This is a genomic window from Kribbella sp. NBC_00889 (genome assembly GCF_045207705.1).
Classification (GTDB): domain Bacteria; phylum Actinomycetota; class Actinomycetes; order Propionibacteriales; family Kribbellaceae; genus Kribbella.
Genome location: NZ_CP108783.1, coordinates 9,004,437 through 9,060,598, shown reverse-complemented (window position 1 = coordinate 9,060,598; position 56,162 = coordinate 9,004,437). Strand labels below are relative to the sequence as shown.

Here is a 56,162-nt window from a genome sequence, read left to right as displayed (position 1 = left end):
CCGTGACGTCGGGCAGCGCGCTGCCGTGCGTCTCGATCGCCGCGGCACCGACCGGGAGCGGAACCCATTCGACGGGTTCGGCACCGGTGGCGGCCAGCGCCGCGTCGAGCACCTGGACGGCGGCGGGAACGATCTCGGGTCCGATGCCGTCGCCGGGGAGCACGCCCAGCCGGTAGTGATCAGCCATGGGAAGGAGTGTGAGTCGTTATAACCTTCTACGTCAAGATCTCCCCAGGGATCGTCTCAAGGCTTGATCTCAAGGTATTCTCTGCCTCAGCCTTGTTATAACCACGGAGGTTCGCCTGTGTCCGAGGTCAAGACGGCCACCAAGGCCGAGCTCGCCTACGAGCTCGTCCGCGACCAGCTCCTGCGCGGCGATCTGGTCCCGGGATCGGTCATCCAGCAGGCCGCCCTGGCCCGCGACCTCGGTATCAGTACGACACCGCTGCGCGAGGCACTGCGGCGGTTGATGACCGAGGGCCTGGTCGAGCTGGACGCGCACCGCGACGCCCGGGTCACCCGGCTGACCGCCGAGGAGGCGCGCGACCTGGTCGAGATCCGGAGGTCGCTGGACCCGTTGGCGGCCGGCCTCGCGGCCGAGCGTCGTACCCGGCAAGATCTGGACCGGATCCGGGAGACGGCCGACAAGCTGTTGCCGCTGCGGGCCGACCCGGCGTCGGCCGAGCTGGCGACCCACCGGCAGTTCCACGTCGCGATCTACTCGGCCTCGCACAACCAGTTGCTGGTCCAGACCCTGGACGGCCTGTGGGACAAAGCGGACCGGTACCGCAGGCTTGCCCTCGAGGACGGCCGGACCGAGGAGGACCTCGACCGCACCCACGCCGAGCATCTCGCGATGGTCGACGCGATCGCGGCCGGAGACTCCACCACGGCCGCCGCGGTCATGCTCGCCCACGTCGACGCCAGCCTCGGTGCGCGCGCGGTCGCCCGCCTCACGTCCGCCGCCGCACAGCCTGTCGCCCGGTCACTCCGGGGCATCCGAGGAGCGCGCACATGACCGAGGCCCTCTGGACCGGTTACCAGCACCGTGAGGTCGACTCCGACGGCTGGACGACGTTCTGGCGCCTCGACCCGCGCGGCCACGACTTCCACCTCACCGACTGGACCGGGTATCCGGACCGCGAGGGCCACCGCCTCTGGGACCGCGCCGCGACGCCCGCCGGCGTCCGGGCCGCATGGAGTACGACGGCCTCCTCGGTGCGACTGGAGATCCGGGCGGCGCTCGGCATCTACGCGAAGCTGGCACCGCTGGACGTCCTGGTCGATGGCGAGCTGCATCGGCGCTGCGAGGTGCGGGAGGGTGAGCAGACTCTGACTGCCGACCTGCCGGGCCGGCCCGCCGAGGTGGAGATCTGGCTGCCGCAGGCCGGGATGATCGGCTTCCGCGGGCTCACGTTCGACGGCGACGCCGAGCCGGTGGCACCCGGCGGTCCGCGCTGGATCACCTACGGCAGCTCGATCACCCAGTGCAGCGGCGCGTACGGCCCGTCGGAGACTTGGCCGGCCTTGGTCGCCCGTCGGCACGGCTGGGATCTGGTGGCCCTCGGCTTCGCCGGCGAGTGCCATCTCGATCCGATCGCGGCCCGCACGATCCGGGATACTCCGGCGCGACTCATCTCGATGTGCCTCGGCATCAACATCTACGGCGGCGGGACCTTCAGCGGCCGGACCCTGCCCGGCCAGGTCGAGTCGTTCGTCTCGACCGTCCGCGCAGGTCACCCCACGACGCCGATCATCGTCATCACTCCCCTGCTCGCCCCCAACCTCGAGGGCAAACCCAACGCGGTCGGCCTCACCCTGGACGACATCCGCGACTGCGTCGAGCTCGGCGCCCGCGTCGATCCCGCCGTACGCCTCATCGACGGCCGCGACATCCTCACCACCACCGAGGCCCTCGCCCTGTACGCCGACGACCTCCACCCCGGCCCCCACGGCTACCACCTCATCGCCGACCGCCTATCCCCGTTCCTCTCCCACCCCCTCACCTAACGCCCCACTCCACCCGCCCGACGCGTCGAATCGTGGATTCCGCCGGCGAATCGGCGATGTCCGGGACCAAGATCCACGAATCGACGCCGCGACCTCCCGCCCTGCGGTCGCGAGCGGCGGCGGCCGCCGGGTGGCTGCGCGCGGACCGCGACCTGGCATAGGAAGCGGCCCCTGGGACAGGAAGCGGGAACCTCGGACAGGAAGCGGGGACCAGGGACAGGAAGCGGGGACCTCGGACAGGAAGCGGGGACCAGGGACAGGAAGCGGGGACCTCGGACAGGAAGCGGGGACCAGGGACAGGAAGCGGGGACCTCGGACAGGAAGCGGGGACCAAGGACAGCTGGTGATATGGCCTGCGCCGCCAGATGGTGTTCATGCCCCCGGCGGCAGCGCCGTACGGCGAACAAGTGCCGCCGACAGGCGTCGAATCGTGGATTTCGGTGGCGAATCGGCGACGTTCGGCGCCAAGATCCACGAACCGACACCGCGACCTCCCGCCCTGCGGTCGCGAGCGGCGGCGGTCGCGGGGCGGGCTGCGCGCGGAACGGGACCTGGGACAGGAGGCGGCCCCTGGGACAGGAAGCGGGGACCTGGGACAGGAGGCGGCCCCTGGGACAGGAAGCGGGGACCTGGGACAGGAGGCGGCCCCTGGGACAGGAAGCGGGGACCTGGGACAGGAAGCGGCCCCTGGGACAGGACGCGGGGACCTCGGACAGCTGGTGATGTGGCCTACGCCGCCAGATGGTGTTCATGCCCCCGGCAGCAGCGCCGTACGGCGAACAAGTGCTGGCTGGGGAATCGTGAGGGGTGTCCGCAGATGCGCATGCGGTCGCCGGCAGGGGTCGAGTCGTGGATTTTGGTGGCGAATCGGCGACCTCAGGGACCAAGATCCACGAATCGGGGCATGGGCGTGCGTCGGCCAGCGGGTCGCCGGTGGTGGGACTCGCGGTTGGGGGTTCTGGTTGTGGATGTGGGGGGATGGCAGCACCCGAGGGGGGTGCCCTCGGGTGCTGGTGGGGTTAGTCGGTGGGGGTGAGGCTTGTGCCCAGGGCTTGCCAGTCGAGGACCGGGGCCGCTAGCTGGCTGATGGTGGCGAGGAGGCCGAGGCGGGCGGCCCGGATCTCCGGGTCTTCGGCCATCACCAGGATCTCGTCGAAGAACGTGGTGACGGGCTCGACCAGGACCGAGGCCGCGGTGGCGAAGTCGGCCAGGCCGGTCGGCGCCTGGCCCACCTTCTGGATCGCCTCGTGCAGGACGACCTCGGCCGGCTCGGTCAACTTGGCCGGGTCGTACGACGCCTCGGTGCCCTCCGGGACGATCCGCCGTACCCGCTGCAGGACGGCGACCAGGTCGGCGAAGTCGCCGCTGCCGACCAGCTGCTGCAGGCTCGCCAGCGTCTCGTCGGCCACCGCCGGAGCAGTTGCCAACGGCAACACCGCGGCCACCTGGTGGTGGTCGTCGCCGCGGTCGAGCAGCTGCTGCTCGTACCGCCGTACGGTGAACTCGGCGACCTCGTCCAGCGATTCCGCCGGTACGTCGATGCCCTGGGCACCGATCTCCGCGGCGGCGGCGCGCAGGCCGACGGGGAGCGTGATGTCGCGAAGCGACGGGTGTTCGCGCAGGATCGCCACCACACCGGCGGCCGCCCGCCGCAGCGCGAAGGGATCGGAGCTACCCGTCGGCTTCGCGCCGATGCCGAACAGGCCGGCCAGGAGGTCGAAGCGGTCCGCCAGTGCGAGCAGTGCACCCGGAGTCGTCGCCGGGACCGGATCCCCGGCCGACCGCGGCAACTCCATGTCGTACAGCGCCTGCGCGAGCGCCTCGGTCTCGCCGGCCCGGCGCGCGTACTCGCGGGCCATCGTCCCGGCCAGGCTGGTCAGCTCGACCACCATCTGCGATCCGAGATCGAACTTCGCCAGCTCCGCCGCACGGCGCAGCGTGGTCAGGTCGTCGCCGTCCAGCCCGACCGTCGACCCGAGGCTGAGCGCGATCCGGCCGATCCGGGCGGCCCGGTCGGCCATCGAGCCGAGCCGCTGCTCGAAGGCCAGCTTCTCCAGCTCGCTCTTCATCGACTCCAGCGAGGTGTCCAGGTCGGCCCGCCAGAAGAACGCGGCGTCCTCGTAGCGCGCCCGCAGGACGGCCTCGTTGCCCTCGCGGACGACGTCGTCCTTGACCGAACCGTTGGCTACGGCAACGAAATGCGGGAGCAGCTTGCCGTCGCCGTCCCGGACCGGAAGGTACCGCTGGTGCTTGCGCATCACCGTGGTGAGGATCTCGCCGGGCAGAGTCAGATAGTCCGCCGAGAAGCCACCGAGGATCGCGGTCGGTTCCTCGACCAGGTTGACGATCTGGTCGATCAGCGCGGTCTCGCCCTCGAGGTCGATCGTGCCGCCGGCCTCGGTGGCCAGCCTCTGCGCCGCCTCGACGATCTGCTCACGCCGCTTGGCGGGATCGGCCTCGATGCCGTGGATCCGGAGCAGGTCCAGGTACCCCTCGGCCGCGGCGATCTCGACCTGCGGCGGAGCCGCGTTCCGATGCACCCGCGTCGTCCGGCCGGAGGCCAGCGTCGATACCGACACCGGTACCACCTGGTCGCCGAGCAGCGCGACCAGCCAGCGCACCGGCCGGGTGAACGACAACTTGGCGTCGTTCCACCGCATGTTCTTGTCCGAGCGCAGACCGCTGACGATCTCGCCCAGTACGCCGCTCAGCACCTCGGCCGCGCCGCGACCCGGGTCCGGCTTGGTCACCGCGACGTACTCGACACCGTCCACGTCGAGATCGTGCAGCTCATCGGTGTCGACGCCCTGACCGCGGGCGAAACCGGCCGCGGCCTTGGTCACGTTGCCGTCGGCGTCGTACGCGGCCGACTTCCGCGGGCCGCGGACCACTCGCTCCGCGTCCGGCTCACCGGCCTGCACGCTCGCGACGAACGCCACCACCCGGCGCGGCGTCGCGTACGTCGTGATGTCGCCGTGCCCGAGGCGCGTCGCGGCCAGCTTCTCGGTGAGGGCCGTCTTCACAGCCTCGGCGGTCTTGGTGACCTCCGACGGCGGCATCTCCTCGGTACCGATCTCGAACGTCAGCTGCCGGGTCCCAGTGGCCGTCGGGAACTCGGTCGGCTCGGGCGCCGGCGCGGGCAGCTCGGCAATGCCCAGTGGGTGCTCGAGCTCGGTCCGGCGTTCGGCCCACAACTGCGCCACCTCGCGGGCCAGCGTGCGCATCCGGCCGAAGGCCTTGGCGCGTTCCGTCGTACTCACGGCGCCGCGGGAGTCGAGGATGTTGAAGGTGTGCGAGCAGCGCAGTACGTAGATGTGCGCTGGGACCGGGAGCCGGGCGTCGAGCATCCGGCGGGCCTCGTTCGCGTATTCCTCGAACAGCCGCTTCTGGGTGTCGACATCGGCGTCGTCGAGGTAGTACCGGCTCATCTCGTACTCGGCCTGGCCGAACGCCTCGCCGTAGGAGATGCCCGGCGCGTAGGCGATGTCCTTGAAGTGCGAGACGCCCTGCAGCGCCATCATGATCCGCTCGATGCCGTAGGTGATCTCCACCGACACCGGGTCCAGTGTCATTCCGCCGGCCTGCTGGAAGTAGGTGAACTGGGTGATCTCCAGGCCGTCCAGCCAGACCTCCCAGCCGAGGCCCCACGAGCCGGTCGCCGGGTTCGCCCAGTTGTCCTCGACGAACCGGATGTCGTGGGCGTGGATGTCGATGCCGAGCGCCGTCAGGCTGTCCAGGAACAGCTCCTGCGGGTTGCCCGGGTCCGGCTTCAGGACCACCTGGAACTGGGTGTGCGTCTGCAGCCGGTTCGGGTTCTCGCCGTAGCGGCTGTCATCGGGCCGGACACTCGGCTCGACGTACGCGACCCGCCACGGCTCGGGACCGAGCACCCGCAGGATGGTGGCCGGGTTCAGCGTTCCGGCTCCGACCTCGGTGTTGAACGGCTGCACGATCATGCAGCCCCGATCGGTCCAGTACTTCGTCAGCGCGAGCAGCGCGTCCTGCATGGTGAGCACAGCAAACCTCGAGCCATTGTCCGGAGGGGGTCAGGGGACGAAGTCTATTCGCCCTGATCTGGTGCTACACCCCGGATTGCGAGGTCGAGGAGACGGTCCGCCTGATCGGTGTCCGGGTCGCTCGCCAGGCAGATGCCGTTGACCAGTTTCAGCAGGTCCTCGATCGCCACATCGCCGGGCACCGCGCCGTCCTTCTGAGCCCGGACGAGGAGACTGCCGCCGGCGTCGAGGATGCGTGCGTGGCACTCGGAACCTCGCTCCGCGCTCATCACCAGCGCCGGCCCCAGGCCGCGGGTTCCGGTGATGTGGCCGACCATGCCGTGCAGCCAGATCGTCAACGCCTGCAGGGATTCCGGGTGATCGCGGAGTTCCTCGCCCTGCGCGCAGACTGTGTCGATGCTGTTCTGGAACACCGCTTCCAGCAGAGCGCCCCGGCCGCGGAAGTGCCGGTGCAGAGTGGCTGATCCGATGCCGGCCCGGCGCGAGATCTCTTCCAGCGAGGCGTCGGCGCCCTGCTCGGCGACCACCTCGGCGGCGACCGCGACCAGTCGGTCGTAGTTCCGCCGCGCATCGGCTCGCATCTCATCTCCCTTGCCAACTGGGGTGGGCCCCCATATCGTAGCAAACCTTAACCGGGGGACCGCCCCACTTACTTGAGGAGCTACTGGATGCGGATCGGACTGGCATTCGGGGACGTCCGGGGACAACGCGATCTCCCCGAGATCACCCGGCAGATCCGGGCGACGAGCGGCACGGCCTGGATCTCGCAAGGACCGAACCTCGACGCCCTCACCACTCTCGCGGCCGCCGGCAACGGTCCCGCCGAGATCGGCACCGCGGTGGTTCCGTTTCCGCAGCGACATCCGCTGGTGCTGGCGAGTCAGGCGCTCACCGTGCAGGCGGCGACTGGCAATCGTTTGATTCTCGGGATCGGCGCGGGCATCTCACGGATGGTCGACTCGATGTTCGGGCTGCCCACCGACCGGCCTGCTCGGCGGCTGCGCGAGTACCTCGAAGTACTGCGGCCACTCCTCCGCGGCGAGCCTGTCGACCATCACGGCGAGACGCTCACCGCCGTCGGCGCGGTCAGCGTGGACGGCGCCGACGCACCACCTGTCCTGGTCGCGGCGCTCGGGCCGGCGATGTTGAGGGTCGCAGGCGAACTGGCCGACGGCACGATCACCTGGATGACCGGCCCTCGCACTCTCGCCGGCCATGTCGTCCCTTCGATCACCAAGGCGGCGAACGGGCGTACACCCCGGATCGTCGCGGGCCTCGCGATCTGCGTGACGGAGGCGGAGGACGCCGTACGCGCCCGGTTCGCAACCGACTACGCGCTGGCCGGGCAGGTCCCGGAGTACCGCGCCATGCTCGACCGCGAGGGCGTCAACGGACCGGCCGACGTACTGCTCGCCGGAGACGAGGACGCGATTGCCAAGCAACTCGACCAACTACGCGACACCGGCATCACCGATCTGATGCTCGCCCCGATCGGTACGCCGGCCGAACAAGCCCGAACCGTGGAGTTCCTTAGACTGGTGCGGTGACCTCGCCGAAACATGCGGCGGTTGTCCGCTAGCTGAGTCGTCCGCTCCCCGGGCGCCGTACCGGCCCTCGGGTGAGCCGTGCTGCCCAACTCGAACTCCTGGCAGGGACGACTCATGACCGTCATCACGGTGAACGACACACTCTCCGCGGATCGGGCCCTGCGCCTGATCGACCGCGGTTCCACTCTTGTCTGGGACGGTGATTTCCAGAACGCGAAACAACTGCTGGCCGCGCTCGGCCGCCGGGTTCCGGCGGCCGCGGGAGGCAGCTTCCAGGAGCAGCGCCGGCGCCAGGCCCGGCGCGCGCAGGTGCTCAACTCGTTGCTGATAGCAACTCATGACCACACGATCCGCCTCCGCCGGGCACCGGACGTCCGGCAGGCCTGCCTGGAGGCGTACGGGCCGCCCGACGGCGAGCGGCTCGTGCCGTTGCGGGAGTTGCTCGGTGTCATCGGTGCGCACCAGTTGCGCCTCGAGGGAGTCCAGGTGCCCGCCCTCGGCGCCCGGATCCATCCGCACTACGGGGTCTTCGCCCCGACGCGATCGGAGTACGTCGATCTGGTCGGCGACTGCCCGTTGCAGCACCCGGCGGTCGCCTTCGACATCGGGACCGGGACCGGAGTACTGGCCGCGGTGCTGGCCCGGCGGGGTGTTCCCAGGGTCGTTGCCACCGACAACAGCGTGCGGGCGGTCGAGTGCGCCCGGGACAACCTCCGGCGGCTCGGAGTGCAGGGTCGTGTCACGGTGGTCGAGACCGATCTGTTCCCACCGGGGCGGGCCGATCTGGTGGTGTGCAACCCGCCATGGATCCCGGCCCGGCCGATCACGCCGCTGGATCACGCGGTCTACGACGAGGACGGGCGGATGCTCCACGGCTTCGTCGGACAGGTGCGCGACCACCTGAACCCGGGTGGCGAGGTCTGGCTGGTGTTGTCCGATCTCGCCGAGCGCCTCGGCCTCAGGTCGCGCGCCGAGCTGCTGGACGGGTTCCAGTACGCCGGTCTGCGGGTCGCCGGCCGGTCGGACGTCGTACCGCGGCACCGAAGGGCGCGGCACAACGAGGTGACCTCGCTGTGGCGGCTGTGTCCATCCGGCGGATCGCCGTTCGTGGAGAGGGCATGAACAACACATTGGTGGTTGAGGATGCCGAGTTGTACTACGAAGTGCGTGGGGCCGGGCCGTTGGTGGTGCTGGTCGGGGCGCCGATGGGGGCGGACTCGTTCGCGCCGCTGGCCGACCTACTGGCCACGGACCACACGGTTCTCACGCTGGATCCGCGCGGGGTGAGTCGCAGCACGCTCCGGCCTGGTGGGACCTCGACGCCCGAGCAGCGGGCCGACGACCTGGCCCGGCTGATCCGGCACGTCGGCGACGGGCCGGCTGCGGTGTTCGGGTCGAGCGGCGGGGCGGTGAGCGTACTGGCGCTGGCCCAAGCCCACCCGGAGCTGGTGAGCACGGTGATCGCCCACGAGCCGCCGCTCGACCGCCTGGTCGAGGACAGTGACGAGCTGCTGGCCAAGTCCGAGCGGATGATGGCCGACTACCTGGGCGGGGACGTGATCGGGGCCTGGAAGCAGTTCTTCGCGCTGGCGAACATCCAGGTGCCGGACGGCATGATCGAGGCGATGTTCGGCGGCGAGCGGGATCCGCAGCAGGTCGCCGACGAGCGGTTCTGGTTCGCCCACGAACTGCGCGAGACGGTGACCTGGGTGCCGGATGTGGACCGGTTGCGCGGCAGCGGCGTACGGATCGTGGTCGGCATCGGCGCGGAGTCGACCGGTCAGCTCTGCGACCGGACCTCGACCGCGCTGGCCGGCCGGCTCGGCATCGCGCCGACCCGGTTCCCCGGCGACCACACCGGCTTTGCCGACCGGCCGGAGCCGTTCGCCACCGCACTGCGCGCGGAGCTGGCCGTCGAGGTGAGGTGAGACTCGCCGTAGGCCGTCAGGAGGAGTATGTGAAGCTGGAGGTGTCCGGTGCGTGCGGTGGTGTGAACGCGGTCGCATCGGGCACCGGTCGGAGGTGCCTGGCGGGTTCCGTTCACCGCGTGGCGCCTTGACCTCAACCGTGGTTGAAGTTTCAAGCTTGTGTCTCGTCAGGGAACGTTGGTGCCTCTAGCGGTGGTCCGGTCGTTCGCTGGCAAGGCGGAGGAGGAGAGCAATGCGGAGCATTGCGCGACGACGACAACGCCGCCAGCGGGCGTCCGGGGCGCCGCTAGAGGTGCCGAACGTTCCCTGACGAGACACTGAGCCGCTGAGACAGGACATCGCAGATATCGGCCCCCGCGGGCCCCGACGAAGGAGCAGAGTTGACCACGTACACGCTTCCCGACCTCCCCTACGACTACGGCGCACTGGCGCCGAGCATCGCCGGCGAGATCATGGAGCTGCACCACTCCAAGCACCACCAGACCTACGTGAACGGCCTGAACGACACCCTGGACAAGCTGGCCGCGGCCCGCGAGAAGGGCGACTTCGGCGCGATCGTCGGGCTGGAGAAGTCGCTCGCCTTCAACCTCGGCGGGCACGTCAACCACTCGATCTTCTGGAAGAACCTGTCGCCGGACGGTGGCGACAAGCCGGACGGCGAGCTGGGCGCGGCGATCGACGAGTACTTCGGTTCGTTCGACGGCTTCCAGGGACACTTCACCGCCAGCGCCACCACGATCCAGGGCTCCGGCTGGGCGATCCTGGGCTGGGACGCGCTGGCCGGCCGGCTCCTCGTCCACCAGCTGTACGACCAGCAGGGCAACCTACCGGCCGGGCAGATCCCGATCGTGATGCTGGACATGTGGGAGCACGCGTTCTACCTGCAGTACAAGAACGTGAAGCCGGACTACGTGAAGGCCTGGTGGAACGTGGTGAACTGGGGCGACGCGCAGGCCCGTTTCGACGCGGCCCGCGCCGGAGCCGGCAACCTCATCGCCGGCGCCTGATCGCGGTCCGGGGTCCGGCGAGGTTTCGCCGGACCCCGGATCTCAGTGCGTGAAGAACCCGGTCAGTACCGGGGCGATCGCGGTCGCCTTGATCAGGTGGTTCTGACCGGGGATCTCGCGGTGCTCGGCACCAGGTACGGCGTCGGCCAGCGCACGCACCGAGGTCTTCATCCAGGCCGGGCTCTTGCCGCCGTTGACGACCAGGGCCGGTACGCCGATCGCCGCCCACTGGGACGCGTCCAGCGGCCGGCCGGCCACATTGCCGCCGACGACGCGGGCGTCGTACGGAAGCGTGGGGGCCATCGCCTTCAGGTGCTTCCAGGCCGGCATCAGTTTCATCATCGTGACCATAGGGCCGGGCAGACCGATCACTGTGGTCATGAAGTACCGGACCGCGTCGGCCGGCTCGCGGGCATCGAGGTCCTGCACCCAGGTCGCCGGGATCGGCTTGCGGCTGTCGTCGACCACGAACGGCGGCTCGAACGCGACCACCTTCTCGATCGCCAGCCCCGCCGCCGCGGCCCGCAGCGCAAGCGCCGCCCCGGACGACGAACCATAGACGTACGCCGAGCCACCGGCCGCCTCGATCACCGCAGCCAGGTCCTCGATCTCGCGCTCCACCTCGTAGGTGTCCGCGTTGCCGGAGTCGCCGCGGCCACGCCGGTCGTAGTTGTAGACCGTGAAGCTCGACGCCAGCGTGTCGGCCAGCGCGGGCATCGGGCCTTGGGATCGCCCACACAGCGCACCGTCGACCAGGACCAGGGCAGGCCCTTCTCCACGCTTGTCGTAGGCGATCGTCGTACCGTCCTTGGAGACCACTGTGCTGCTCATGCGAAGAACTCCTTCAGCGCGGGGGCCAGGGCGGCCGCGTCCACATTGTGCTGCTGATCGGGGACCAGACAGGCGGTGGCGCTCGGGATCGCTTCCACCACGGCTTGGTTGCCCTGCTTCATCCATTCCTCCGACGCTCCTCCGGTGAACACCCGGGTCGGCACGGTCACCGAGCTCGCCGCGGCCGGGATCGAGTAGTCGCCCATCACGGTCGCGTCGTACGCCAGCGTGTGCGCGATCGCCTCCTGCGCCGGCCACCACGGCGACTCCTTCGCCATCGCGACGAACTCGGCCGGCAGCCCGACCACCTCGGCCATGAAGTACTCGGCTGCCTTGTCCCGGCGACCCTCGGCGACGAACGCGCGATAGATCGACGCCGTGTCGGCGGGCGGCCGCTTCCGCGTGCCTTCGAGGATGTACGGCGGCTCCCACAGCGCGAGCTTGGTCACCGGCCGTCCGGCGGCAGTCGCGAGCAGGGCGAGCGCGGCACCGGACGACGTCCCGTAGAGGTGCGCCGGGCCGCCCGCGGCCGCGAAGATCGCGTCCAGGTCCTCGAATTCCCGCTCGATCGCGTACTCCGGTGCGTCGCCGGAATCACCGCGGCCGCGGCGGTCGTAGTTGTAGACGGTGTGGTTCTGCGCCAGCAGGGCTGCCAGCGGGGCGTTCGACATCCGGTCCACCGAGCCGCCGCAGACGAGAACCACCGCGGGTCCTTCGCCGAGCCGGTCGTATGCGATGGCGGTGCCGTCCGCCGAAGTGACCTTCTCCATGACGTTCCTCCTGTATCGGTGAGGGCCACTCAGCTGGCCTCACCACTGCGTCGAACATCGGCAGCACAGATCGACCGCATGTGATCTACATCACTTCTCAACACGGATCGCGAACGTGGCATTTCTCCCTCGTGAAATGGATTTCCCAGCGGGGCTGAACGGCCTAAGGTGGCGTACCAAGAGATCCCGGCCGCCCCCTTGGAGATCCCATGGACCACACGCCCGACCTCAGCGAATGCTCCAATCCGGCGTGCGGTGGATCGTGCCCGCGCGCCGGGGTGGGACGACGAACCTTCCTGTCCATCAGCGCGGCCGGTGTCGGCATGCTCGCGGCGCCCGGGATGCTTCAACCTGCCCAGGCCATCACGCGGATGCCCACGCTCACCCCGGAGCGGATCGCGGAACTGACGGACCGCGGTACGCCGACGGAGTACGCCGGCGCTGCGCTGGCGAAGATCGGTATGCCGGTCGGCGGCGGTTGCGCCGGCCAGGTCTACCTCTCCGGTGACGGACGGCTGTGGGCGTGGGACGTCTCGAACGCACTGACCTTCCCGTTGGGCGGCGCGGACTTCGCCGGTACGCACTACGCCTTACCGCTGTCCGCGGACGCCGACGGCGCGACGCGGTTCCGGCAGGGCTTCGTACTGCGCGCCGGCGGCAGGACTCGGACCGTCGACGCGAAGGGCTTCGGCGATGTCCGGTTCACCGGGCAGTACCCGATCGGCCGGGTGGCCTACAAGTCGTCGGACAGTCCGGTCGAGGTGACCCTCGAGGCGTTCTCGCCGTTCGTCCCGCTGGCTACGGCCGACTCGACGCTGCCGGCCACGATCATGGCCTTCACGCTGCACAACACCTCTGCAGAGCCGGTCGACGCGACGCTGCTCGGGTACTCCGAGAACCCGGTCTGCCTGGACAGCAGGCGCAGCCAGCCGACCACTCAGCGCGCGACGGCGTACGCGTCCGGGATCGAGTGGTCGGCGGCGGACCCATCGGCTTCAAACAGCGACGACATCCTCTTCGAGGAGTGGGACAGCGATACGTACGACGGCTGGACCGCGACCGGCGACGCGTTCGGGACCGGGCCGGTGCGACCGGCCGACACTCCCTCGCTGATGCAGCGCTTCGGTGACCTGAACATCTCCGGCAGCCGTTTCGTCACGTCGTACAACTTCCGGCTGAGCGGCGGGCCGGACGACCGTACCGGCACGCTGACCAGCACGCCGTTCGAGATCACCCGCCGGTACGTCGCGGTCGCACTCGGCGGTGGCAATCAGCCTGGCAAGGTCTGCGTCAACGTCGTGGTCGACGGTGCGGTCCTGGCCAGCGCGACCGGCAGCGACAGCGAGCCGTTGGTCGGGCGGATGCTCGACGTCGGCGAGTACGAAGGGCGGACCGCGCAGATCCAGCTGGTCGACTCGGCGACCGGCGCGTGGGCGCACCTCAACTGCGGCAGCATCACGTTCACCGACCGCGCCGACATCGTCTTCGAGGACTGGGAGCGGACGGACTACTCCGGCTGGACGGTGACCGGTACGGCGTTCGGCGCGGGTCCGGTCACCGTGGCAGAGACGCCCGAGAACTTCCGCCGACCGTTCGGCAACCGCTCTGAGTTGAACGTCTCCGGCAGCCGCTTCGTGACGTCGTACGACTTCCGGAGCGGCTCGTACGACAGCCCGCAGGGATCGCTGACCAGCCGGGTCTTCACCATCGACCGCGCGTACATCACCGTGTGGACCGGCGGCGGCAGCAACCCGAGCACCACCGCGGTCAATCTGCTTGTCGACGGCGAAGTAGTTGCCACAGCCAACGGTAGTGACATCGAGCCGCTGGACGCGATCTGCTGGGCCGTCGGCGCCTGGGCCGGACGGTCGGCGCAGATCCAGATCGTCGATCGATCCAGCGGCGGCTGGGGTCACGTGAACGTCGACCGGATCATCTTCAGCGACCGCCCGATCCGCCGGCAGCCGGTGGCCGATCGCACCGACGCAGGCTCCTTCACGATGGCCACGCTGGAGAAGACGGCCGTCGTCCGTCGATCAGTCGCGGCGTGGTCGACCCCGGACGAGTTGTTCGACGCCGCGGACGGACCGGCCGAGGTCGACGGTGCGGCCACTCAGGTCGGCACGGTCGCCGTGAAGGTCGCACTGCGGCCCGGTGAATCGCGCACGGTGCGGTTCGTCCAGGGCTGGTTCTTCCCCACGCCCGAACGCCGGCTGTTCAGCAGCCTGGTCGGTGGATCGACGCTGATGCGGCACTACAGCACCCGCTTCGGCTCCGCACGCCAAGTGGCGCAGTACGTCGGCACGCACATCCAGCGGCTCGAATCCGGGACGCGCGAATGGGTCCGGACCTGGTACGACGACTCGACGCTGCCGCACTGGTTCCTCGAACGCACGCTGGCCACCGCGTCGACGCTTGCCACCGGCACCTGCCACCGCTGGCAGGACGGGCGGTTCTACGCCTGGGAAGGAACGTACTGCTGCTCGGGCACCTGCGAGCACGTCTGGAACTACGCCCAGGCAATCGCCCGGCTGTTCCCCGACCTCGAACGCGACACCCGCGAACGGGTCGACCTCGGCATCGCCTACAAGCCGACCGGTGAGATCGGGAATCGCGGCGAGTCGCCGGACGCCTCCTCATCGTTCGCCGACGGCCACTGCGGCACGATCCTGCGCATCTACCGCGAACACCAAATGAGCCCGGACGCCGCCTTCCTGACGCGGGTCTGGCCGAAGGTCAAGGTCTCGGTCGACTACCTCGTCTCCGCCCGCGACGGATCCGACCAGGACGGCATCTTCCGCGGCGGGCAGTGGAACACCCTCGACACCGAGTGGTTCGGCGAGATCCCCTGGCTGAGCGGGCTGTACGTCGCCGCCCTGCGCGCCGCGGCCGCGATGGCCACCGAGGTGGGCGACACCTCCGCGGCCTCGAAGTACACCACGATCGCAGACCGCGGATCGGCGTACCTGAACGGACCGCTGTGGAACCAGACCTACGGGTACTACGTGCACAAGGTCGACCCGGCGCATCCGGTGCCGAGCACGAACAGAGGTGTGTTCGTCGACCAGCTGTACGGGGAGACGTACGCCGCTCAGCTCGGGCTGCCGCGGGTGTTCGAGGCCGACAAGGCGCGGACCGCGCTGACCAGCGTCTACCGCAACAACTTCCAGCCGAGCCCGTCGGCGTACCGGCCGCCGGGGATCGGTCTGGGCCGCGTCTACAGCACTGACGGTGAGGCCGGCACGGTGATGGTGGCCTGGCCGAACGGCGGGTCCACGGAGAGCGGCGGGCACCCGTACTTCAACGAGGTCTGGACCGGGCAGGAGCACCAGTTCGCGGCCCACCTGTTCGCCGAGGGGATGGCGGCCGAGGGGCTCGCGGTGACACGGGCCGTCTACGACAGGTACCACGGCGAGAAACGCAACCCGTACAACGAGATCGAGGCGAGCGACCACTACGCGCGGGCGATGATGAGCTTCGGCACCTATCTGGCCGCATGCGGGTACGAGTACCACGGTCCACGCGGTCATCTCGGGTTCGCGCCGCGCCTGACCCCTGAAGACTTCGCCTGTGCCTTCACCGCCGCCGAGGGCTGGGGTCGCTACAGCCAGACGCGCGACACCGGAACGCAGACAGCCGTCCTCGACATCCGCCACGGCCGCGTCCGGCTGAGCACCCTCTCATTCGAAACCACTGCCCCAGCCACCTCCGTAGCCGTCAAGCTCGACGGCAAGCCCCACCCGGCCACCCTCAGCACCACCGGCACCCGCACTGTCGTCACGCTCACCCGGCCGACGATGGTCACCCCCGGCAAGCCCCTCACCATCACCCTCACCACGGAGTGACACTGTCGGTCAGCAGGCGGCGGCGCGTTCGAGGAGGAGGGTGCGTTCGCGCTCGTTGCGGGTCAGGGCGGCGGCCTTCTCGAACTCGGCGCGGGCCTCGTCGAACCGGCCGAGCTTGAACAGCAGGTCGCCGCGAACGCTCGGCAGCAGGTGGTAGTCCTTCAGCGACGGCTCCTCGGCGAGCGCGTCGACGGCCGCCAGTCCGCGCTGCGGGCCGAACGCCATCGAGATCGCCACTGCCTGGTTGAGCTCGACCACCGGCGACGGAGTGACTTGCGCGAGTACGGCGTACAGGCCGGCGATGCGAGCCCAGTCGGTGTCCTCCGGGTCGGCGGCGCGGGCGTGGCAGGCGGCGATGGCGGCCTGGAGAAGGTACGCGCCGGGCGGCTTCTCCAGGGCCCAGGCACGGTCGAGACCTTCGAGGCCTCGGCGGATCAGCAGCCGATCCCACCGGCGGCGGTCCTGGTCGAGCAGCAGGACCGGCTCACCCTCGGGACCGATCCGTGCGTTGGCGCGGGAGGCCTGCAACTCCATCAGGGCGAGCAGTCCCAGAACTTCGGGCTCGTCGGGCATCAGCCCCACCAGCAGCCGGCCGAGCCGCATCGCCTCGTTGCAGAGCGCCGGCCGCATCCAGTCGTCGCCGGCGGTCGCGGAGTACCCCTCGTTGTAGATCAGGTAGACGACCTCGAGCACGCTCGACAGCCGCTCGAACAGGTCGTCGCCGACCGGCACCTCGAACTCGACGCCCGCCTTGGCGAGGTTGCGCTTGGCCCGGACGATCCGCTGGGCGATCGTCGCCTCCGGGGCCAGGAACGCGCGCGCGATCTCGTCGGTCTTCAGCCCGCCGAGGAGCTTCAGCGTCAGTGTCACCCGGGCGTCCGTGGTCAGCACCGGGTGGCAGGCGGTGAACACCAACCGGAGCAGGTCGTCCTCGATGTGGTCCTCGAGAATCGCTTCCACGTCGTCCTCGACACTGTCGCCGTCGATCTCCAGCTCGTGGCCCATCTCGGCCAACTTGCGCTGGTACGTCTCCTTGCGCCGGATCAGGTCGATCGCGCGACGCTTGGCGATCGCCATCAGCCAGGCACCCGGGTTGTTCGGTACGCCGGACTCCGGCCACTGCTCGAGCGCCGCCACCAGCGCGTCCTGGGCCAGCTCCTCGGCCAGCCCGACGTCCCGCACGATCCGGGCAACACCCGCGATGATCCGCGCCGACTCGATCCGCCATACGGCGTCAACCGCCCCGCGCGCCTCCGTAACCGTCACCCGCCGATAGAACAACACCGACAGGCCAACATCAACCCACCCCCCAGCCCGCCCCGGTCGTGTCCGGAGCGGGCGGGGCTCGTTTCCGGAATGTTTTGGCCGCTGGGCGCCGACTTGTTTCCGGAAACCTGGCGGATCAGTTCTGGAGGATGTCGGAGTCGGGGCCGAAGTCGGATTCTTCGACCACGCGGCGGACCTCGACCTCGCTGCCGAGGGCTTCGGCCAGGCGGGCGGCCCACTCGACCGCCTCGTCGCGGTTGCGGACCTCCACGACGATGACGCCGCCGATGAGCTCCTTGGTCTCGGCGAACGGGCCGTCGGTGACCGTGCGCTTGCCGTCGTCCACCTTCACCCGGGCACCGAGCGAACTGCGGTGCACACCCTCCGCGAACAGCAGGACACCTGCCTTGGACAGGTCCTCCACCACCTTGCCGACCGCCTCGGCCACCTCCGGCGGCGGAAACTTCCCGGCCTCGGTCTCGGCGTCTGCCTTGTTGATGATCATGTAGCGCATCGCTGCCGCTCCTCGTCGTCTCGGTCGATCACTTACTCTCACGTCGAGCGGCCCACCACCAGATCGACACACGCCGAGAGCAGATGTCCTTGACCTCAAGATTGGTTGAGGTATCAGACTGTTGTTCATGACTTCGACGACGGAACTGATGAGCACGGACGAGCGAGAGATCCGTGATCTGGTGGCGCGGGCCGATCAAGCGCAGTCGGACGCGGTGGTGCTGCCCGACCTGCACACCGACGAGATGGTGATCGTCAACATCGCCGGGCGCAGGCTGTTCGGGCGGGAGGCGTTCGCTCAGGCGATGAGCGCGGCCCTTGACTCCGCACTCAAAGACGTCCGGACCAGTGTGGAGATCCTCGACGTCCGGGCCTTGACCACGGACGCCGTACTCGTGAGCTGCCTCAAGACGGTGCACGACAACCGGCCGGACGCCGAACCCGGCGCTCTCCCGGCAACAGGCGCACTGACGTACGTCGCGCTGCGGACAGCCGCAGGCTGGCGGCTCGCCCTGGCCCAGACCACTCCGATCCAGTAGGCGGATCAGTTCGGCTGGTCGCCGTTGGGCTGGTACGCGCAGGCGTCGGCGAGGTTCTGCGTCGGACCTGGCGGGTTCGTGGTCGTGCCCGAGGGCTTGGGGGTGGTCGGCGGGGTGCTGGGCGGGTCGACGGGCTCCTCGAGCGCCTTCTCGATCGTCTCGCGCATCCCGTCGTAGTCCGGGTGCAGGTACTTCATCCGCAGCTTCGACACGTCGAGGTTCACGTTCGAGACCGTCCCCGACTTCACCCTGAGCGCGAGCTGGACCAGCGCGGGCAGGAGCTCCTGCGGGATGTCGGTGCGGAGCAGGTGCCGCCCGGCTGTCGCGATGGCCTTGTACTTCGTGGCCAGCGTGGCCGGGTCGGCCGCGTCGACCATGGCGTTGATCGCGCAGCGCTGCCGGACCTGCCGCTGGTCGTCGTCCGCGCCGTACCGTCCGCGCGCGAACCAGAGCGCGCGCCTGCCGTCGAGGTGCTGGCGCGGTCCCGGCTCGATCCATTTCTTCGGCGGGATGTGCGCACTGCTGATCCCGCCCATCGCGACGCGCTCGTTGACGTTGATCGTGATCCCACCGAGCGCGTCGACCAGCTCCGGGAAGCCGGTCAGGTTCACCTGCAGGTAGTAGTCGAGCTTCAGCCCGGTCGCCTCGCCGACGGACTGCTTGAGCACGTCGGCCCCCTCGTTGTCCGACGGGCCGAGAATGCCGGGGTGCGCGTCCGGGATGTTCTGGTACATCGCGGTCAGCATCCACTCCAGCCGACCCTCGAGACTCAGCCCTTCCTTGCCGAAGCCGTCCGGGTAGAACCTGTGCAGCGGCGAGTCCTTCGGGAACGGCATGAAGGTCAGCTGCCGCGGCATCGAGATCAACGCGGTGTTGCCGGTCTTGGTGTCGATGCTTGCCACGATCACCGTGTCGGTCCGGACGCCCGGCCGGCCCGGCTCATCGTCACCACCGAGCAGCAGCAGGTTGAGCCGCGGCTTGTCCTTCCACGGGTCCTCGACATCGGCGATCGACGGCCGGGTCGCGCTCTTGCTCTCCTCCTGCGCGGCGAACACGTCCTGTACCAGGGTCCGCTGCGCCAGCACACTCTGTACGCCGAGCGCCGCCGGAGCCGCGATCGCGAAGCACAGCACGCCGACGAACAGCGCGCCGACCGCACGCCCGCCGGCACCGCCGGTTGCCGGACGCAACGACCGGTGCGAGGCCACGATCACCACGATCCAACCGAACCCCAACGCCGCGATCGCCACCGACCCTGCCAGCAGCCGGCTCGGTACGACGGCTGCCGCGAGCACCTCGTCGCGCCGGGTCAGGCCGACGTACACGCCGAGTCCGACCAGCCCGAGGGTGAGGATGAGAACGAACGCGCCAATGACGCGGCGCCCGCCGGCGATCAGTCCGGTCCCGGGCAACAGGGTGCCCAGTAGCGTCAGGCCCAGGAGGTTCGGCACTGATCGTGGCCGAGTCCCTACCGGGCGCGAACTCGTCCCCATGGCTCCCCTGTCCGCCGTCCCCAGGTCCAGTGTGCGTCAACTCCCGCACCTGCACCTCATCAGACGTGTTACAGGGTCGAACGGTTGTCATACGGGGAGATGACCGCCGGCGAATCCTTCGGTCTCGACGAGCGTCCGGACGACCACGGCAACCTGAGCCGGCGGGCTCCACTTGCCCGGGTCGGCCTTCGGCATCGCGGCGCGGTTGGCAGGGGTGTCGATGGTCGCGGGGATGATCGTGTTCACCCGAATGCCGTCATGCGCGTACTCCGCGTGCAGGGCGTCGGCGAACGCGAGCACGCCGGCCTTCGCGGTGATGTACCCGGCCGCCCCGGAGAACGGCCGCAGCGCCGCACCGCTCGCCGTACACACGATCGCTCCCCCGCCGGCGGTGAGCAGGTGCGGCAGCACCGCCTGAGTCATCAGGTACGTCGGTCGCAGGTTGAGCCGGAGTTGCTCCTCGAAGTCGTCGATCGGGGTCTCGTGCACCCGCGGTCCGGACGCGAAGCCACCGACCAGGTTCACCAGCGCGGTCAGTGGCGCGGCCTCGTCCGAGGTGGCCAGCGCGACGACGTCCGCCGTACCGGCCGGGTCGAACGGGTCGGCGAGCACCGGGTTGAGCGCCGGATGCGTCCCGAGCCGAGCCAGTGACTCCTCGGTCCGGCCCGGTACGACGACCCGCCAGCCGGACTGCAGGAACTCCGCCGTCACCGCGGCCCCGAGCGCACCGGTGCCCCCGGCAACCACCACCGTCCAGCTCATCGACGTCCTCGCTTCGCTCCGGGCGCCGATGAGGCGCGAAATGGGCTGTGCTTGATGATGAACTCGCTGCGCTCGTTCATGCGCCGAGCTTAATCGGGTGCGCGAGGGAGACAGCAGGGTCTACGGTCGTCGGTTGTGCGGATTCTGATGCTGGGCGGGAACGGGTTTGTCGGGCGCGCGATCCTCATGGACGCGCTGCAGCAACGCGCCGAGGTGGCGTCCTTCAGCCGAGGCAAGAGCGGGACCACCGAGCTGCCACCGGAGGTGACGCAACTGGTCGGGGATCGGGACTCCGGCGACTACGAGGCGCTGCGGACCGGCGAGTGGGATGCGGTCGTCGATCTCAGCGCCTTCCAGAGCAAGCAGGTCGACGAGGCGATGGACGTGCTGGGCGACCGCGTCGGGCGGTACGTGTTCGTCTCCAGCCATGCGGTCTATGTACGCGATCTGCCGCCGGGGACCACCGAGGACGCGCCGCGCCGGGCACCCATGCGGGCGGCCGACGTACTCACGAACGACACCTACGGCCCGTGCAAGGTCGCCTGTGAGGACGACGTGCTCGAGCGGTACGGCGAGCGCGCGACGATCGTCCGGCCGGGGAAGGTCACGGGTCCCGGCGACTATTCGGACACGGTCCTCTACTGGGTACGACGGGGTGCGCGGGGCGGCCGGGTCGCGTTGCCGACACGGCCGGAGCAGCCGCTGCAGCTGATCGACAGCCGCGATCTCGGCCGGCTCGTGGTGCAACTCATCGTCGACGAACGGCCTGGTGCGTTCAACGGGATCGGCCCGGACAGCACGATCGGCGAACTGATCGAGACCGCAGCCGCTGTCGCCGGCACCTCGGTCGAGCTGGTGCAGATCCCGGCGAACGCCGTACCCGCGCGCTTCCCCCTCATGGAGCCCGAGGCCGAGTGGCCGTCTCGCCAACGCGACCAGTCCAAGTCCCGCGCCGCCGGCCTGCCCGTCACTCCCCTACGCCGAACAGTCGAAGACCTCTACCGCTGGGACCTCAACCGGGGCACACCTCCCATCGAAGCCGGCATCACCCCAGAAGAAGAAGCCCACCTACTCAGGCAGAGCTAGCGTCCGGCCTGCGTCCCGAGCCGCGTTGATCGAACGGGTGAGCGTGTCCTTCAAAGCCGTGGCCTCGTCGGCGAAGCCTTGGACCACTGAGGTGTCGCCGGCTGGTTCGGTGCGGGCCAGGAGTTCGATGTAGCGGTCGCCGTCCTCCAGGGCGGCCTCGGCGCGGAGTGCGGCGTCGGCTGAGCGGACGCGGTCGGCGTACCGATCCAGCAGATCGACCTTGCGCTTGATCGCCTCGACCGACAATGCGAGCGCCCGGCGCTGCGGCCCGAGCACTGCCTCCAGCTCGGCCGTCGCCATCCCCCGGGCAACCTCACGCTGCCGAGCGCGCAGCACGGTCTGCTCACGCAACACCTGGGCGATCTCCCACAGCTGCTCCGGCAACACCAGTTCGTTCTTCACGTCATCGAGCAGCCCACGCCGCGTAACCGTTGCCTCAAGCACCGTTCTGACCGCACGCTGCGCCCGCCCGATCAATCGGCCCGCGTCCTCGTCGAAGTCCTCCGGCAGCAGGTACTTCCCATGCTGCAGGCGGACCGCCTTGTGCCCGCGATCCTCCACCGCAGACTTCGCGAAGACACCACCGGTCGCGAGTATGGCGACCCCGGCCAGCGCGACCGCGCCCCACGCCGCGACCGCCGTCGGCAGGAAGCCGGCCATGAAGATCAGCGCGAGGATCCAGCCACCGACGCACACCGCGATCCACACCAGCAGCGTGCCGAACGTGTTACCGGGCGCAACCGACCAGGACGTCTGCCGCTTCGGGCGCGGTGCGTCGGCCGGGACGAACAGGTCGGGCCGGTGCTCGTGCAGACGCCGTACGCCCTCGGGCACGTCAGGCGCGAACACAGGCTCCACCGGCCACCTCCCGCAGACCTCAACACTGTCAGCACTCAGCGTAGCCGGGTGAGCGTCTTTTCCAGACCGTCCAGGACGAGGTCGAGACCGAAATCGAACAGCCGGTCCAGGTCGTAGTCGAACTCGAAGTCGTCCGCGAGTAACTCGCGGAACGCGGTCAGGTTCCCCGCGCGGATCATTGCGGCGAGCTGATCGCCCTGCCGGTCGGCCCACTCGTCCGCGGTCAGCCCAGTATCCTGTTCGGCGTACGCCTCGGTCTCCATCGCCAGCGCGACACCACGGACGAACGCGAACACACTGATCGCGGCGTACAGCGCATTGCTCTTGTCCACGCCGAATCCGCTCACGGCCCGCAGGACTGCATCAGTGTGCGGGAGAAGGTTCGGCACCAGCTGCGGCCGGCCGAGACTGATCGCACTCGCCAGCCAGAGATGCCGCCGGTACGCCGCCCACTGCAGCCGCGCCGCAACGGCGATCCCGTCCCGCCAGTTCGCCGGCGGCTCCGCCGGGAGCGGGAACTCCGCCATCGCGGTGTCGACCATCTGCAACACCAGCGCGTCCTTGCCGCCGACGTACCGATAGAGCGCCATCGTCGACACCCCGAGCTCGGCCGCGATCCGCCGCATCGACAGCGCCGCCAGCCCCTCGGCGTCCGCGATCGCGATCCCCATGCGCACGACCTCGTCGCGATTCAGATCCAGCACCGGCCGATCGGCGACAGCAGGCTGCGCGGCCCGATCCTGACGACGGACGGCCCGAGGAGGGCCGACGACCGTACCGACGCCAGGCCGCACGTGGACGAGGCGTTCCTGCTGGAGCACCTGCAACGCCTTCGTCGCCGTCGCCATCGCGACACCGAACTCCCGGACCACGGCCCGGGTCGACGGCGCCCGCTCCTCCAGCACGAGCTCGCCGGCCTCGATCCGGCGCCGGATCTCGGCTGCGATCCGCAGGTACGGCGCTTCGTCCATCAAAACCCCCTGAGCTAGAGCGTGTACATCGTACGCGCACTAGCAGGCGTGGACCTGAGGTTCACCGCGCTGATCGGAGCGCCGTACTTCGTCTACCTGCTCTGGCGGACCCGCGCTCCCGCCCGGTAATCGGGGCTCGATGGACCTCGCCGTTCGTGTCAAGATGGGCGTCATGCTGCGCGAACTGCACCTCACCGGCAACCCGGCCGCGGACAAACTGCTGAACGACGACCCGTTCGCCCTGCTGACCGGGATGCTCCTGGACCAGCAGTACCCGATGGAGCACGCGTTCTCCGGCCCGCAGAAGATCGCCGACCGGATGGACGGTTTCGATCTGCACAGGATCGCCGCCACCGACCTCGACACCTTCGTCGAGCTCTGTGTCACCCCGCCGGCCATCCACCGGTACGGCGGTTCGATGGCCCGGCGGGTGCACGCGCTCGCCCAGCACATCATCGACAACTACGGCGGCGAGACGGCGGGGATCTGGACCGCGGGCCGGCCAAAGCCCGACGGTCCCGAGGTGCTCAAGCGGTTGAAGGCCCTGCCCGGCTTCGGCGAGCAGAAGGCCAAGATCTTCCTCGCACTCCTCGGCAAGCAGCGCGGGGTCGAGCCCAAGGGCTGGCGCGAGGCGGCCGGCGCGTACGGCGACCGCGGCGCCCGCCGCTCGATCGCCGACGTCACCGACGCCGAGTCCCTGCTCGAGGTCCGCTCCTTCAAGAAGGCCGCCAAGGCCGCCGCCAAAGCCGGCTGACCGCCTCGCCGCAGCGCCCGCCGGCCACGCGGGTTGTCCCTTGCGCCCACCGAGGTCCCTGCCGAAACAGGTTCGTCCGGCCTATGCTCGCCTGGGCAGGCAACGGGAGGAGCACGGATGGACATCCGCGATCTGGATCGGCGGGCCGGCGCAGTTCTGGGCGAAGTGGTGATGCAGATCCGCCCGGAGCACATGTGGTTCCCGACGCCCTGTCCGGACTGGACCGTCCGCGGCCTGCTCCGCCATATCGTCAGCGAGAACGAGGGCTTCGCGGCCGCGGCCCTGAACGGCTCGGCCCCGGTCCAGGCCTGGAACGGCGGCCGCCTCGGCGACAACCCGGCCGGTGCGTACCGGCGGTCCAACGTCGGGGTGGCGGACGCCTTCGCCGACGGCGGCGCGCTGGACCGGCTGATGGAGGTCCGCGAGTTCGGCTCGTTTCCGCGCCGGATCGCGCTGACCTTCCACCAACTCGACTGCGTCGTGCACGCCTGGGACCTGGCCCGCGCCATCGACGTCCCGTACGACCCGCCGCCGGACATGGTCGAAATGGCGCTCGGCGTGGCCCGCCGGATCCCCGACACCGACGTCGCCCGCGGCCCGGGACTCGCCTTCGAACGCAGCGTCAAGGTCCCCGGCGACGCCTCCGACCTCGACCAGCTACTCGGCCTCCTCGGCCGCAATCCCGACTGGGCCTCCCCGTTCGACTGAATACTCGGGCAGGTCGATCGCGTCGGGCTTGGCGACCGCCAGCTTGGCCAGCAGGCCGGCGAACAGGCGCGACATCGTCAGCCGGATCGAGGTGTCCCGCAGGCGGATCCCGAGAGCCGTCATCGGCATCGCCATCGTGATCCCGCCGGGCGGCAGTTCCATTCGCTGGTCGACGTACGCCTGCATCCGGGCCTGGTACGCCGGGAACGCGCGGAAGTGATCGCCGTCCGCGACGGCTAGCTCCCCGGCCAGGACGTACGCGCCGACGAGTGACAGTGCGGTCCCGTGCCCGGCGAGGGGCGAACCGCAGTACCCGGCGTCCCCGACGAGGACCACCCGGCCGCGCGACCACTTCGGTACGACGACCCGGCTGGTGCTGTCGAAGTAGAAGTCGTCCGCGTCGCGCAGCCCGGCCAGGATGCACTCGGTGTGCCAGCCGAGACCCGCAAACCGCTCTGCCAGCAGAGCCTTCTGCGCGTCGAGGTCCCGTCGGTCGTAGCTGATCATCGGCGAACGGAAGCTCAGCAGCGCCTTCGCGACGCCCGGGTCGTGGTCGGGCCGCAGCCCGACCCAGCGCCCGCCGGGTGCGGAGTAGATCTTCATCCAATGGTTCAGAGGCTCCGGCGCCTCGACGGTGAAGTACGACGTGTAGCCGCCGAGGTGCTGCACGAACTGCTCCTCCGGGCCAAACGCGAGCCGGCGGACTCGCGAGTGCACCCCGTCAGCCCCGACGACCAGATCGAACCGTCGCCGCGTCCCACTCGTGAAGGTAACGAGTACGCCGGTCGCGTCCTCGTCGAGCGCCTCGATCGAGTCGCCGTACAGGTACTCGACGTCGTCGGTGGTCGCGTCGTGCAGGATCTGGGCCAGGTCGCCGCGGAGGATCTCCACGTCGGCGACGGGTCCGGCGCCGTCGAGCAGTTCGGCCGGCATCGCCGCCGCCGTACGCCCGCCGGCCCGGACGTACTCGAGACCGCGTTCGTGCAGCTGCCGCGCCGCGATCTGTGGCATCAGGCCCATCCGCTCGGCGACCTGCTTGGAGATCCCGCGAAGGTCCACGGTCTGCCCGCCGGGCCGCGGACCGGGCGCTACCTCGACGATCGCCGGCGTGAACCCCTGCCGGCGCAGCCAGTACGCCAGCGCCGGTCCCGCGATCCCAGCACCGGAGATCAGCACAGTCTTCGTCATCTCGTCCACCCTCTCGTTGGCTAGTGCGCGTACGCCGTACACAGTGCACTGGGCCGGGCGGCCTGGGCCAGCGCGCACTAGGGCACTCGGGGGTGGCGCCCTAGTGCGCCGCGACACTGGCCGAGGCGGCGAGATAAGGGCCTCAGGCAACTAACCGATGGTGTGGGTGCTCAAGTTCTTTCGGCCGGTGTTGAACCGATTCCGCAGAGCGCACGTGTTCCGCCGTGACACAGACAGACAACAAACGCCTTACGGTTCGGAGGATCTGATGAAGAAGCACCTCGCCGCGACGTTGACCGCCCTTGCTGCCGTCGTGTCGCTGTCGGCCTGCGAGTCGCCGATCTACGGCGCGTTCACGAACGACAACCCCTCGGCCGGAAGCACGTCGCCCACTCAAGAACCCCAGCAGAACAAGCAGAAACCGGCGAATGGTGCCCAGGGCATCAGTCGGGACGGCGACCAGGAACAGAAGGTGCTGAAGGTCCAGCAGGTGCCGGGCCTGACGCCGATCGTCACCAGCGCGACCGGCCGCACCGTGTACAGGTTCGACAACGACTCCGCGAACCCGTCGAAGTCCACCTGTCTTGCCGAGTGCCTGAAGCTGTGGGAGCCGGTGCTGGCCGGGTCCGGTGTAGTGGTCGAAGGCGGCGGCATCGACGAGCGCCTGTTCAGTACGATCGACCGCCCAGAAGGCCAGCAGGTCACGCTGAAGGGCTGGCCGCTGTACTACTTCAAGAGCGACCTCAAGCTCGGCGAACTCGCCGGTCAGGGTCTGCGCGGACTCTGGTTCGCGGTCAACCCCGAGGGTGGCAAGGCGAAGTCGACGAAGCCGACCGAGACCACCACGCCGGTGCGGAAAGATGTGCAGACGTTGACGGTCAACGTGGTCGACGGGTTCATGCCGTTCGTCACCAACGAGGCCGGACGCACGATCTACCGCTTCGACAACGACTCCAACAGCCCGTCGCGGACCAGCTGCACGGGTGAGTGCACGAAGAAGTGGGAGCCGGTGCTGGCGGGCAAGAAGGGCGTCAAGGTCCTGAGCTCGAAGATCAACCGGGCGTCGGTCGGCACGATCGACCGGACGGAAGGCAAGCAGGTCACCCTGAACGGCTGGCCGCTGTACTACTTCCACAAGGACAAGAAGCTCGGCCAGACAGCCGGCTACGGCGTCGGCAACCGCTGGTTCGCCATCGCCCCCGACGGCAAGAAGGCCGCGCGCTGTCTCTGACGGTGGCCCCCCGCACGCACTCGCGCCGGCTGGCGGCTTGTTTCACCGCTGCCGCACAAACAACCCGCCAGCCAACAAACAACCCGCCACCCGCCGCAGTCAGAGAATCGCGGCGAGGCGGGTGGCTTGGTCGATGGCGCGCTTGGCGTCGAGCTCGACGGCTACGTCGGCGCCGCCGATGACGTGGACCGGGCGGTCGGTGGCAGCGAGGGCCTCGGCGAGATCGCGGACCGGCTCCTGACCGGCGCAGACGACGATCGTGTCGACGGCCAGCACGCGGGGCTTCTCGCGCTGCGGGCCGAAGGTCAGGTGAAGCCCGTCGTCGTCGATGCGTTCGTAGTTCACCCCGCGGAGTTGCTCAACCTGCTTGTTCTTCAAAGCCGCGCGATGGACCCAGCCGGTGGTCTTGCCGAGACCCGCGCCGATCTTCCCGGCCTTGCGCTGCAGCAGGTACACCTGCCTCGGCGACCGCTCCGGCTTTGGTGTGGTGAGTCCGCCGCGCACGAGGGTCGGATCGGCGACGCCCCACTCGGACCTCCACGCGTCCAGGTCGAGCGAGGGCGAGGACTCGGTGGTCAGGAACTCGCTGACATCCACGCCGATCCCGCCCGCGCCGATGACCGCGACCGTCGCCCCGACGGGCTTTCCGTAGCGGACGACGTCGACGTACGAGAGCACCTTGGGGTGGTCGATGCCGGGGATGGCCGGGACCCGCGGTACGACGCCGGTGGCGAGGACGATCTCGTCGAACCCGGCCAGGTCCTCGACAGTCGCGCGCCGGCCGAGATGCACCTTCACGCCGGTGAGCTCGAGCCGCCGCCGGTAGTAGCGGATCGTCTCGGCGAACTCCTCCTTGCCGGGGATCCGCCGCGCGATCCCGAACTGCCCGCCGATCTCGTCGTCGGCCTCGAACAGCTCGACCTGGTGCCCGCGCTCGGCCGCCGTCACCGCCGCGGCCAGCCCGGCCGGCCCGGCACCGACGACTGCGATGCTCTTGGTACGACGGGTCGGCAGCAACTGGAGCTCGGTCTCGCGGGCGGCCCTGGGGTTGACCATGCAGCTCGCCTTCTGTTTGGCGAACACATGGTCCAGGCACGCCTGGTTGCAGGCGATGCAGACGTTGATCTCGTCGGCCCGATCGGTTGTTGCCTTGAGCACCCACTCCGGATCGGCCAGGAACGGGCGGGCCATGCTGACCAGGTCGGCGTCGCCACGCGCGAGGACCTCCTCGGCGACCTGCGGAAGGTTGATCCGGTTCGAGGTGACCACCGGGATGGTGACGTGCGGCTTGAACGCCGCGGTCACGCTCGTGAAGGCCGCGCGCGGCACGGACGTGACGATGGTCGGAACGCGCGCCTCGTGCCAGCCGATGCCAGTGTTGATGATCGATGCACCGGCCGCCTCGATCTCCTTGCCCAGCGCAACGACCTCGTCCCAGCTCTGACCGCCCTCGACCAGATCCGCCATCGACAGCCGGTAGATGATCAGGAAGTCGGCACCGACGCGGTCGCGGGTCCGGCGGACGATCTCGACCGCGAGCCGGCGCCGGTTCTCCGGGCTGCCGCCCCAGCGATCCGTCCGCTTGTTGGTGCGCTCGGCCAGGAACTGGTTGATGAAGTAGCCCTCGGACCCCATGATCTCGACACCGTCGTACCCCGCCTCACGAGCGAGGCCGGCACAGTCGACGTACGCCTTGATCTGCCGGCGGACGCCGCGGTCGGACAGGGCGCGCGGCTTGAAGGGATTGATAGGTGCCTTGAGCGCGGAGGCGGAGACGCTGAACGGGTGGTACGCGTACCGCCCTGCGTGCAGGACCTGCAGAGCGATCCGGCCGCCCTCGGTGTGCACGGCGTCAGTGAGGATGCGATGCTTCCGCGCTTGGCGGCGGCTCGTGAGCACGGAGCCGAACGGCGTGAGCCAGCCGGTGCGGTTCGGTGCGTAGCCGCCGGTCACCATCAGGCCGACGCCGCCGCGCGCCCGCTCGGCGAAGTACGCCGCCAGCTTCGGCAGGTCCTTCGACCGGTCCTCGAGGCCGGTGTGCATCGAGCCCATGATCACCCGGTTCGGCAGTACGACGTGACCGAGGTCGAGCGGCTCCAGCAGATGGGGGTATGCGGTCACGACTTGTCCTTCCGCAGTGCGTCGATCACTTCGTCACACCAGGCCACGAACGACTCCTCGGCCCGGATCCCGCCGCGGAGCACGAGGTACTGATGCAGATCCCGGCCGTTCAGCTTGGCCGGCTTCGGAAAGTCCCGCCGCTGGATCCCGCTGTACAGCTCGAGCCGGGTCGCGTGCTCTGCCCGGTGCCGCTGCACCTCCCGCAGGACAGCGCCAGGCGGGGCGAGCGACGCACCGCGCAGCTTCACGCCCAAGCCGTCCCGCAGTACGGCGGGGTCCTCGGGTTCGGCCAGCCAGCGGGAGAGCTCGGTGCGTCCCGCCGGGGACACGCGGTAGATCTTCTTGTCCGGGCGGCCTTCCTGCGCGATCTCGGTGTGCTTCACCCAGCCGGCGTCCTCCATCCGGCGCAGCACCCGGTAGATCTGCTGGTGGGTGGCCGGCCAGAAGTATCCGATCGACCGGTCGAACCGCCGGGCCAGCTCGTACCCGGACCCGGCCCGCTCGGTCAGTGAGACCAGAATCGCGTGCTCCAACGCCATGGGCGGCACCCTACCTATGCAACGAGTTGCACTGCAGCTGAGTGCAGGAAACATCACAGTCGGCGACCGGACACGGGGTTCAGGGTTTGGGACAATGGTTGCAGACGCCAGCTATCGCGGATCGGAGCATCATGGACCAGCATGCCCGCCCGACCAAGACGACGTTGCCCGGGATCGGCACCCGGTACGACCTGATCACCGAAGGCGGCAAACACGTCTCCGTGGTGGTGCGCAACGACGGGCGGCGGTTCCTCGGCTTCCACGATCCCGAGGACGACGACAACTGCAAGGACTCGGTCCCGCTCGACCCCGGTGAGGCGGCCGCTCTGGCCCAACTGCTGATCCCCGCCCCGCTCGATCCGGTCCGCGGCGAGATCGAGATCGACCTCGTCACCGAGCACATCCCGATCACGGCCAAGTCGCCGTACGGCGGCCGCACGCTGGGTGACACCCAGGCCCGCAGCCGGACCGGTGCGTCGATCGTCGCCGTCCTGCGGCGGACCGGCGCGACCCCGTCGCCGACCCCGGACTTCCGCTTCGCGATCGGCGACACCCTCGTCGTGGTCGGCACCCGCGAAGGCGTGGACGCCGTCGCGGACCTGATCGCGGGAGGGTGAGATGCACGAGAACCTCACCGCCCTGCTGATCGAGCTGGGCGCGGTCATCCTGGCCCTCGGCATCCTCGGCCGGATCGCCGGCCGGCTCGGGTTCTCACCGATTCCGCTGTACCTGCTGGCCGGTCTCGCCTTCGGGCATGGTGGTCTCCTGCCGCTGGCGGCCAGCGAGGAGTTCGTTGCCACCGGCGCCGAGATCGGCGTCATCTTGCTGCTGTTGCTGCTCGGTCTGGAGTACACCGCATCGGATCTGGTCAGCACGCTCGAGACGCAGTACGTCTCCGGCGCGGTCGACTTCCTGCTGAACGCGATTCCGGGCGCGGCGGTGGCGCTGCTGCTCGGTTGGGGGCCGACCGCCGCGGTCGCGCTGGCCGGTGTCACCTGGATCTCGTCGTCCGGCGTGATCGCGAAGGTGGTCGGCGACCTCGGCCGCCTCGGTAACCGCGAAACCCCTGTGGTGCTGGGGATCCTGGTTCTCGAGGATCTCTCGATGGCGGTCTATCTGCCGATCCTGACCGCGCTGCTCGCGGGTGTCGGGCTGGCCGGTGGCAGCATGACGCTGCTGATCTCGCTCGGCACCGTCAGCGTCGTCCTGTTCCTCGCGCTGCGCTACGGCCGGGTGATCAGCCGGGCGGTCTCTTCGGACAACCCGGAGATGCTGCTGCTCGTCGTACTCGGGCTGACGCTGCTGGTCGCGGGCATCGCACAGAAGCTCCAGGTGTCGGCGGCGGTCGGTGCGTTCCTGGTCGGGATCGCGCTGTCGGGCGAGGTGGCGCACGGCGCGCGGAACCTGCTCAGTCCGCTGCGGGACCTGTTCGCCGCGGTCTTCTTCGTCTTCTTCGGGCTGAGTACCGATCCGGCGAAGATCCCGCCGGTGCTCGCGATCGCCCTCGCCCTCGCGCTGTTCACCGCGCTCACGAAGATCTTCACCGGTTGGTACGCCGCGCGCCGGGCCGGCGTGGGATCGGCAGGCCGCTGGCGCGCCGGCGGCACATTGGTCGCCCGCGGCGAGTTCTCCATCGTGATCGCGGGCCTCGCCGTCGGCGTCGAACCCAAGCTCGGCCCGCTGGCGACGGCGTACGTCCTGATCCTCGTCATCCTCGGCCCGATCGCAGCGCGCTACACCGAACCCATCGCCCGCCGCCTCACCACCCGCAAGCCTCCCGCCGCCGAAGCCCCCGCCGCCGAACGCCTCGACGACCCCGCCAACACCCCCACCTGACCCCACCCCACCCCACCCCACCCCACCCCCGCGCGAGGCCCCGCCCGACCCCGCCCGACCCCGCCCGACCCGAGGTCCCGCCCCAGGCCGCCGTTTGCTGGGTCAGCCCACCAGACGGTGGGTTGGCCAACCGCGTGCAGCTGGCCAACCCACCGTCTCGTGGGCCAACCCAGCAGACGCGGCGGGCAGGGGGCGGCGAGGTGCAGGTTTGCTGGGTCAGCCAAGCAAACCGCGGGTTGGCCAACCGCATGCAGCTGGCCAACCCACCGTCTCGTGGGCCAACCCAGCAGACGCGGCGGGCAGGGGGCGGCGAGGTGCAGGTTTGCTGGGTCAGCCAAGCAAACCGCGGGTTGGCCAACCGCGTGCAGCTGGCCAACCCACCGTCTCGTGGGCCAACCCAGCAGACGCGACTGCGGGGGGCGCAAAGGTGCAGGTTTGCTGGGTCAGCCCAGCAAACCGCGGGTTGGCCAACCGCGTGCAGCTGGCCAACCCACCGTCTCGTGGGCCAACCCAGCAGACGCGACTGCGGGGGGCGCAAAGGTGCAGGTTTGCTGGGTCAGCCCAGCAAACCGCGGGTTGGCCAACCGCGTGCAGCTGGCCAACCCACCGTCTCGTTGGCCAACCCAGCAGACGCGGCGGGCGGGGGCGCAAAGGTGCAGACGCGGCGGGCGGGGGCGGCGGGCGGGGGCGGCGGGGCGTGGGGGCGGTGGGGCGTGGGGGCGGTGGGGGGTGGGGTCAGCGGGCGCGGTGGTTGTGGGCTGCTTGGGTGACTGTGCGCGCGATGCGGCTCGCGCGCGTCTCGGGGCGTTTGGCGAGGGTGATCCATTCGAGAATTGCGCGGCGGGTGGACGGCGGGAACGCGTGGAAGTGGTCGGCTGCCGTGGGGCTCTGGGCGAGGGCGGCCCGGAGGTCCGCGGGGACGACCAGGTTCTGCGCGTCGGCGAGCAGGTCCCACGTGCCGGTCCGCCGAGCGTGGTCGACGAGTTTCTGGCCCGCCGGCGCCATCAGGCCCGCCGTGGTCAACCGCTCGACCCGCTCGCGGTTGACCTTGCTCCACGTACTGCGTGGGTTCCGCGGCGTGAAGCACTGGTACGTCGTCCGGTCGTCACGCTTGATCGTCTTGCTGTCGATCCACCCGAAACACAACGCCTGCTCGACCGCATCCGCCAGGTTCACGCCCGCAGCATCCCGGCGAACGATCAGCCAGACGGACCGCTCGCGCCGGCCGTTCGTCGCCAACCAGGTGCGCCATTGCTTCACACCCGAACAGTTCAGGGCCGCGTCATCGTTCATACCACCGAGCATGCGCCCGATAAGTGCTCACCGATTGAGCACTTATCTCAGAAGAGTACGTCACCTCGCTCGTGGTCGAGCAGCGCCTGCTTGCGTTCGAGGCCCCCGCCGTACCCGGTCAGGCTGCCGGTCGAGCCGACCACGCGGTGACACGGGACGATGATGCTGATCGGGTTCTTCCCGTTCGCGAGCCCGACCGCCCGGGACGCGCCCGGCACGAGTCCGAGGATCGCAGCGAGTTCGCCGTACGTCGTGGTCTCGCCGTACGGGATGTCCTGGAGCGCTGTCCAGACCCGCTGCTGGAACGGCGTCCCGGCCAGCCGCAGTGGTACGTCGAACGTCGTCCGCCCGTGCTCGAAGTACTCCGTGAGTTGCTCGGCGACCGCGGGCAGCACCGAGTCGTCGCGCGTGCCGAAGGTCTCCATCGGCGGGCGATGCCGGTGTTCGGCCATGTAGAGGCCGGCCAACTCGCCGGCGTCGCTCTCCACCGCAGTGAGCGGGCCGAGCGGGCTGTCCACCACGGCGTACGTCACTGCGACGCCTCCCACTGGGCGCGGTTGATCCGGTAGAGCACATGCCGCTGCAGTCGATGCCCGGCGGGCAGACGGACGTGGTCGAAGTCGCCCGCCTCGTCGTGCGTCATGCCGATCCGTTGCATCACCCGCTGCGACTTCACGTTGGGGGTCGCGGTGAACGAGACGATCTCGTCCAGACCGGCCGGGCCGAAGCCGTGGGCCAACGCCGACCGGGCCGCCTCGCTGGCATAACCGTTGCCCCAGGCCCCCTTTGCGAGCCGCCAGCCGATCTCGACGGCCGGCATGAAGTGCGCCTCGAAACTCGGCACCGACAGCCCGGTGAACCCGATGAACTCGCCGGTCTCGCGGACCTCCAGCGCCCACAGGCCCCAGCCGCGCCCGTCGATCTCCGGCCGGTTCCGGTCGATCAGCGCGTCGCTCTGCTCGCGCGTCTGCGGCGCCGGGAAGTGCTCCATCACCGCCGGGTCCGCGTTCAGCACTGCGAACGGCTCGCGGTCGCTGTCACGCCACTGGCGCAGCAGCAGGCGGTCGGTGGTCAGCTCGGTCATGCTCTCTCCGTCGAGGTCGGTTCCGGGATCTTGTTGATCGCGTGGTCACCAGTGGCCCACAGGTACTGCACCGCGTAGGCACGCCACGGCCGCCACGCACGCGCATGGTCGATCAGGGGTTTGGGGGCCTCGGGCAACCCTAGGTCACGGGCGGCGTACCGGATGCCCAGATCGCTGGCCACAAAGGCATCCGGGTCACCGAGCGCCCGCATCGCGATCGACTCGACCGTCCACGGACCGATCCCCGGCAGCGCGGTCAGTTGCTCGCGCGCCTTGTCCCAGTCGGCGCCGGCACCGAGATCGATCTCACCCGCCGCCAGCGTGCCGATCAGCGTCATCAGCGTCGTACGGCGAGACTTCGGGAAGGCGAGCGATTCGGGATCGAGCCCGGCCAGCGCCTGCATCGTCGGGAACAGATGCGTCAGCCCGCCGCCCGCATCCTCGATCGGATCGCCGTGCCGCACCACCAACCGATGCGCGTGGGTCCGCGCGGCCGCCGTCGACACCTGCTGCCCGAGCACCGCCCGTACGGCGAACTCCTCGCCGTCGACGGTGTGCGGAACCCGGCGTCCCGGCGCCTTCGCGATCAGCGGCGCGAGCACGGGATCGGTCTCGAGCAGGTCGTCGACCGCGATCGGGTCGGCGTCGAGGTCGAGCATCCGGCGGCAGCGACTGATCGCGATCGCCAGGTCGCGCTGGTCGGTCAGCGAGAGTTGGCAGGCGATGTGATCAGGCATCGGCTTCAGGGCTACCACGCCATGCCCGTGCGGAAGCCTGAGGGTGCGGCGATAGTGACCGTCGCGCCACTCCTCGACGCCGGGTACGCCGGTCGCGATCAGATGACCGAACAGGTTGTCCGGGGTCAGCGGCGCCCGGAACGGGAGCCGCAGCGAGATGGTGCCTGGGGCAACGGTCGCCGTACCGCGCCGGGCCCGGCGACGCAGCTCGGTCGGTGAGAGCGCGAACACCTCCTGCACGGTCTCGTTGAACGTCCGCACACTGGAGAATCCGGCCGCGAACGCGACATCGGCCATCTGCAACTCGCTGGTCTCGATCAGCAGCCGCGCGGTCTGCGCACGCTGGGCACGAGCCAGCGCGAGAGGACCGGCCCCGAGCTCGGCGTGCAACTGACGCTGGACCTGACGGACGCTGTAGCCGAGGTGAGTGGCCAGGCCCGGCACGCCGTCGCGGTCGACGACGCCGTCGGCGATCAGGCGCATCGCGCGGGCGACCAGGTCGGCCCGGTCGTTCCACTCCGGTGAACCCGGGCTCGCGTCCGGCCGGCACCGCTTGCAAGCCCGGAACCCGGCCTGCTGGGCGGCCGCCGCACTCGGGTAGAACCGCATGTTCTCGACCTTCGGCGGCACCACCGGGCAACTCGGCCGGCAGTAGATCTTGGTGGTCAGCACCGCGGTGAAGAACCAGCCGTCGAACCGGGCGTCCTTGGACTGGACCGCGCGGACACATCGCTCCCTGCACTCGTACACGTCCTCCAGCATCCCTGGCCGCACCGACAGTCGCTAGCGAATTTGCGCCATCGAGGTATCGCGGAAAAACGACGCCAGGATCTCGGGTCGGATTCCCGCCAGCTTCGCCCCGGATCACCGGCTGGACTTGAGGACATGAACGAACTGGTTGGCAAGAAGGCATTGGTGACGGGCGGAAGCCGCGGGATCGGCGCGGCGACCGCGATCGCCTTGGCAGCGAGTGGAGCGGATGTCGCGGTGACGTACCACCGCTCCGCGGATGCCGCGGCCGAGGTGGTGAAGAAGATCGAAGACCTCGGGCGGCGAGGGTTCGCGTTCGAGGTCGACGCCGCGGACGCGGTGGCCGTGGCCGCCGGTGTGCAGCGGGCCGCGGACCAACTCGGTGGCCTGGACATCCTGGTCAACAACGCGGGCGTCGGGGCGGTCGGTCCGATCACCGACCTCACCCTGGCCGACGTCGACCATGTGCTCGCGGTCAACGTCCGTGGGGTGTACGCCGCCACGCAGGCCGCCGTACCGCGACTGTCCGACGGTGGACGGGTGATCCACCTGGGCAGCTGCGTCGCGGCCCGGACCGCCCTCCCCGGGATGACGCTCTACGGGATGAGCAAGGCAGCGCTGGTCGGTCTGAGCAAGGGCCTCGCCCGCGAGCTCGGTCCGCGCGGCATCACGTCGAACGTCGTCCAGCCCGGGCCGATCGACACCGACATGAACCCGGCGGACGGCCCGTTCGCCGAGCCGCAGGCGGCTTTCGTCGCGCTCGAGAGGTTCGGCACCACGGCCGAGGTCGCGGCGGCCATCACCTACCTGGCCGGCCCGCACGCGGCGTACCTCAGCGGCGCGGAGCTGACCATCGACGGCGGTTACGCGGCCTGACTTGTCGGTGCCCCCGACTACCGTCACGGGCGTGCGATTCTCGGTGACGGTCGGGGCGGTCGGGCACGGACGGGATCCACGCGGTCTCGCGGACCTCGCGCGCGCCGTGGAGGACTCCGGCTGGGACGCGTTGTTCCTGGAGGACTACCTCGTCTACCAGGGCGACGCGACCGAGCCGACCTACGACCCGTGGATCTGTCTGGCGGCGATGGCGACGGCGACATCACGGATCACGATCGGTACGACGGTCACACCACTGCCTCGGCGGCGGCCCTGGAAGGTCGCGGCCGAGGCAGTGGCGCTGGATCAGCTGTCCGGAGGGCGGTTCGTGCTGGGGGTGGGGATCGGTGATCCCGGCGATCCGTTCCTGGGCCGCGTCGGTGAACCCACCCAGCCGAAGCAGCTCGCGGAGATGCTGGACGAAGGCCTCACAGTGATCGACCGGCTGTGGAGCGGCGAGCCGGTCACCTTTGCCGGCGAGCACTACCGGCTCGATGACGTGCAGCTCACCGCACGGCCGGTGCAGGCGCCGCGCATCCCGATCTGGGTCGGAGGAAACCTGCTGGTGCCCGCCGTCCGCCGGCGAATCAGACGGTGGGACGGGAGCTGTGCGTACAAGGGCAGCACGGACGCGCCGCAGCAGATCATGCCCGACGACGTCCGCGGTCTGCTCGCGGAAGTCGAGGCCGAGCGCGGGACGACCGACGGGTTCGACCTGAAGGTCAGTGGTGGAGATCCCGAGGCCTTCGCGGCAGCCGGCGCGACCTGGTGGGGCCGCTGGATCCCGCCACTCCCAGCGGCCGAAACGCTGGCGATCGTCACGCAGCGTCCACCGGCACTCTGAGCCGTTGACACGGACGGGGACCGGAGGGAGACTGCCGGTGTTTTTAACGTTCAAAGCCTCGGTGGGAGGTCTTCGTGGCTACGTTGAAGCAGGTCGCTGCGCACGCGGAGGTCTCTGTGCAGACCGTGTCGAATGCGTTGAACGCCCCGCACCGGCTGCGGCCGGACACCCTCGAGCGGGTCAACCGGTCGATCGAACTGCTCAACTACCGGCCCAACCGTAACGCCCGCAGTCTACGCACGAGCGCGGTCGAGCTGATCGGCTATTGCGTCCCCAACTGGCCGAACCAGACCCATCTCGTGATGGACCAGTTCCTGCACGCACTCTGCGCCGCGGCCGAGCGCACCGGCCGCCACATCCTGCTGTTCACCGCCCCACCCGGCGTCGACGGCATGCCCGTGTACGACGACCTGCACGCGCGCCGGCTCGTGGACGGGTTCGTCCTGTCGCAGACCGAGACGCACGATCCGCGGCATGGCTGGCTGAAGGAACAGAAGATCCCGTTCATCTCCTTCGGCCGGGTCTGGAAGGAGACCACCCAACCCGGTCCGTGGGTCGACGTCGACGGCGCGGCCGGCTCCGCGATGGCGGTCCGGCACCTGCACGAGGCCGGGCGCCGCCGGATCGCCTTTCTCAGCTGGCCGAAGTCGTCCGGGCTGGCCGAAGACCGGCTCGGCGGCTGGCGCACGGCCTGCAAGGAGCTCGGTCTGCCCACCTCGGGTCTGGCCGTCCGCTGCCGCGAGGACGGCATCGCCGAAGGCGCCCGGGCCACCGCCGAGCTGCTCGACGCGGACCCGTTCCTCGACGGAATCGTTGCCTTGAGCGACATTCTCGCCCTCGGCGCGCTGCGCGAACTCGGCCGCCGCGGCCTCACCCCGGGCGTCGACGTCGCCGTCACCGGCTTCGACGACTCCCCACTGGCCGACGTGGTCTCCCCCGGCCTGACCAGCCTGCGGCAACCGATGGACGACATCGCCGCCGAACTGATCTCCATCCTCACCGACCCGGACGGCCCGCCGGACGCGTCGACCGAACGCTTACTGCACCCCGAACTGGTGATCAGGGGCAGCTCAGCCCCTGGCTGATGCGGTGCGCACCCAACCGCGCCGCGAGAAGGAGGAACCGCCATGACTCCCCACCCGACCGTCCGACGCAGCACCGCCCCACCACGCCGGGTCAGACGCCGTACCGTCGGCGTCGCCCTGCTGGCCGCTGCAACTGTCCTCGCCGGCTCAGCATCCGCGACCGCCGGCTCAGCACCTCTCAGCACCGGCGGCTCGCCGCAGAGCGTCGTACCGTCGGAGCTGTCCGAATCGACCCGGCTGGCGGATCGTCGGTCGCTTGTCGTCGGTGATCGCGCCTACGCGATGGGCGACGAGACCGGTCTCTACCCCGCCACCGGCTGGCACATCCGCGGTGAGATGGGTGGCTTCTGGACCCAGCCGATCAAGATGCTCGACGGGCTGTGGTTCGGCCTCGACGGCGCCTGGCTCGGCAAGGACGTGGCCGCCGCGAAGTACACCAGCGGCCACGCCTACAGCCGGATCGACTACTCCGGTGACGTGAGCGTCCACCGGACCGACTTCGTACCCGACGGCATCCGCGCCACGCTGGTCGGACTCACCTTCAAGTCCGGTACGGCGAAGACCGTCAAGCTCGATGTGGACGCGCACTCCGAGCTCATGCAGTCCTACCCGTGGGGCTGGACGGCCCCGGGTGCGGCCGATGCCAACCTGCCGGACACCGGCGGGTACACCGACGGCTCGCTGCGGTTCCGCGAGCAGGGCACGCCGTCGTACCCGAACGCGACCGCGCACGACTACGCCGCGTTCGTCGGATCGTCCCTGCGTCCGACGGGCCACGCTCTTGGTCCGGACCACCGCGGCCCGCAGGACCCGGCCGTGATCTGCCCAGCCGACGGTTTGACGCCCGCACGGTGTGACGACTCGCTCGTCGGGAAGGGCACTGGCGGCCGGCTGACGTACGACGTACAACTCGCACCGGGCAAGGAGAAGACCGTCTGGTTCGCGGTGGCCGGATCCGACACCGGCGTGTCCTCGGCACAGCGCGAGTACAGCCGGGCGTTGAGCAACCCGGACAAGTTGCTGAAGGCAAAGGCTGACGAGCGGCAGCAGATCGACAGCATGTCAGCGGTGGAACTGCCTGGTGATCCACTGCTGCAGCAGAGCGTCGAATGGAGCAAGCAGAACCTGGCCGACTCCGTGCAGGAGGCGAGCAACCTGCGCATCCGCGACGTCAACGAGGGCAAGGACTACCCGGCACCAGTCGGCACGGTCGGCACCGCACGCTGGTTCGGTGCGGGTTTCCCGGACTACCCGTGGTTGTTCGCAACCGACGGTGAGTACACCGCGTACGCCGCGGTCGCGGCCGGTCAGTTCAGCACGGTGAAGGACCACCTCAAGGCGTTGCGGGATGTCAGCGACATCCTCAACGACCGCAGCGGCAAGGTCGCGCACGAGGTCGTCCCGACCGGCGACGTGTACTTCGGTTCGAACCAGAGCGCGGGCAACACCGACGAGACGGTGAAGTTCCCGAGCATCGTCGCACTGCTGTGGAGGTGGACCGGCGACGACCGCTTCCGCGACGACATGTACGACTTCAGCGTCCGCAACCTGCAGTACGTCTACCGCGAGCTCGACAAGGACAGCGACGGCTGGCCCGAGGGTCTCGCGAACGTCGAACGCAGCGGGATGGGCGCCGAGAAGCTCGACAGCACCGTGTACCTCGCTCGCGGGCTGCGCGACCTCGCCGACCTGGCCGCCTCCCGGCACGACACCCAGGTCCAGCAGTGGGCCACCACCCGCGCCGACGACCTCGAGTCGCGGTTCGAGTCCCAGTGGTGGGTCCCGCAGGCGCTCGGGTACGCCGACTCCGTCGACGACCCGGCGAACCCCGCGAACGACAACACGCCGATCTTCCAGCGGCACTGGATCGGCGTCACTCCGATGGAGGCCGAGCTGGTCCGGCCCGGACAGCCGGTGTCCCCGCTGGCTTCCCCGGAGCACGCGGCCATTGCGCTCGACCAGCGCGAGAGGCGTTGCTACACAGGCGAATTCGGCCTCTACCACACGGGTACCGGACCGACGTCCGATCCGGCCGGCAACCCGGGTCCCTCGTGTGACCCGGTCGTCTCGCAGGTGAAGAGCGAGCGCAGCATCTTCTCGCTGAACACGTCGATCATGGCCGTTGCGGAAGGCAACTACGGTCGTCTCGGCACCGGTCAGCAGCAGGTCTACACCACTGGCAACGCCCGCATCCAGCTCGACCCGAACGTGTGGGAGACGCCGGGCGCGATGCCGGAGATCGCGCCGTCGCCCGACTCGGCGGCGAACATCGGCCGGCCGTTCTACGACCGCTCGATGGCACTGCAGGCGTGGGGCACGTACGGCGTACTGTGGCCGGTCGTGCACCAGCAGCTCGGCGTGGACCCGGACCTCGGCCACGGCCGGGTCTCGATCGTGCCGCAGCTTCCGGGGGGCCAGCAGAAGGTGGCCGGCAGCAACATCCAGCTCGGCCGCGGATCGGTCGATGTGTCCGCACGCCTTACAGGCAAGGAATTGCGGACCGATGTCAAGGTAACGGGTGTCGGCGCAACGTTCACCATCGGCGCCGTACTTCCGGCCGGTGCGAGCGTGAAGAGCGTGTCGCTCGACGGCCACGAGGCGCAGTACAAGCTCGTCACCACGACGCGTGGAGTGGAGGTGCAGGTAGCGGCCCGGGGCTCGTCCTCGGCGCTGACGATCACGCTCTCCTGACCCGTTGACTCCGGGGTCGTGGCCGAGGCGGGCACGACCCCGGATCGCCGGCCGGCGCACAACCGTTCTGTGCGCCGGCCGGCTTTCTTGCGTCTGTTTTTCGGCACCTGCGAGTGCCGTTAGACGGCGTCGCGAACATGAAGCGGGGCCCCTCCGAGTATGAGTCGGAGGGGCCCCGCATTAGCTGAAGGAAGGTGACGTCTCCAGCCTCCCGAACGAGTCCGTAGGACCGGCAGACCCCGTCACCGGTCTACCTCAGTAGGGATCCCCACTGCGAGGGGCCCCCGGTTTTCGCCCGACCCGCCGCTCCTTCGCAGAAACGGCGTGTCGACATTTCTACCGCCGTCAACCAGGGTCGCACAACCCCTTCCTGCCAACAGTTTGCGCCACTTCGCCACCTGCCGCCTGTTCTCCACAGCGACCCGGCAACCGTCCACAGATATCGTCCGACTTATGCACACCCCCTGTGCATAACATCGATCGCTCGTTCAACCTTTGGCCGGCTTCAACGCCATCGGTCGCAGCAGCAGATAACCGGCGTACAACCCGAGCGCTGTGACCACCGCAACGGCCGGTACCGCGACGGCCAGTGGTGGACGATCGTAGCTGAGACGTGACAGCGGCTCGGCCAGCCACTCGGCGACCAGGAGGAACTCGGTCGCCGCGGCCGGCAGCACGGACAGCGGCAGCAGCAGTACTCCGCGCCAGAAGCCGAGACGGTAGAACGTGATGCCGAGCAACCAGCCGGCTGCTTCATGCGCCACAATCAGCAGGAAGAACTCGGTGAAGATCATCCCGACCTGCGAGGTACTGGTGAAAAGGTGCCGGTTCTCCATCGCCTGGGCCCAGCCCTGCCAGTCGTAGATCACGCGTTCCACCTGGTAGACCAGCACCCACAACAGCGCGGTCGCCACCGTGGCCCCGACCAGGAAGATGCTCGAGGCAACGGAAAACATCCGCCGGGTGACGCCCTGCGCGACCATCAGTTTCAGGTATGCCGGAGCGAGCATGATGCCGACCGCCATCGAGAAGTACTTCGGCGACTGGGTGCCGTAGTCCCACGTGCTGTACCCGGTCCCACCGGAGACGGTCTGGACGATGAAACCGCCTACAGCGAAGGCGATCAGCATGATGGCCCAGTATCCGAGGATCATCGGCCGCGAGCCGATCATCATCGCGTGCAGGACCTGCCGCAGCCGGTACCACGACGTCACGCCGCGCGGCATCGACGTGGCAACGGCAACTCGCTGGGTGGCCTCGGTTCGATTGTCGACTGCCGCACTCATGAACGAGCTCCAGAGGTCGGGGCGGTGAGGTGCACGAAGAGGTCCTGCAGGCCGACCGGGCCGACCTCCAGTCCGGCCCGCGTCGCCTCGGCGAGCAGGGCGGGATCGAGATCGCCGAGCACGGTGGTGGACTTGGTGCCGCCGAGCCTCTCTTCCGCGAGCACGGTGAACCCGGCGGTGAAGTCGTCCACCGCGGCGGCCGGTCCGACGATCGAGGCGCCACGGCCGCGGAGCGCGTCCACCGGCGACTGGGTGACGAGGCGGCCGTTGTCGAGGATCACGACCTCCTCGAGCATCGGGCTGACCTCGGTGACCAGATGCGTCGACAGCACGATCGTCCGCGGCACCTCGGCGTAGTCGGCGAGCAGGGCGTCGTAGAACAGGTTGCGGGACGGGACGTCCATGCCGAGGTAGGTCTCGTCGAAGATCGTCAGCGGTGCCCGGCTGGCCAGCCCGAGCACGACCCCGAGGGCGGACTTCTTACCGCGGGAGAGCTTGCTCACCTTCTTGCCGGTCGGCACCTCGAACCGATCCAGCAGCTCGCCGGCCAGGTCGTCGTCCCAGTACGGACGCAAGCTCGAGGCGAGCCCGAGCACGTGCTTCACCGGCGCCGCGTCGACCAGGTCACCGGACTCGCGGATCAGGCAGACCCGGCTGGTGACGACCGCGTTCTCGTACGGCTCCTGCGCCGTGCCGAGCTCGGCTGACTCGACCAGCACCCGGCCCTCGTCCGGGCGCCGGAAGCCGGCCAGGGTCGCGGCGAGCGTGCTCTTCCCGGAACCGTTGCGGCCGAGCAGACCGTGGATCTTGCCGGGCGCGAGGCGCAGGTCGAGCCGATCGAGCGCCGGCACGCCGCCGAACCGGACCGACAGGTTCTCGGTCCGCACAGCGAGAGCGGTCTGTTCAAGAGTGCTGGTGGTCATCAGGCTTCCACTGTGCGGATGTGCTGGACGACGTCCTTGAGCGGAACGCCGATGGCCTTGGCCTCGCGGATCATCGGGTCGACCACGTCGGCGAAGAACGAGTCCTGCCGGCCGGTGCGCAGCAGCAGACGCGCGTTCGGGCTGACGAACATCCCGATCCCGCGCTTCTTGTAGAGCACGCCCTCGTCGACCAGTTGGGCGAAGCCCTTGGCCGCGGTCGCCGGGTTGATCCGGTAGAACGCGGCGTACTGGTTGGTCGACATGACCTGTTCGTCCTCGGCGAGGGCACCGGTCACGATGTCGTTCTTGATCTGCTCCGCGATCTGCAGATAGATCGGACTCCGATCGTCGAACACCACGGCCCCCTCTCTGCCCTCACTCGGTCCACCGGTTCATTACTTGAGTAACGAACCATAGCACCTCATGGGGTCAGCCTCCTGCGGCGTACGACGACTGCTGCAGAGACTTCTTCAGCGCCGGTACGACGGGTCCGACCCGGACACCGAGCTGCGCCAGCCGATCCTTGTGGCGGAGGCGCTGGTCCTTGGTGACGACCGTGCGCAGGTCCGCGGTCGCGGCCAGTACGACGACGGCTGCATCACGGAGGTCCACGCGTGTGACCAGCCGGGACGGGCGGAGTGTGTCCGTCGCACTCTGCAGCACCTGGCGCCGAATCAGCGGGTGCCGCAGCGTGATGCGATGGGCCGGGAACAGACCGAGGACCCGGTACGGCTCGACCCTGATCAGGTAGGCACGCTCCAGGTCGCCGCGGACCTCGCGGACCATCGCGCGCTGCCGGCGGTCGACCCAGGTCTTCCACTTGCGCGGACCGCGGCCACCGATGTCGGCGAGGATCCCCGCCAGGACCTGATCCTCCGGCGCGGCCACCTTCGTCAGCCGGGCGCGACCGTTGTCGTCGGCAAGGTTCCCGGCGAGCTGGAGGTCGACCAACGCGGCCGCGCGGAGCAGCTTTCCGAGCTTCGAAGTGTTCGTCAGGCGGCCCTTCATCGGGTCGTAGGCGAGCAGGAACAGCCTTGCTGCCAAGGCATCCGGAACTTTGGCCTTGCCGAGGGCAACGGTCTTCCGAGCACGGGCCGGGCGCCGGGTCGCGACGCTCCGGGCGGGCCGCCGCAGCGGCGTCACCACAGCTCTACTCATGGTCTTCCTCCTTGGCCGGACGGCCCGGGCGGCGGATCTTGCCGACGCCTGACGGCAGCCGGCCGGCGTCGGCCAGCGCCCGCCGGAGCAGGTACTCGATCTGAGCGTTGGTGCTGCGCAGGTCGTCGGCCGCCCACCGGGCCAGCGCGTCATGCACCACGGGATCCAGCCGGAGCAGGATCTTCTTGCGTTCGGCGGCCACAGCGCCCGCTCACTGGTAGAGCGAGCCGGCGTTGACGACCGGTTGGGCGTCTCGGTCGCCACACAGCACCACCAGCAGATTGCTGACCATGGTCGCCTTGCGCTCCTCGTCCAGGTCGACCACCTCGTGCTCGGACAGCCGGGCCAGGGCGAGCTCGACCATGCCGACCGCACCCTCGACGATCCGCTGCCGGGCCGCCACGACCGCGCCCGCCTGCTGGCGGCGCAGCATCGCCTGGGCGATCTCCGGCGCGTACGCGAGGTGTGTGATGCGCGACTCGATCACATGCACGCCGGCCGCCTGCACCCGGGCGCCGATCTCCACCGACAGCGTCTCGGTGATCTCGTCGGTGCTGTCCCGCAACGACAGGCCGCCTTCGTCGGGATGTACGTCGTACGGGTAGCTGTTGGCGATGTGCCGGACTGCGGTCTCGGTCTGGATCGCGACGAACTCGACGAAGTCGTCCACCTCGAACATCGCCTGCGCGGTGTCCTCGACCTGCCACACCACGACCGCGGCGATCTCGATCGGGTTGCCGTCGGCATCGTTGACCTTGGCAACGGCCGTCTCGTGGTTGCGGATCCGGGTGGAGATCTCACGCCGCTGGGAGATCGGGTTCACCCAGCGCAGGCCGTCGGTGCGCAGCGTCCCGGCGTACCGGCCGAGGATCTGCAGCACCCGGGCGCGGCCCGGCGAGACCGGCGTCAGCCCGGCGGCCACGATCAGGCCGGCCAGGAGGATCAGCACGGAGAGCACGATCAGCACGCCCTGGTCCGGGCTCAGGCCGATCACGAACAACACCACGGCGCCCACCACCAGCACGAGCGCCAGCCCGGCCATCGGCCACCCGTTGACCTCGCGTGCCACCCGCTCGGTCACCTTCGGCTTCGGCATCTCCACCGCAACGTCCAACTCCGCCATCACCAGCTCCTCTCGGATAGCTGAAAGGTAGCAAAGTGATATCACTTTTACAAGCGGCGGCTCGCTGGCGGCTTGTTTCGCCGATAGCCGGTTGTTACCGGTTACCGAGCAAACACCCCGCCATCGACCGAGCCGGATCGGTGGGTCAGAGGGGTTGGGCGAGGGCTTCCAGGTGAGATTGCCAGAGGGGGGCGTGGGAGTTGGGGAGGGGGTCCATGGCGGAGTCGGACCAGGCGTGGATGGGGCGGATGCCGTGCAGGGCGTTGACGAGCCAGGCCTCGGTGGTGTTCTGGAGTTCGGCCGGGGTGATGGGGTGTTCGGAGACCGGCGTGCCTTGGGCGGTGGCGACGCGGCGGAGGAGTCGGGCGGTGACGGACGGGAGGAGCGGGCGATCGGACGGCGGGAAGCAGAGGGTGTCGTCCTCCCACCAGGCGAGGGCCGAGTAGGCGGCCTCCAGCACGGTGCCGTCCTGGTCGAGGAGGAGGATCTCGTCGGCGCGATGCGCGGCGGACTCCTTCAGCTTGCCCAGCAGCTCCAGGTCAGGACCCTTCACGCGCGGCTCGGTGCGTGGATCGGGATCCTCGTGTACGGCGACCCGGACGCGGCCGCCGGTCGGCGGAGCGGGCCGGCGCTGGACCGCGAGCTCACCCGACTCGTGCAGCTCGAACCGAGGAAACCAGCGACCGAAACCCGGCAACCGGCCGACCTGCCTGTCCCAGTACGCCGCCGCATCCACCCCCGCCGCCAGACACGATCCGACGAACCGTTCCCGGTGCAGCTCGATCCCCCGAACCTTGCCATCGGCAACCAAGAACGAATCCGCCACCCGCAGACCACCACTCATGTCCCCCACCCTTCGGCCGCGGCGTTCCCGCCCACGGCTGCCATTGCCTTCAGCACCATTTCGTCGTACTCCGCGACCGGGTCGGAGTCGAGCACGATCGCACCTCCCGCGCCTACTGTCGTTCCGTCCGGCGTCAGTACCGCCGTCCGGATCACCACACTCAGATCCGCCCGCCCGTCCACGGTCAGATAGCCGAGCGCACCCGAATACACCCCACGGGCACTCGACTCCAACGCGTCGAGAATCTCCATCGTGCGGATCTTCGGTGCACCCGTCATCGACCCCGGCGGGAAGCACGCCCGGACCGCGTCGATCGCGCTCACCCCGGAGCGCAGCCGGCCGCGGACCGTGGTGACGAGCTGATGGACGGTCCGGTAGCTCTCGACCTGCATCAGCTGCGGCACGTGCACCGTGCCCGGCCGGCTGACCCGGCCGAGGTCGTTGCGGATCAGGTCGACGATCATCAGGTTCTCGGCCCGGGTCTTCTCGTCCTCGGCCAGCGTCTTCGCCGCCAACTGGTCCTGCGCCGGGTCCGCCTCCCGCGGCGCGGTCCCCTTGATCGGGCGGCACTCGGCCCACCCGTCCGCATCCACGGTCAGGAAACGCTCCGGCGACGAGCTGGCCACCGCGAGATCGCCGTACCGGAGGAAGGCTGCGTACGGCGCCGGGTTGGCCGCCCGCTGCCAGCGGAAGAACTCGAACGGATCGGGCACGGACGGCAGGCGGACCCGGTTGGTCAGGCAGACCTCGTACGTCTCGCCTGCCTCCAGCGCCGCCATGCACGCGGCGATCCCGGCCAGGTACGTCGGCCGGTCCTGCTCGAGATGCGCCTCGAGGTCGAGCCGCGCGATCGCCGGTACGCCGTCGCCGGACATCCACCAGTCCGACGCACTCCGAACCGCCCGATCCAGCCACCCCGCGCCCGCGTCTTGTTCGTCGACGGCGACGAGGTAGGTGATGTCGCGGTCGTGGTCGATCACGACGAACCGGTTCGCCCAGATCCACAGCGCGTCCGGCGTCGGCGCCTCGTGCGCCGCGACTCCCCCGGTCAGCGCCTTGAGCTCGTAGCCGAAGTACCCGACGTACCCACCGTTGAAGAGTCCGGTCAGCTCGTCCGGTACGGCGTCCAGCCGGCCTGCCTTCTCCGCCAGCCGCTCGCCGAGCTCCACGAACACATCACCATCGGCGGCATCCCGGACGACGACCTCCGCGTCGGGGCCGGCCGTCGTACCGAGGACGGAGACACGTCGTACCGCCCGATCCGTCAGGCTGCCGTCGAGCCAGAACGCAACAGGTTCTTCGGCCAGCAGCTCGCGGTAGACAGTCTCTCCGTCGAGCGCCCGGTCGACCGTCCGGACGGACCAGCTCAGCGCACCCACAGGCACACGCTACCTACCCGCGGGCGGATCCACGCCCCTGACTCGTCAGGCGGTCAGAGCGAGCTTGGTGCGCATGGCCGTGATCCGGCGGATCGGGATCGCGACCTCGAGGCCGTCCTTCGACTCGGCGCGATCCGCCAGCCAGCCGGCGGCGGTGTCCCGGCGGACATCCGGAGTACCGGGAAGGTAGAGCGCGTTCACCAGACGGTGGGCGTCGTCGCGGCTGCGGATCATGTAGACGTACCGCTCCCGCTGGCTCTCCATCACGTCGAAACCGGCGTGGTGGAGCTGGTCCTTGAGCTCGGTGATCTCGCCGCCTGCCGGGAACTGCGGGGTCGACCGCAGCCGCGTGGTCAGACCGCTCAGCGTGCGGATGTCACCGCGGCGAAGCGGTCGTACGGCGGGCACGATCGCTGCCAGCACACCGCCGCGACGCAGTACCCGGGCCGCCTCGGCAAGAACCGCCGGCAGCGGCTGGAGCACCATCAGGCCCATCGAACAGGTGACGACGTCGAACACCTCGTTCGCGAACGGCAGATGCAAGGCGTCCGACTGCACCCTCGGACCTGGCGCGCCGGCGAGCTGGGCCGGGTTGTTGTCGACGCCGACGACCCAGTGGCCGTGCAGCTCGCGGGAGACCGGGCCGTTGCCGCAGGCCAGGTCGAGGACGCGTCGGGCCTCGCCGGAGACGGCGCGAACCAGCCAGCGGTACGGCGTGTGGTCGCCGGCCACCGCGCGGGAGAGCAGGGCTTCGGTGCTACCCGGAGTCGCGGTGTGGAACTCCCGCAGGTACTCGGGCCAGTCGATCAGATTCTCGGACATCGCGCAGTGAGGCTACCTTGTGACCACCCGCCGTACACCATCGAGCGCACAGCGTGGGTGGTCTCTTAATACAGCTTTGAACTCAGACCCGGCTGACGAAGATGTGGCCGGCGGTCTCGTCGCTGATCACGCCACCCGCCTCGCGGCTGCCGACCAGGACACCCTCGGCGTCCATCGTCGAGTCGACCTCGCGACCCGGCAGCGCGCCGGCCCGGCGCAGTACCGCCATCGCACCGTCGTCGGTCTGGACCGGCTCGGCGATCCGGCGCACCAGCACCCGGACGCTCTCGCCGGTGGACGCGTCGAGCACCTTGTCCAGCGGCTCGACACCGATCCGGAAGTCCTCGATCCCGCTCGCCTGGCCGCTGGTCTCCAGCTCCTCCAGACCCGGGATCGGATTGCCGTACGGCGACTCGGTCGGGTTGTTCAGGATCTTGAGCAACCGCAGCTCCACCGCGTCGCTCATCACGTGCTCCCAGCGGCAGGCCTCCGTGTGCACGTCCTCCCACTCCAGCCCGATCACGTCGACCAGCAGCCGCTCGGCCAGCCGGTGCTTGCGCATCACCCGGACCGCCTGCTTCCGGCCGACGTCGGTGAGCTCCAGGTGGCGGTCGCCCTCCACCTTGATCAGCCCGTCGCGCTCCATCCGGGCGACCGTTTGGCTGACCGTCGGACCGGACTGGTGCAGGCGTTCGGCGATCCGCGCACGCAGCGGCAGGATCCCCTCTTCCTCCAGCTCGTAGACGGTCCGCAAGTACATCTCGGTGGTATCGATCAGCTCGCTCACGACAACCATTCTCACCTATGTAGGCAAGCCTGACCGAATTCCCGGTGAACATGCGGACCGAGTAGGTCATAACCGCGGGAGCACGCAGGATGGACCGATGATGCCTGCGGTGATGTGGTTCCGGCGGGACCTCCGGCTGGCGGACAATCCTGCGCTGCTCGACGCGGTCGCGGCAGGCGGTGGACAGGTGCTCGGTCTGTTCGTACTCGACCCGCAACTGTGGGACCGCTCAGGTGATCCACGCCGTGAAGAACTGGCGGCGGCGTTGCGCCGACTCTCCGACTCCATTGGCGGCCGGCTCGTCGTACGACGAGGTGATCCGGCAATCGTCGTACCGGCGCTGGCCGAAGAAGTCGGTGCGGCCAGCGTGCACATCAGCGCGGACTACGGCCCTTACGGACAGCGCCGGGACAAAGAAGTTGAAGCCTCATTGAAGTGTCCGCTGGTGGCGACCGGATCGCCGTACGCGATCGCTCCCGGGCGCATCCTGAACCAGCAGAATCGCCCGTACCAGGTGTTCACGCCGTACTTCCGGGCCTGGCTCGAGCACGGCTGGCGCCGCCCGGTCGATGCGCCGGCGAACGTCGGCTGGCTCGTGGCCGGCGGCGAGGATCTTCCGAAGAGCACAGTCGACGGCGCCGCGCTCGAGCACTGGAATGAGTACGTGGACGAGGTCGCGCGGTACGACGACGAGCGGGATCGGCCGGATCTCGACAGCACCTCGCGGATGTCGATCCCCTTGAAGTACGGCGAGATCCACCCGCGCACCATGCTCGGCGACCTTGCCCGCAAGCGCAGTCACGGCGCGGACGCCTACCGTCGCCAGCTCGCCTGGCGCGAGTTCTGTGCGGACCTGCTCGCGCGGCATCCGGACGCCGCCTGGAAACCACTGCGGCCCGAGTTCGAGCGGATGGAGTACGACGAACCCGGCGCACTGTTCGACGCGTGGCGCGAAGGGCGGACTGGGTATCCGTTCGTCGATGCCGGGATGCGGCAGCTCGCCGAGACCGGCTTTCTGCACAACCGGGTGCGGATGGTGGTCGCGTCGTTCCTGGTCAAGGACCTGCACGTGCATTGGAGGGTCGGCGCCCGCTGGTTCCTGCGGTCGCTGCGGGACGGCGACCTCGCGTCGAACTCGCTGAACTGGCAGTGGGTGGCCGGTTGCGGTGCGGACGCAGCGCCGTACTTCCGGATCTTCAACCCGGTCGGCCAGGGCAAGAAGTTCGATCCCGACGGTGCGTACGTCCGCCGCTGGGTGCCCGAGCTGCGCGATCTCGACGGCGGCGCGGTCCACGAGCCGTGGCAGCACGGCGGCGCCAGCGGCTACCCCGAACCGGTCGTCGACCACGCCGACGCCCGCCGCGAGGCGCTCCGCCGGTACGGCGCCATCCGCAGGTCTTGACGCCCGCTTGAGCCATACCCCTATAGTGCTAGGTAACTAGATGAATGGGGTTTGGTTGATGATCGAGTTCCATCTGGACGGGCGGTCGGGGGTGTCGCCGTACCAGCAGATCGTCCAGCAGGTCCGGAACGCACTGCGACTCGGACTGCTGCGCAAGGGCGACCAGTTGCCGACGGTGAAGGACGTCGTCGCGGCGCTGGCGATCAACCCGAACACGGTGCTCAAGGCGTATCGCGAGCTGGAGCACGAAGGCCTGGTGCAGGCCCGGCCCGGACGCGGCACATTCGTGACCCGGACACTGACCGACAACACGCTGGCCGCACACGGCCCGCTACGGCAGGACCTGCGCCGTTGGCTGGCCAAGGCGCGCAAGGCCGGCCTCGACGACGAAAGCATCGAGGCGCTGTTCCTGACCACGTTTCGGTCCGCCGCTCTGGAGGACTTAGGATGACCGCCGTCCTGCAGGCCCGCGGCCTGGGCAAGAGATACGGCCGGCGCTGGGCGCTGACCGACTGCGATCTGGAAGTGCCGGCCGGACATGTCGTCGGGCTCGTCGGCCCGAACGGCGCCGGCAAGAGCACGCTGCTCAACCTGGCCGTCGGGATGCTCACACCGACCGCCGGATCCGTCGAGGTACTGGGCGGCCCGCCCGGCGCGCAGCAGGCCAAGGTCGGGTACGTCGCTCAGGACACGCCGACGTACGCCCGGCTGAGCGTCGCCGATCACCTGAAGCTCGGTGCGAAACTCAACCCCGGCTGGGATCCCATCGTGGCCCAGCGGATCCAGCGTCTCGGACTCGACCCGAAGCAGAAGGCCGGCAAGCTGTCCGGCGGCCAGCGAGCCCAGCTCGCACTCACGCTCGGCCTGGCCAAGCGGCCCGACCTGCTGATCCTCGACGAACCGGTCGCCGCGCTCGACCCACTGGCCCGGCGCGAGTTCCTGCAGGACCTGATGGGGGCGGTCGCGGAGCAGGAGCTCAGCGTCGTACTGTCCTCCCACCTCGTCTCCGATGTGGAGAGGTCCTGCGACTTCCTGATCGTGCTGGTCGATTCGCGGGTCCAGGTCAGCGGCGAGATCGACACGCTGCTGGCGACCCACTTCCGGCTGACCGGTCCACGACGCGCCGCCAAGGATCTGCCCGGCGATCAGCACGTCGTGACCGAGAGCCACACCGACGTGCAGTCGACGTTCCTGATCCGCACCGAGAAGCCGATCCTCGACCCGGCCTGGACCGTCACCCAACTCACCCTCGAGGACCTGGTACTGGCCTACATGGCCAGCAGCGTCCCCGCCCAACCCCTACGTCCCGTCCTGGAGGTGCAGCGATGATCTGGCTGACCTGGCGGCAGTTCCGAGTCCAGTTCCTCGTGGTCGCGTCCGTGATCGCCGCGGCCGCGGTCGTCCTGGCGCTGACCGGCCCGGGCCTGCTCGACGACTACCACCGCCTGACCGACGACTTCATCAAGAACCTCGGCTTCGAGCGCCTCAACCCGTTCCTCTACATCGCCGGTCAGGTCCTGCTGTACGCCGTTCCGCCGGTGATCGGGGCGTTCTGGGGCGCACCGCTGATCGCCCGCGAACTGGAGACCGGCACCCACCGGCTGGCGTGGAGCCAGAGTGTCTCGCGGTGGCGCTGGCTGGCCACCAAGGTCGGGTTCACCGGACTCACCGCGATTGCGATCACGGCCGTACTGAGCCTTGCGGTGACCTGGTGGGTCAACCCGATCGACGACGCGATCAACGCCGGCCAGGAGTCGAACACCTACCTGCCGCGGATGTTCCCGCCGGTCTTCAGCGCTCGCGGCCTGGTCCCGATCGGGTACGCCGCGTTCGCGTTCGCGCTCGGAGTCGCGGTCGGACTGGTCGTCCGTCGTACCTTGGTCGCGCTCGCAATCACGCTGGCCGCGGTGATCCTGGTGCAGATCGTCACGCCGACGTTGATCCGGCCGCACCTGCTCGCGCCGACGGAGTCCTACCTGACCGTCAGCCTGGACAACCTCCGCGGCTTCATGCTGACCGGGGACTCCACTCCTCCAGAGGTGAAGCAGATCGAGGTGGCCAGCGGGTCCGTCGGCGCCTGGAAACTGTCCGACGAGACCGTGGACAAGTCCGGCAAGAGGGTGAGCACGTTGCCGAGCTGGATGATCGACTGCGAGCCCGGACCTCCTCCCGGTCTGGAACCGCGCGTCCCACCGGCGAAGGCGGCGGCCTGCTTCGAACGCCTGGCGGACGAGGGCTACCGGCAGCACATCAAGTACTTCGAGGCCAGCACCTTCTGGGCTCTGCAGTGGCGTGAGTTCGGGCTGTTCCTGCTCCTGGCGTTGGGACTGACCGGGTTCAGCTTCTGGCGGATCCGCCGCGACCTGTCCTGAGTTTCCTGACGATCAGGGCGATCGCGAGGAGTCCGGCTCCCACCACTGCTGAAGTCCACGGGAGGGTGACGGCGAGAACGACGCAGCCGATGAGGCCGATCACGTTGAGGGCACGGGGCCATCGACGCTGGTCGGCCGGCTGGGTGAACGCGGAGGCGTTGGCGATCGCGTAGTACAGCAGGACGCCGAACGACGAGAAGCCGATGACTCCGCGCAGGTCGGTGGTCAGCACGAGGATCCCGACGACCACGGCGAGCGCGATCTCGGCGTGGTGCGGGACCTGGAAGCGCGGATGGACGGCGGCCAGCCAGCCGGGCAGGTCGCGGTTGCGTGCCATCGCGAGCGACGTACGGCCGATGCCGGCGATCAGGGCGAGGAGTGCGCCGAGGCTGGCGAGGGCAGCTCCGATCCGGACGACGGGACTGGCCCAGGCCGCGCCGACGGTGTCGACCGCGGTGGCGAGCGGCGCGATGGTCGTGGCCGGATCGAGCACGAGCAGCAGTGCCACACCGACGGCAAGGTAGATGCCGATAGCAACTATGACGGCGGTGCTGATCGCACGCGGGATGGTCTTCGCCGGCTCGCGGACCTCCTCACCCATGGTCGCGATCCGCGCGTACCCGGCGAACGCGAAGAACAACAGTCCCGCCGCCTGCAGGACGCCGTACGGCGAGGTGCCGGTGAACTCGAGGTCGCGATGGGGCTCACCGGTGAACAGCACGATCAAGACGAGCGCGAGGACTGCGAGCGTGCAGGCGACCAGGATCCTTGTCAGTCGTGCGGTCTTGGTGACACCGCGATAGTTGACCGCCGCCAACCCGGCCACGGCGGCCAACGCGACCAGTCTGCGCAACCACCCACCACCAGGTACGGCGTACGTCGCGAAGGTCAACGCCATCGCGGCACACGACGCCGTCTTCCCCACCACGAAACACCACCCGGCGGCGAAGCCCCACCACTCCCCCAGTCGCTCCCGCCCGTACACATACGTCCCACCCGAGACCGGATAGACAGCCGCCAACTGAGCCGAGGACACCGCGTTGCAGTAGGCGACAACCGCGGCAACCGCCAACCCGATCAGCAGCCCCGATCCGGCGGCACGCCCAGCCGGCCCCCACACCACGAAGACCCCGGCCCCGACCATCGAACCGAGGCCGACCACGACGGCGTCGCCGACGCCCAGCCGCCGGGCCAGGGTGGGATGCGGCTGGGCGGCACTCATGTCAGTCGGCCGCCGCCATCGCCGCGGCGATCTTCCGGTCGGCATCGGCAACGTCCTCCTCGGGCGCCGGGGGCAGCAGGTCGGCCCACAGCGGAAGCATCTCCCGGCGCGCCTCGAGCATGCCCAGCGGGCGCGGGTAGAACCACACATGGAAATGGGCCGAACCGTCGCCCCAACGATAGACGTGGACCCGGGCGATGCCGCCGAGACCGAGGATCGCTCGCTCGATCCGGGCGACCACCGGACCGTAACTGGTCGCGTGGGCCGCGGGCAGGTCGGCGAAGCTGTCGTGGTGACCTCGACTGGCGAGCCAGACCACTCCCGGGATGGTGACGTCCTTGGCCGGGCACAGGGCCCAGTTGTCGTCCATCCAGAGCGGCGGCCGGTGTTCGGACTTCTCGAACGAAGCCAGCCAGTCGCAGAGTCCGCACGGATCCCCGCCGGGCTCGCCGACGCGGGGGGGTTCGGGGATCACGCGCGGCGGCGGCTCGCGGCGGATCAACGGTTCGGCGTAGGGAAGTGTCATGGCGCCCCTCCAAAGCTGTCGGTCCCGTCAGTGAAACATGACTGTTGCAGAAAATGCAACGACCATGTTTCAGAAGTTCAGGACTCCGCGGAGGGTCAGGTCGAGGGTGAGCCGGCGGACCCGGGCCTTGGACCAGTGGTGCCGGCCGCGCATGTGCACGTAGGTGAAGGTCGCCGACACCATCAGCACCTCGGCCACGTCGCTGATCCGGCCGTGCGGATGCAGCGATCCGTCCTGCTCGCCCTCGCGCAGGAACCGCTCGAACGGATCGATGAACGAGACCGGGCCGTTGCGTGCCTGCTCCTGGTGGAACACCAGGTCCGAGGACAGGATCAGCGGCAGATGCCGGTCGATCACGTCGAACAAGGCCTCGAGTGTCTTGACCAGGCCTTCGCGGCCGGTGCCGGAACCGGCCAGGATCGGCCACATCGTGTCCCGGTAGTCCTCGGCCAGCGCGTCGAGCAGCGAGTTCAGCAGCAGTTCGACGGTCAGCCCCTGCCGCCACAGCGTGACGCGGGACCGGCCGACCTTCTCGGCGACCCGCTCCAGCGTGACACCGGACCAGCCGTGCTCGGCGAGTACGGCGACGGTCGCCTCGCGCAGCGTCTCGTCCACCGCGATGGTCATCTCCGGCCACTCCTCACCGAGCGCTCTTGTGCAACACGGTCGTTGCACTGCACGATGACTGTACCAAGAAGCGAAGGAGCAACCGTGGACACGAGGACGGAGATCCGGCTGCGGCTGACCCCGCAGGAGGTGGCGGGCCTCGCCGCGCTCGCGGTCGGTCTGCGCGGGGTGACCGAAGCCGAGCTGACCGAGGAGGACGCGGCGGTCGCGGCGCTGGAGCTGGCGCTCACCCGGCTGATCGAGGACTTCGAAGTACCCGATGAGAGCGCTCGGGCGCGGGTCCAGCAGGCACGCGACGAGCTGCGGGCGCACTGGGTCCGGGGCGGCGCTTCACTCTGAGGGCGTCGCTCTGAGGATGGTCAGCAGGCGGGCCACCTCGGCGGCTACCTCGTCGCGGGCCGGGCCGAGGTACTTGCGGGTGTCGACCAGGGTCGGGTTGCCGGCGAGGACTTCGCGGACCTTGGCGGTGAAGACGTTGTTCAGGTGGGTGGCGATGTTGACCTTGGTCATGC

The 56,162-nt window shown here is 69.4% G+C and carries 55 protein-coding genes (2 of these 55 cut by a window edge); 23 read left to right on the top strand and 32 right to left on the bottom strand.

Going from position 1 to position 56,162, the window contains the following annotated elements; translation table 11 throughout:
- Positions 1–187, bottom strand: partial view of an isocitrate/isopropylmalate dehydrogenase family protein gene (locus OG817_RS44665; protein ID WP_406051213.1) — the 5' portion only. It extends 881 nt beyond the left edge of the window; only the first 187 of its 1,068 coding nucleotides appear in the window; it begins with the start codon at positions 185–187; the stop codon falls past the left edge of the window.
- 117 nt (positions 188–304) lie between these two features.
- Between OG817_RS44665 and OG817_RS44660 the strand changes: the two genes are divergently transcribed.
- Positions 305–1,018 carry a GntR family transcriptional regulator gene (locus tag OG817_RS44660; protein WP_406051212.1) on the top strand — a complete coding sequence of 238 codons (714 nt, stop codon included), beginning with the start codon at positions 305–307 and terminating at the stop codon, positions 1,016–1,018.
- On the top strand, positions 1,015–2,010 hold the full coding sequence (locus tag OG817_RS44655) for a GDSL-type esterase/lipase family protein (RefSeq protein ID WP_406051211.1): 996 nt from the start codon (positions 1,015–1,017) through the stop codon (positions 2,008–2,010). The genes OG817_RS44660 and OG817_RS44655 overlap by 4 nt, the downstream gene beginning before the upstream one ends.
- A 1,019-nt stretch (positions 2,011–3,029) precedes the next feature.
- Here OG817_RS44655 and OG817_RS44650 read toward each other — a convergent pair.
- On the bottom strand, positions 3,030–6,017 hold the full coding sequence (locus OG817_RS44650; protein ID WP_406057636.1) for a glycine--tRNA ligase: 2,988 nt from the start codon (positions 6,015–6,017) through the stop codon (positions 3,030–3,032).
- 53 nt (positions 6,018–6,070) lie between these two features.
- Positions 6,071–6,607 carry a TetR/AcrR family transcriptional regulator gene (locus tag OG817_RS44645; protein ID WP_396392058.1) on the bottom strand — a complete coding sequence of 179 codons (537 nt, stop codon included), beginning with the start codon at positions 6,605–6,607 and terminating at the stop codon, positions 6,071–6,073.
- 87 nt (positions 6,608–6,694) lie between these two features.
- Between OG817_RS44645 and OG817_RS44640 the strand changes: the two genes are divergently transcribed.
- From OG817_RS44640 to OG817_RS44625, 4 genes are all read left to right on the top strand, one after another.
- On the top strand, positions 6,695–7,573 hold the full coding sequence (locus OG817_RS44640; RefSeq protein ID WP_406051210.1) for a TIGR03564 family F420-dependent LLM class oxidoreductase: 879 nt from the start codon (positions 6,695–6,697) through the stop codon (positions 7,571–7,573).
- Positions 7,574–7,687: 114 nt separating this feature from the next.
- The gene (locus tag OG817_RS44635) at positions 7,688–8,695 is read left to right on the top strand and encodes a methyltransferase (RefSeq protein WP_406051209.1); all 1,008 of its coding nucleotides are present in this window, start codon (positions 7,688–7,690) and stop codon (positions 8,693–8,695) included.
- Positions 8,692–9,501 carry an alpha/beta fold hydrolase gene (locus OG817_RS44630; protein ID WP_406051208.1) on the top strand — a complete coding sequence of 270 codons (810 nt, stop codon included), beginning with the start codon at positions 8,692–8,694 and terminating at the stop codon, positions 9,499–9,501. The genes OG817_RS44635 and OG817_RS44630 overlap by 4 nt, the downstream gene beginning before the upstream one ends.
- Positions 9,502–9,881: 380 nt before the next feature.
- Positions 9,882–10,508, top strand: a complete 627-nt coding sequence (locus OG817_RS44625) for a superoxide dismutase (RefSeq protein WP_360457298.1) — start codon at positions 9,882–9,884, stop codon at positions 10,506–10,508.
- 42 nt (positions 10,509–10,550) lie between these two features.
- Here the strand turns inward: OG817_RS44625 and OG817_RS44620 are convergent, their stop codons facing one another.
- A complete protein-coding gene (locus OG817_RS44620; RefSeq protein ID WP_406051206.1) occupies positions 10,551–11,339 on the bottom strand; it encodes an alpha/beta fold hydrolase in 789 nt (262 codons plus the stop codon).
- Positions 11,336–12,109, bottom strand: coding sequence for an alpha/beta fold hydrolase (locus OG817_RS44615; protein WP_396392063.1), 774 nt, complete (start codon positions 12,107–12,109; stop codon positions 11,336–11,338). Before OG817_RS44615 ends, OG817_RS44620 begins: the two co-directional genes overlap by 4 nt.
- A 209-nt stretch (positions 12,110–12,318) precedes the next feature.
- Between OG817_RS44615 and OG817_RS44610 the strand changes: the two genes are divergently transcribed.
- The gene (locus tag OG817_RS44610; protein ID WP_406051205.1) at positions 12,319–15,954 is read left to right on the top strand and encodes a GH116 family glycosyl hydrolase; all 3,636 of its coding nucleotides are present in this window, start codon (positions 12,319–12,321) and stop codon (positions 15,952–15,954) included.
- Positions 15,955–15,963: 9 nt separating this feature from the next.
- Here OG817_RS44610 and OG817_RS44605 read toward each other — a convergent pair whose 3' ends face one another.
- Together OG817_RS44605 and OG817_RS44600 are read right to left on the bottom strand one after the other, a co-directional pair.
- Positions 15,964–17,220 carry an RNA polymerase sigma factor gene (locus tag OG817_RS44605; protein ID WP_406051204.1) on the bottom strand — a complete coding sequence of 419 codons (1,257 nt, stop codon included), beginning with the start codon at positions 17,218–17,220 and terminating at the stop codon, positions 15,964–15,966.
- Positions 17,221–17,356: 136 nt separating this feature from the next.
- The gene (locus OG817_RS44600) at positions 17,357–17,734 is read right to left on the bottom strand and encodes a YciI family protein (protein ID WP_406051203.1); all 378 of its coding nucleotides are present in this window, start codon (positions 17,732–17,734) and stop codon (positions 17,357–17,359) included.
- Between the two features lie 127 nt (positions 17,735–17,861).
- On the opposite strand from OG817_RS44600, the gene OG817_RS44595 reads away from it, so the two are divergent.
- Positions 17,862–18,272: an SgcJ/EcaC family oxidoreductase gene (locus OG817_RS44595; protein ID WP_396392067.1), complete on the top strand. Its 411-nt coding sequence runs from the start codon at positions 17,862–17,864 to the stop codon at positions 18,270–18,272.
- Between the two features lie 5 nt (positions 18,273–18,277).
- On the opposite strand, the gene OG817_RS44590 is transcribed toward OG817_RS44595, so the two are convergent.
- Together OG817_RS44590 and OG817_RS44585 are read right to left on the bottom strand one after the other, a co-directional pair.
- On the bottom strand, positions 18,278–19,723 hold the full coding sequence (locus tag OG817_RS44590; RefSeq protein WP_406051202.1) for an LCP family protein: 1,446 nt from the start codon (positions 19,721–19,723) through the stop codon (positions 18,278–18,280).
- A gap of 129 nt (positions 19,724–19,852) precedes the next feature.
- Positions 19,853–20,527, bottom strand: a complete 675-nt coding sequence (locus tag OG817_RS44585) for an SDR family NAD(P)-dependent oxidoreductase (RefSeq protein ID WP_406051201.1) — start codon at positions 20,525–20,527, stop codon at positions 19,853–19,855.
- Positions 20,528–20,662: 135 nt separating this feature from the next.
- Between OG817_RS44585 and OG817_RS44580 the strand changes: the two genes are divergently transcribed.
- Positions 20,663–21,613, top strand: a complete 951-nt coding sequence (locus tag OG817_RS44580) for an NAD-dependent epimerase/dehydratase family protein (protein ID WP_406051200.1) — start codon at positions 20,663–20,665, stop codon at positions 21,611–21,613.
- On the opposite strand, the gene OG817_RS44575 is transcribed toward OG817_RS44580, so the two are convergent.
- Together OG817_RS44575 and OG817_RS44570 are read right to left on the bottom strand one after the other, a co-directional pair.
- The gene (locus OG817_RS44575) at positions 21,596–22,471 is read right to left on the bottom strand and encodes a hypothetical protein (protein WP_406051199.1); all 876 of its coding nucleotides are present in this window, start codon (positions 22,469–22,471) and stop codon (positions 21,596–21,598) included. The two genes, OG817_RS44580 and OG817_RS44575, sit on opposite strands and share 18 nt — an antisense overlap.
- A gap of 35 nt (positions 22,472–22,506) precedes the next feature.
- Positions 22,507–23,442 carry a TetR/AcrR family transcriptional regulator C-terminal domain-containing protein gene (locus OG817_RS44570; RefSeq protein ID WP_406051198.1) on the bottom strand — a complete coding sequence of 312 codons (936 nt, stop codon included), beginning with the start codon at positions 23,440–23,442 and terminating at the stop codon, positions 22,507–22,509.
- Positions 23,443–23,614: 172 nt separating this feature from the next.
- On the opposite strand from OG817_RS44570, the gene OG817_RS44565 reads away from it, so the two are divergent.
- Both OG817_RS44565 and OG817_RS44560 read left to right on the top strand, forming a co-directional pair.
- The gene (locus OG817_RS44565) at positions 23,615–24,196 is read left to right on the top strand and encodes an HhH-GPD-type base excision DNA repair protein (protein WP_406051197.1); all 582 of its coding nucleotides are present in this window, start codon (positions 23,615–23,617) and stop codon (positions 24,194–24,196) included.
- Positions 24,197–24,313: 117 nt separating this feature from the next.
- Positions 24,314–24,904 carry a TIGR03086 family metal-binding protein gene (locus tag OG817_RS44560; RefSeq protein WP_396392075.1) on the top strand — a complete coding sequence of 197 codons (591 nt, stop codon included), beginning with the start codon at positions 24,314–24,316 and terminating at the stop codon, positions 24,902–24,904.
- Here the strand turns inward: OG817_RS44560 and OG817_RS44555 are convergent.
- The gene (locus OG817_RS44555) at positions 24,854–26,092 is read right to left on the bottom strand and encodes an FAD-dependent monooxygenase (protein ID WP_406051196.1); all 1,239 of its coding nucleotides are present in this window, start codon (positions 26,090–26,092) and stop codon (positions 24,854–24,856) included. The genes OG817_RS44560 and OG817_RS44555 overlap by 51 nt on opposite strands.
- A gap of 268 nt (positions 26,093–26,360) precedes the next feature.
- On the opposite strand from OG817_RS44555, the gene OG817_RS44550 reads away from it, so the two are divergent.
- Complete coding sequence (locus OG817_RS44550; protein ID WP_406051194.1) at positions 26,361–27,323, top strand: hypothetical protein; 963 nt, start codon at positions 26,361–26,363, stop codon at positions 27,321–27,323.
- A gap of 99 nt (positions 27,324–27,422) precedes the next feature.
- On the opposite strand, the gene OG817_RS44545 is transcribed toward OG817_RS44550, so the two are convergent.
- A complete protein-coding gene (locus OG817_RS44545; RefSeq protein ID WP_406051193.1) occupies positions 27,423–29,444 on the bottom strand; it encodes an FAD-dependent oxidoreductase in 2,022 nt (673 codons plus the stop codon).
- Complete coding sequence (locus OG817_RS44540; RefSeq protein WP_406051192.1) at positions 29,441–29,983, bottom strand: PadR family transcriptional regulator; 543 nt, start codon at positions 29,981–29,983, stop codon at positions 29,441–29,443. The genes OG817_RS44545 and OG817_RS44540 overlap by 4 nt, the downstream gene beginning before the upstream one ends.
- 131 nt (positions 29,984–30,114) lie before the next feature.
- Between OG817_RS44540 and OG817_RS44535 the strand changes: the two genes are divergently transcribed.
- Together OG817_RS44535 and OG817_RS44530 are read left to right on the top strand one after the other, a co-directional pair.
- On the top strand, positions 30,115–30,600 hold the full coding sequence (locus tag OG817_RS44535) for a cation:proton antiporter regulatory subunit (protein ID WP_406051190.1): 486 nt from the start codon (positions 30,115–30,117) through the stop codon (positions 30,598–30,600).
- 1 nt (position 30,601) lies between these two features.
- Positions 30,602–31,819: a cation:proton antiporter gene (locus OG817_RS44530; RefSeq protein ID WP_406051189.1), complete on the top strand. Its 1,218-nt coding sequence runs from the start codon at positions 30,602–30,604 to the stop codon at positions 31,817–31,819.
- A gap of 735 nt (positions 31,820–32,554) precedes the next feature.
- Here the strand turns inward: OG817_RS44530 and OG817_RS44525 are convergent.
- The 4 genes from OG817_RS44525 to OG817_RS44510 are packed head-to-tail and all read right to left on the bottom strand — an operon-like array spanning position 32,555 to position 35,683.
- Positions 32,555–33,112, bottom strand: a complete 558-nt coding sequence (locus tag OG817_RS44525; protein WP_406051188.1) for a YdeI family protein — start codon at positions 33,110–33,112, stop codon at positions 32,555–32,557.
- 47 nt (positions 33,113–33,159) lie between these two features.
- The gene (locus tag OG817_RS44520) at positions 33,160–33,645 is read right to left on the bottom strand and encodes a methylated-DNA--[protein]-cysteine S-methyltransferase (protein WP_406051187.1); all 486 of its coding nucleotides are present in this window, start codon (positions 33,643–33,645) and stop codon (positions 33,160–33,162) included.
- Entirely contained in the window at positions 33,642–34,196 is a 555-nt protein-coding gene (locus OG817_RS44515) for a GNAT family N-acetyltransferase (protein WP_406051185.1), read from the bottom strand. The genes OG817_RS44520 and OG817_RS44515 overlap by 4 nt, the downstream gene beginning before the upstream one ends.
- The gene (locus OG817_RS44510; RefSeq protein ID WP_406051184.1) at positions 34,193–35,683 is read right to left on the bottom strand and encodes an AlkA N-terminal domain-containing protein; all 1,491 of its coding nucleotides are present in this window, start codon (positions 35,681–35,683) and stop codon (positions 34,193–34,195) included. Before OG817_RS44510 ends, OG817_RS44515 begins: the two co-directional genes overlap by 4 nt.
- Positions 35,684–35,818: 135 nt before the next feature.
- Between OG817_RS44510 and OG817_RS44505 the strand changes: the two genes are divergently transcribed.
- From OG817_RS44505 to OG817_RS44490, 4 genes are all read left to right on the top strand, one after another.
- Entirely contained in the window at positions 35,819–36,559 is a 741-nt protein-coding gene (locus OG817_RS44505) for an SDR family oxidoreductase (protein ID WP_406051183.1), read from the top strand.
- A gap of 31 nt (positions 36,560–36,590) precedes the next feature.
- On the top strand, positions 36,591–37,403 hold the full coding sequence (locus OG817_RS44500) for an LLM class flavin-dependent oxidoreductase (RefSeq protein WP_406051182.1): 813 nt from the start codon (positions 36,591–36,593) through the stop codon (positions 37,401–37,403).
- A 74-nt stretch (positions 37,404–37,477) separates the two neighbouring features.
- Positions 37,478–38,488 carry a LacI family DNA-binding transcriptional regulator gene (locus OG817_RS44495; RefSeq protein ID WP_406051180.1) on the top strand — a complete coding sequence of 337 codons (1,011 nt, stop codon included), beginning with the start codon at positions 37,478–37,480 and terminating at the stop codon, positions 38,486–38,488.
- Positions 38,489–38,530: 42 nt separating this feature from the next.
- A complete protein-coding gene (locus tag OG817_RS44490; protein WP_406051179.1) occupies positions 38,531–41,179 on the top strand; it encodes a glycogen debranching protein in 2,649 nt (882 codons plus the stop codon).
- Between the two features lie 488 nt (positions 41,180–41,667).
- Here the strand turns inward: OG817_RS44490 and OG817_RS44485 are convergent, their stop codons facing one another.
- From OG817_RS44485 to OG817_RS44440, 10 genes are all read right to left on the bottom strand, one after another.
- On the bottom strand, positions 41,668–42,465 hold the full coding sequence (locus OG817_RS44485; RefSeq protein WP_406051178.1) for a hypothetical protein: 798 nt from the start codon (positions 42,463–42,465) through the stop codon (positions 41,668–41,670).
- Positions 42,462–43,388: an ATP-binding cassette domain-containing protein gene (locus tag OG817_RS44480; protein WP_406051177.1), complete on the bottom strand. Its 927-nt coding sequence runs from the start codon at positions 43,386–43,388 to the stop codon at positions 42,462–42,464. Before OG817_RS44480 ends, OG817_RS44485 begins: the two co-directional genes overlap by 4 nt.
- Complete coding sequence (locus tag OG817_RS44475) at positions 43,388–43,747, bottom strand: GntR family transcriptional regulator (RefSeq protein ID WP_406051175.1); 360 nt, start codon at positions 43,745–43,747, stop codon at positions 43,388–43,390. Before OG817_RS44475 ends, OG817_RS44480 begins: the two co-directional genes overlap by 1 nt.
- Before the next feature lie 70 nt (positions 43,748–43,817).
- Positions 43,818–44,546 carry a GPP34 family phosphoprotein gene (locus OG817_RS44470; RefSeq protein ID WP_406051173.1) on the bottom strand — a complete coding sequence of 243 codons (729 nt, stop codon included), beginning with the start codon at positions 44,544–44,546 and terminating at the stop codon, positions 43,818–43,820.
- A complete protein-coding gene (locus tag OG817_RS44465) occupies positions 44,539–44,748 on the bottom strand; it encodes a hypothetical protein (protein WP_360445135.1) in 210 nt (69 codons plus the stop codon). The genes OG817_RS44470 and OG817_RS44465 overlap by 8 nt, the downstream gene beginning before the upstream one ends.
- A 9-nt stretch (positions 44,749–44,757) precedes the next feature.
- Positions 44,758–45,669 carry an SPFH domain-containing protein gene (locus OG817_RS44460; RefSeq protein WP_406051171.1) on the bottom strand — a complete coding sequence of 304 codons (912 nt, stop codon included), beginning with the start codon at positions 45,667–45,669 and terminating at the stop codon, positions 44,758–44,760.
- A gap of 145 nt (positions 45,670–45,814) precedes the next feature.
- Positions 45,815–46,513, bottom strand: a complete 699-nt coding sequence (locus OG817_RS44455) for an aminotransferase class IV (RefSeq protein ID WP_406051170.1) — start codon at positions 46,511–46,513, stop codon at positions 45,815–45,817.
- Positions 46,510–47,892 carry an aminodeoxychorismate synthase component I gene (gene pabB, locus OG817_RS44450; protein WP_406051168.1) on the bottom strand — a complete coding sequence of 461 codons (1,383 nt, stop codon included), beginning with the start codon at positions 47,890–47,892 and terminating at the stop codon, positions 46,510–46,512. Before pabB ends, OG817_RS44455 begins: the two co-directional genes overlap by 4 nt.
- A 45-nt stretch (positions 47,893–47,937) precedes the next feature.
- Positions 47,938–48,714 (bottom strand): class I SAM-dependent methyltransferase, encoded by a 777-nt coding sequence (locus tag OG817_RS44445; protein WP_396392097.1) that lies wholly within the window; start codon positions 48,712–48,714, stop codon positions 47,938–47,940.
- 82 nt (positions 48,715–48,796) lie between these two features.
- Positions 48,797–49,501, bottom strand: coding sequence for a metal-dependent transcriptional regulator (locus OG817_RS44440; protein WP_396392098.1), 705 nt, complete (start codon positions 49,499–49,501; stop codon positions 48,797–48,799).
- Between the two features lie 97 nt (positions 49,502–49,598).
- Between OG817_RS44440 and OG817_RS44435 the strand changes: the two genes are divergently transcribed.
- From OG817_RS44435 to OG817_RS44420, 4 genes are read left to right on the top strand one after another with little or no spacing between them, the layout of a single operon-like run.
- Positions 49,599–50,903 (top strand): cryptochrome/photolyase family protein, encoded by a 1,305-nt coding sequence (locus OG817_RS44435; protein ID WP_406051166.1) that lies wholly within the window; start codon positions 49,599–49,601, stop codon positions 50,901–50,903.
- Positions 50,904–50,961: 58 nt separating this feature from the next.
- Positions 50,962–51,354, top strand: a complete 393-nt coding sequence (locus OG817_RS44430) for a GntR family transcriptional regulator (protein WP_406051165.1) — start codon at positions 50,962–50,964, stop codon at positions 51,352–51,354.
- Positions 51,351–52,232 (top strand): ABC transporter ATP-binding protein, encoded by an 882-nt coding sequence (locus tag OG817_RS44425; RefSeq protein ID WP_406051163.1) that lies wholly within the window; start codon positions 51,351–51,353, stop codon positions 52,230–52,232. The genes OG817_RS44430 and OG817_RS44425 overlap by 4 nt, the downstream gene beginning before the upstream one ends.
- Positions 52,229–53,275, top strand: coding sequence for an ABC transporter permease (locus OG817_RS44420; RefSeq protein ID WP_406051161.1), 1,047 nt, complete (start codon positions 52,229–52,231; stop codon positions 53,273–53,275). Before OG817_RS44425 ends, OG817_RS44420 begins: the two co-directional genes overlap by 4 nt.
- Here the strand turns inward: OG817_RS44420 and OG817_RS44415 are convergent.
- The 3 genes from OG817_RS44415 to OG817_RS44405 form a co-directional block, all read right to left on the bottom strand.
- Positions 53,241–54,497 (bottom strand): APC family permease, encoded by a 1,257-nt coding sequence (locus OG817_RS44415; RefSeq protein WP_406051159.1) that lies wholly within the window; start codon positions 54,495–54,497, stop codon positions 53,241–53,243. The two genes, OG817_RS44420 and OG817_RS44415, sit on opposite strands and share 35 nt — an antisense overlap.
- Position 54,498: 1 nt before the next feature.
- On the bottom strand, positions 54,499–55,023 hold the full coding sequence (locus OG817_RS44410) for a hypothetical protein (protein ID WP_396392103.1): 525 nt from the start codon (positions 55,021–55,023) through the stop codon (positions 54,499–54,501).
- 69 nt (positions 55,024–55,092) lie between these two features.
- On the bottom strand, positions 55,093–55,650 hold the full coding sequence (locus tag OG817_RS44405; RefSeq protein WP_360445115.1) for a hypothetical protein: 558 nt from the start codon (positions 55,648–55,650) through the stop codon (positions 55,093–55,095).
- A gap of 84 nt (positions 55,651–55,734) precedes the next feature.
- On the opposite strand from OG817_RS44405, the gene OG817_RS44400 reads away from it, so the two are divergent.
- Complete coding sequence (locus tag OG817_RS44400; RefSeq protein WP_396392104.1) at positions 55,735–55,989, top strand: hypothetical protein; 255 nt, start codon at positions 55,735–55,737, stop codon at positions 55,987–55,989.
- Here OG817_RS44400 and OG817_RS44395 read toward each other — a convergent pair.
- On the bottom strand, positions 55,981–56,162 hold the end of the coding sequence (locus tag OG817_RS44395) for a ketose-bisphosphate aldolase (RefSeq protein ID WP_406051157.1). It continues 664 nt past the right edge of the window; only the last 182 of its 846 coding nucleotides appear in the window; the start codon falls outside the window, past its right edge — the gene reads right to left on this strand; it ends in the stop codon at positions 55,981–55,983. The two genes, OG817_RS44400 and OG817_RS44395, sit on opposite strands and share 9 nt — an antisense overlap.

What these genes read in the sequence shown, in the direction of transcription:
- OG817_RS44655 (WP_406051211.1), top strand. Translation starts at nt 1,015, where the DNA reads ATGACCGAGGCCCTCTGGACCGGTTACCAGCACCGTGAGGTCGACTCC.
- OG817_RS44650 (WP_406057636.1), bottom strand. Translation starts at nt 6,017, where the DNA reads ATGCAGGACGCGCTGCTCGCGCTGACGAAGTACTGGACCGATCGGGGC.
- OG817_RS44645 (WP_396392058.1), bottom strand. Translation starts at nt 6,607, where the DNA reads ATGCGAGCCGATGCGCGGCGGAACTACGACCGACTGGTCGCGGTCGCC.
- OG817_RS44640 (WP_406051210.1), top strand. Translation starts at nt 6,695, where the DNA reads ATGCGGATCGGACTGGCATTCGGGGACGTCCGGGGACAACGCGATCTC.
- OG817_RS44635 (WP_406051209.1), top strand. Translation starts at nt 7,688, where the DNA reads ATGACCGTCATCACGGTGAACGACACACTCTCCGCGGATCGGGCCCTG.
- OG817_RS44630 (WP_406051208.1), top strand. Translation starts at nt 8,692, where the DNA reads ATGAACAACACATTGGTGGTTGAGGATGCCGAGTTGTACTACGAAGTG.
- OG817_RS44620 (WP_406051206.1), bottom strand. Translation starts at nt 11,339, where the DNA reads ATGAGCAGCACAGTGGTCTCCAAGGACGGTACGACGATCGCCTACGAC.
- OG817_RS44615 (WP_396392063.1), bottom strand. Translation starts at nt 12,109, where the DNA reads ATGGAGAAGGTCACTTCGGCGGACGGCACCGCCATCGCATACGACCGG.
- OG817_RS44610 (WP_406051205.1), top strand. Translation starts at nt 12,319, where the DNA reads ATGGACCACACGCCCGACCTCAGCGAATGCTCCAATCCGGCGTGCGGT.
- OG817_RS44600 (WP_406051203.1), bottom strand. Translation starts at nt 17,734, where the DNA reads ATGCGCTACATGATCATCAACAAGGCAGACGCCGAGACCGAGGCCGGG.
- OG817_RS44595 (WP_396392067.1), top strand. Translation starts at nt 17,862, where the DNA reads ATGACTTCGACGACGGAACTGATGAGCACGGACGAGCGAGAGATCCGT.
- OG817_RS44585 (WP_406051201.1), bottom strand. Translation starts at nt 20,527, where the DNA reads ATGAGCTGGACGGTGGTGGTTGCCGGGGGCACCGGTGCGCTCGGGGCC.
- OG817_RS44570 (WP_406051198.1), bottom strand. Translation starts at nt 23,442, where the DNA reads ATGGACGAAGCGCCGTACCTGCGGATCGCAGCCGAGATCCGGCGCCGG.
- OG817_RS44565 (WP_406051197.1), top strand. Translation starts at nt 23,615, where the DNA reads ATGCTGCGCGAACTGCACCTCACCGGCAACCCGGCCGCGGACAAACTG.
- OG817_RS44560 (WP_396392075.1), top strand. Translation starts at nt 24,314, where the DNA reads ATGGACATCCGCGATCTGGATCGGCGGGCCGGCGCAGTTCTGGGCGAA.
- OG817_RS44555 (WP_406051196.1), bottom strand. Translation starts at nt 26,092, where the DNA reads ATGACGAAGACTGTGCTGATCTCCGGTGCTGGGATCGCGGGACCGGCG.
- OG817_RS44550 (WP_406051194.1), top strand. Translation starts at nt 26,361, where the DNA reads ATGAAGAAGCACCTCGCCGCGACGTTGACCGCCCTTGCTGCCGTCGTG.
- OG817_RS44540 (WP_406051192.1), bottom strand. Translation starts at nt 29,983, where the DNA reads ATGGCGTTGGAGCACGCGATTCTGGTCTCACTGACCGAGCGGGCCGGG.
- OG817_RS44535 (WP_406051190.1), top strand. Translation starts at nt 30,115, where the DNA reads ATGGACCAGCATGCCCGCCCGACCAAGACGACGTTGCCCGGGATCGGC.
- OG817_RS44530 (WP_406051189.1), top strand. Translation starts at nt 30,602, where the DNA reads ATGCACGAGAACCTCACCGCCCTGCTGATCGAGCTGGGCGCGGTCATC.
- OG817_RS44525 (WP_406051188.1), bottom strand. Translation starts at nt 33,112, where the DNA reads ATGAACGATGACGCGGCCCTGAACTGTTCGGGTGTGAAGCAATGGCGC.
- OG817_RS44515 (WP_406051185.1), bottom strand. Translation starts at nt 34,196, where the DNA reads ATGACCGAGCTGACCACCGACCGCCTGCTGCTGCGCCAGTGGCGTGAC.
- OG817_RS44505 (WP_406051183.1), top strand. Translation starts at nt 35,819, where the DNA reads ATGAACGAACTGGTTGGCAAGAAGGCATTGGTGACGGGCGGAAGCCGC.
- OG817_RS44490 (WP_406051179.1), top strand. Translation starts at nt 38,531, where the DNA reads ATGACTCCCCACCCGACCGTCCGACGCAGCACCGCCCCACCACGCCGG.
- OG817_RS44485 (WP_406051178.1), bottom strand. Translation starts at nt 42,465, where the DNA reads ATGAGTGCGGCAGTCGACAATCGAACCGAGGCCACCCAGCGAGTTGCC.
- OG817_RS44480 (WP_406051177.1), bottom strand. Translation starts at nt 43,388, where the DNA reads ATGACCACCAGCACTCTTGAACAGACCGCTCTCGCTGTGCGGACCGAG.
- OG817_RS44470 (WP_406051173.1), bottom strand. Translation starts at nt 44,546, where the DNA reads ATGAGTAGAGCTGTGGTGACGCCGCTGCGGCGGCCCGCCCGGAGCGTC.
- OG817_RS44460 (WP_406051171.1), bottom strand. Translation starts at nt 45,669, where the DNA reads ATGGCGGAGTTGGACGTTGCGGTGGAGATGCCGAAGCCGAAGGTGACC.
- OG817_RS44455 (WP_406051170.1), bottom strand. Translation starts at nt 46,513, where the DNA reads ATGAGTGGTGGTCTGCGGGTGGCGGATTCGTTCTTGGTTGCCGATGGC.
- OG817_RS44445 (WP_396392097.1), bottom strand. Translation starts at nt 48,714, where the DNA reads ATGTCCGAGAATCTGATCGACTGGCCCGAGTACCTGCGGGAGTTCCAC.
- OG817_RS44435 (WP_406051166.1), top strand. Translation starts at nt 49,599, where the DNA reads ATGATGCCTGCGGTGATGTGGTTCCGGCGGGACCTCCGGCTGGCGGAC.
- OG817_RS44430 (WP_406051165.1), top strand. Translation starts at nt 50,962, where the DNA reads ATGATCGAGTTCCATCTGGACGGGCGGTCGGGGGTGTCGCCGTACCAG.
- OG817_RS44425 (WP_406051163.1), top strand. Translation starts at nt 51,351, where the DNA reads ATGACCGCCGTCCTGCAGGCCCGCGGCCTGGGCAAGAGATACGGCCGG.
- OG817_RS44420 (WP_406051161.1), top strand. Translation starts at nt 52,229, where the DNA reads ATGATCTGGCTGACCTGGCGGCAGTTCCGAGTCCAGTTCCTCGTGGTC.
- OG817_RS44415 (WP_406051159.1), bottom strand. Translation starts at nt 54,497, where the DNA reads ATGAGTGCCGCCCAGCCGCATCCCACCCTGGCCCGGCGGCTGGGCGTC.
- OG817_RS44410 (WP_396392103.1), bottom strand. Translation starts at nt 55,023, where the DNA reads ATGACACTTCCCTACGCCGAACCGTTGATCCGCCGCGAGCCGCCGCCG.
- OG817_RS44405 (WP_360445115.1), bottom strand. Translation starts at nt 55,650, where the DNA reads ATGACCATCGCGGTGGACGAGACGCTGCGCGAGGCGACCGTCGCCGTA.